Source organism: Amycolatopsis sp. WAC 04169, from assembly GCF_003947535.1.
In the GTDB taxonomy this organism is placed as follows: domain Bacteria; phylum Actinomycetota; class Actinomycetes; order Mycobacteriales; family Pseudonocardiaceae; genus Amycolatopsis; species Amycolatopsis keratiniphila.
On the sequence record NZ_QHJI01000001.1, the window covers coordinates 1 to 55,125 of the forward strand.

Here is a 55,125-nt window from a genome sequence, read left to right on the forward strand (position 1 = left end):
ACAACCACACGAGACTGCACTCCACCATCGGCCACAACACCCCAGCCGAAACCCGAACCAACCACTACCATCAGGCCTCTGCCGCCTGAAACCCCGTGTCCGCCTCACCGGGGCAACTCCACACGCGTGTCGTCCGTTCAAACACGCGAAACCCCAGCCTGACCTCACGACCCACTTGAGTCATGCGTCCCAAAATTCAGGACAACCGTCCCGAGATGCTAACCTGACGCCGTCACATCATATATCAGATCGGACATGCCAGTGACCGCTCCCCGGTTCGACGAGCGCAAACGGCGGCTGTCCGGGGTCGTGGCCATCCCGGTGACCCCGTTCGACGCCGACGGCGCCGTGGATTCCGAGACCTACGGGCACCTGGTCGACCGGGTAATCACCGCCGGCATAGACGTCGTGACGCCGAACGGGAACACCGGCGAGTTCTACGCGCTGGACGAGGCTGAGGCGCGGCACTGTCTCGAAGTGACGGTCAAGGCCGCGGCGGGGCGGGCGAGCGTGGTCGCCGGGGTCGGGCACGACGTCCGGACGGCGATCGGCGCGGCCCGGCACGCCCGGGACGCGGGCGCCGACCTGGTCATGATCCATCAGCCGGTGCATCCGTACGTCTCGGCTGAGGGCTGGATCGAGTACCACCGCGCCATCGCCGCGGCGGTCCCGGAGCTGGGTGTCGTGTTGTACGTACGCGACGCGCGCATCGAAGGCGAGCAGCTGGCCAGGCTCGCCGACGCCGCGGAGAACGTCATCGGCGTGAAGTACGCGGTGCCGGATCCGGTGCGTTTCGCCTCGGTGGCGCGGGACGCGGGGATCGATCGCTTCGCGTGGATCGCCGGGCTCGCGGAGCTGTCGGCGCCGGGCTACTTCGCCGTCGGCGCGACCGGGTTCACCTCCGGACTGGTGAACGTCGCGCCGTCGCTCTCGCTGGAGATGTTCCGGGCGCTGCGAGACGGCGACTTCGCCCGGGCGATGACCATCTGGGAGCGGATCCGGCCCTTCGAGGAGCTGCGAGCCGCGGACGGAAGCGCCCACAACGTGAGTGTGGTCAAGGAAGCGTTGGCACAGCTGGGTTTGTGCCGCGCCGGCGTCCGGCCGCCGAGCCGCCCGCTGACCGGCGCGGAACGCGAGCGGGTCACCGCCGCGGTGTGGCCGGGGTTACTCGCGCGTTAACAAGGCGTCAGCGAGACCGCGCGAAGCGTCAGGGAGACGTTGCCGCGACGGCCGGGCCGGGCCGATCGGAGTTGTGCTGAGGAGGCACTGACCGATCGACGCGGAGGTAACCGTGACGCTCAGCGAGCTCCTGCCCAGCCTCGGCTGCGAGGCCGCCGACCACCTCGAACCCGGGGTCTGGCCACGCAGCACCCGGCTCGGGCCGGGCGGGGAACTGCTGTTCGCGGGCGCACCGGTGTCCCACCTCGCCGCGAGGTTCGGCACACCGGCGTACCTGCTCGACGAGGACGAGGTCCGGCAGAACGCCCGCGCGTACCGGAAGGCGCTGCCCGACGCCGAGGTGGCGTACGCGAGCAAGGCCCTGTGCACCCGCGCGGTCCTGCGCTGGGTCGCCGAGGAGGGCCTTTCCCTCGACACCTGCTCGGCCGGCGAGATCGCGGTGGCGCGGTCGATCGGTTTCCCCGCCGAGCGGATCCTGTTGCACGGCAACGCGAAGACCCCCGAAGACCTCAAGGCCGCGTTGTCCTACGGCGTCCGCCGGATCGTGGTGGACTCGCTCGACGAGATCGAGCAGCTCGGCGCGCTGGCCACCGGCCCGCAGCAGGTGCTGATCCGCGTGACCCCCGACGTCGCGGCCGGCACGCACGCGGCGATCACCACCGGCACCGAAGGACAGAAGTTCGGCTTCTCGCTGCGCGAGGAGGTCCGCGACAACCTCGGGCGCGCCGTGTCCGCCGTGCTCGCGCAGCCCGGGCTCCGCCTGGCCGGGCTGCACTGTCACATCGGTTCGCAGGTGTCGCGGGTGGACTTCTACGAACTGGCCGCCCGCAAGATGATCGGGGTGCTCGTCGCACTCCGCGAGAGCCACGGCGTCACCCTGCGGGAACTGGATCTCGGCGGCGGCCACGCCGTGCGCTATCTGCCCGGCGACACGGGTTTCGACATCGACGGCTATGTGCGCCGTCTACGGGTCGCGCTCGCTTACGAATGCACTTCGCACGGCTTCCCGCTGCCGAAGCTGACGATCGAACCGGGCCGAGCGATCGTCGGCCCGGCGGGGATCACCGTGTACCGGGTCTGCGCGGTGAAACGCGGCTCGCGCACTTTCGTCGCCGTCGACGGCGGGATGAGCGACAACGCGCGGCCCGCGCTCTACGGGGCGGCGTACACCGCGCGGCTGATCGGCAGGCGCAGCCGCGCCGCCCGCCGTCCGATGACGGTGGTCGGACGGCACTGCGAATCGGGCGACGTCCTCGCCGACGGGCTCTCGCTCCCCGACGACGTCCACCCCGGCGATCTGCTCGCCGTCCCGTGCACCGGGGCATACCACCACTCGCTCGCGTCGAATTACAACCTCGTCGGCAGGCCGCCGGTGGTCGGCGTCTCCCGCGGCACCGCGACGCTGCTCGTCCGCCGCGAAACCGAGGAGGACCTGCTGAAACGCGACCTCGGCTGACGCGTCATCCGAAAACCTCGGCACTCGCCCTATCGAACGACAGAATCCTTCGCGCGAAGGCGCCGAGAAAGAGAATCACGACAAACAACTTAACGGCGGTAGCATTCTGGACACTTATCGATACGCTGCGCGACAAGAATCGCATGCCGAAACAAAGGGAGGGACGGCATGGGTGACGAACCACGCGCGCAGATGGAGCAGCGCACACCTAGAGGTTTGGACAATACCGATCGCACCCTGATCGCTCTACTGCAAGTCGACGGGCGGGCCTCGTTCACGGCACTGGCCAAGGCCGTCGGGTTGTCGGAGGGCGCCGTGCGGCAGCGCGTCCAGCGGCTGCTGCGGGACGAGACGATGCAGATCGTCGCGGTCACGGATCCGGCGAACGTCGGGCTCGGCCGTCAGGCGATGGTCGGGATCAAGGTGCAAGGCGATCCGCGGGCGGTCTCCGACCAGCTCTCCGGAATGCCGGACGTCCACTACGTCGTGCTGACCGCGGGAGGCTACGACCTGCTCGCCGAGGTCGCCTGCCGGGACGACGAACACCTCTTGAGTGTGCTGAACGACGACATCCGGCCCATCCCGGGTGTCGTCAGCACGGAGACCTTGGTCTACCTGAAGCTCGCAAAGCAGACATATGCCTGGGGCAACCTGACCCGATGACAGCACGTCCCGCGCAATGAACGGACCGTTCCTTGCGAAATTTGCAAGGAACGGCCCGTTCATGGCACTCGCGGGAGGGTCAGACGCAGTGCAGGTAAGCGTCGGGAGTCCGCCGCCCGGAATCAAGACCGCGGAGGACTTTCGGCAGCACCCCGCTGTACAGGACCCCCAGCCGCTGCGTCGCCCGCGTCAGCGCGACGTACAGTTCCACCTCACCGTTCGGGCCTTCCGCGAGGATCCGCGCCGGCTCGACCACCAGGACGGCGTCGTACTCCAGCCCCTTGGCCGCGGACGGCGCGATCGCGCCGGGCACTCCCGGCGGCCCGATGACGACCGACGTCCCCTCTCGCCCCGCCTCTTCGCGGACGAACTCGGCGACGGCGTCCTCCATGTCCACTTCGGACAGTCGGCGCGCCCACGGCCGGACCCCGCACGAGCGCACCGATTCCGGCGGCACCACATCCGGCGCGAAATTCGCCAGCACCGAGGCCGCCACCGCCATGATCTCCGACGGCGTCCGGTAGTTGACGGTCAGCTTCCGATACACCCACCGATCGGCGACGTACCGCGAGAGCATCTCGTCCCACGATCGCGCGCCGGACGGCGACCGGCGCTGCGCGAGATCCCCGACGACGGTGAACGACCGGCTGGGACAGCGCCGCATCAGCACCCGCCAGTCCATTTCGGACAGTTCCTGTGCCTCGTCGACGACCACGTGGCCATAGGTCCATTCCCGGTCGGCGGCGGCGCGTTCCGCGAGATCCCGCTCGTCGCGTTCGGCGAACCGGTCCGCCAGTTCCTCCGCCATCAGCACGTCCGTGGGCCGCAGCGCGAACTCGTAGTCGTCGTGATCGTCTTCGACCTCGACGATTTCCAGCACCCGCTCCGCGTATTCCTTGCGCGCCAGCCGCCGCCGTTCCTCCGCCCGGCGCTCGGCGGTGCGGTCCCGGCCGAGGAGTTCGACGGCTTCGTCCAGCAACGGCACGTCGGACACCGTCCACGCGTCCGCCTCCTCACGGAACAGCGCCGGATCGGCCCCGGCCGCCCGCAGCCGCTCCGGCGAGGCGTAGAGGTCGGCGAGCAGCCGCTGCGGCGTCAGCGACGGCCAGAGCCGATCGAGCACCGCGCCGAGCTCCTCGCTGGCTTCCAGGTCACAGCGGGCGTTCTCGAGCATCTCCGGGCGGGTGTGCCGATCGTCCTCCGGGAGCCAGCCCGCGCCGATCCGGTCGACCGCGCGGACGGCGAGCGCGGCGATCACCGTGCGTTCGAAGACCGCCTTGGCCTCGTTGTGCAGCAGGCCGCTCTCCCTGGCCACTTCGCGTGCGGCGGCCGCGAGCTCGGCGTCCAGCGGCACGGTGACGTCGTCGAGCTCGATCGGCTCCGGTTCGGCGGGCAGTTCCTGCCGGTCCGCCACGGCCGCCGCGAGGACGTCCAGGATCGCCAGCGAACCCTTGATCCGCTGGACCTGCGGCGGATCCTCGCGTTCGGCGCGCAGACCGGCGACGAGGTCGCCAGGTGTCGCGAAGACGGCGCTGGTCTCGCCGAGCGACGGCAGGACCCGGCCGATGTGGTCGAGGAAGCCGCTGCTGGGCCCGACCACGAGCACGCCGCGGCGCTCCATGCGCTCCCGTTTCGTGTACAGCAGGTACGCCACGCGATGCAGCGCCACCGCCGTCTTCCCGGTGCCGGGGCCGCCCTCCACCACGACGACACCCGGGTGGTCGAGCCGGATGATCTCGTCCTGCTCGGCCTGGATCGTCGCGACGATGTCCCGCATCCCCTCGCCGCGCGGCGCGTTGACCGCGGCCAGCAACGCGACATCACCCCGTTCCCCCTCCGATCCCGGACGGCCGAAGACCTCGTCGGTGAAGTCGAGCACCTCGCGCCCGAGGGTGCGGAATTGACGGCGCCTCGCCATTCCTTCCGGCGACGCGCCGGTCGCGCAGTAAAACGCGCGCGACGCGGGCGCACGCCAATCCAGCACCAAGGGTTCGTAGTCGTTCTCTTCGTCGAAAAGACCGATCCGGCCGACGTACGAACGTTCTCCCGAAAGGGCGTCCAAACGGCCGAAACAAAGGCCCTCGTCGGCGATCTTCAGCCTGGCCATCTCGCGCGCCTTCGCGCCGACGGACACCTCGCGGTCGGACAGCGCGAAGCCTTCTCCGCGCAGCGCACCTGCATACGCCTCGCCGACCCGCACGCGCTCGGTGTCCAGCCGCCCGTAGAGCGACGCCACGTACTGCCGCTCGGATCGCAATTCCTCGTCGTACCCCTGATTTGACAAGTTCCCCTCACAGCGGTTAGACTGACAACACATTCGGCGTACTGATCAGTTATTCTGATTCGGGCGCCGATTTTTTATTGTCCCCCGCTTGTCAAGAGGCCCCCCGCATTCCCCCGGAAACGATCGTGCGCGATAATGGGGACGGTCGTCCACCATTACCGCGCACGATCCGCGCGAAACTCAGCCGAGCATGAACTCGCGGGGGTCCAGCGCCCTGCCCACCACGCGGACGTCGCCGAGCCAGCCGTGGAACGCCTGCTCGACGATCGAGTCATAGGCGTAGGCGCCGATCAGCCACGAGCCGCCGGGGTTCGCGATCCCCGCCGCCGGCGTCTTCGGGTTCCGCAGCACCGGGCAGCCGTCGACGTAGAGCGTCGTCCGCCTGCCGTCGTTGACGGCCGCGACGTGGATCCATTCCCGCACCGCCAGTTCGTGCCCCCAGCAGGTGGAGATCCCGTTCTGGTTGACCGGGAACACCGCCCACTGGAACGCGGCACCGTCCGAAAGGGACAGTGTGGCCGAAGGCTCGCCGGGATCGTCGCCGGTCTTGCCCGCCTTGCCGCCCGAGCCCTGCCTGCCGAAGATCGCGGCCCAGGAATGCTTGCCGTCCTTGAAATCCTCGGGCAGTTTCACGAACGCCTCGATGGTGTAGCCGCGGGCGAACGTCTCCGCGTTCATCGGCGCGGAGTCCGCCGTGCGCAGGTACCCGCCGCGAGCCGGTTTCTTGCCGCCGTCGAACCGAAGGCTCGACCTCGACGGCTGCCGCGGGGAGAACTCGCCGGAGAACCGCAACGCCTCGGGCGCGCTACCGGGCAGGGTCACCCGGACCAGGTCGTTGCCCCGGCCCGAAAGGTCACGGACACCGTCCACGGGCGCGCCGTCACGGCCCTCGAACCGCCAGTACGCCACGGTCCCGCGGATCAGCTGGCGTTCGGCGGGCCGGGCGGGCGGCACCGGGACCGGCGCGAACCCCGCGAACCTCGACTCGAAGTCGATCTCCAGGCTGAAGTAGTCCGCCGGACCGGTGCGTTCGATCTCCTGCCGCTGCAGCTCGTTCAGCCGCGGCGCCTGGTCCGCGAGCCACGGCGAGACCGTGCGGACGTCGATCACGTTGCGGGCGAGGTCGAACCGGTAGAGCCGGATCATCGCGCTGCCGCCGTAGTAGCGGTCCTGGTAGTTCGTGATGTGCAGATGGACGTCGTGGCCCGCCTTGTTCTGCTTCACCATGCGTCCGGGCGGCCAGTAGTGCCCGTTGAGCGTCAGGAAGATCTGATCGTTGCCGTCGACCAGTTCGTCCCACACCTTCTGCCCGAACTCCGAGAACTGCGCCCGCCCGGCCTCGTCGGCCCATACCAATTCATGGATGGTCAGAATGGCCGGAAGCCGCGGATTCCGCGCCAGCACCGACCGCGCCCACTCCAGCCCGCCCGCCGACGGCCGCCAGTCGAGCGCGAGCAGCAGCCACTCACGTCCGCCCGCACGGAAGACGTGGTGGCTGTTGTAGCCGTCCGGGCTCGCACCGCGGAAGGTCCGCGAACCGCGCTGCCGCTGCGGCCCGAAGGCGTCGAGGTACGGCGTGCGGCCGCGCTGGTCGTCGGTCGAGGACTTGATGTCGTGGTTGCCCGCCAGCGTGCTGTACGGGAACCGCCGCCGGTCCAGGTGCTGGAAGGACCGGCTGATCTGGTCGAACTCGCCCGGCTGCCCGTTCTCGGTGAGATCGCCGAGATGCGCCAGGAAGACGATGTTCTCGTCGCCACCGGTGACGTACCGCAGCGTCGCGTCCAACGGCGCGGGGTCGCCGCGGTCGGCGTCGAAGAGGTACTGCGTGTCGGGCAGGACCGCGAGGGTGAAGCGGCCGTCTTCGGTGTCGGGGCCACGACCGAAGGCCGCCGAGGCGGCCGGGGCGCCGAGCGCAGGCAACGCGGAGACCGCCGCACCGGCGCCGAGCAGGCCCGCGCCGCGCAGGAAGGTCCGTCTGGATGAGTCGTTCACGGCCGCAACCTACGGTCGCGGAGGCAACGCGTCCCGAACCGCGGGTGAACACTTGCCCCGCTCGGTAGCTTCGTCCCATGGGGAACGTCAAACGCTGGCCCGTGCTCGCCGGGGTCGGTGTGGTGGTGGCCGCGGCAGGCTGGTGGATCGTGGACGAGATGCCGACGGTGGACGACGCCGTCGCCCGTGAGGCGCTGCCGCCGATCGACGAGAATCTGCGTGCGCTCGCCGGTTCCGGAGCGGCGGGAAGCCGCTGGGTGTGCACGCGGAAGGTGATCGAGACCCGGCCGGAGCGCGAACAGGTCAAGATCGGCCTGGTCGCGAGCTGCGACGAGGTGGAGCGGGACGGCGACGGCCTCGTCACGCGCGCCGGATTCCGCCGTCAGCCAATGGTGTACCGCGTCGAACGCGTTCCCGGCGGGTTCCGCGTGCTCGATCGGAAGTTCGCGGAGGACGGCGCCGGCTACTCACGTTCGGTCAAGGAGATGTTCTCCTGGGTCGGCGCACGCCGGGTCTTGGGCGGCGCGAGCCCGGACGATCCGAAGTCCGTGTCGGCCGCCGCTTTCGGCCTGCCCGAAAGCACCCCGGTGCGTACCGGGCGGTGATCAGTCGCCGTTGCGGTCGATCTTCTTCGGCACGACCAACCACATGACGACGAACAGCACCGCCGACACCACGCCGAAGATCGTCATCGCGATCGGGCCGTAGACGACCTTGGCGATGAGCGCGACGGTCGTGGTGATGGCGGCCGCCAGGCAGCCGAGGCCGACGAGGACCGAACGATTGCCGACGGTGAGGATCCGCTCACGGTTCCCCGTGCGGAACAACAGCCGATGCCACGCGGCCGGCGCCGTCAGCAACACGGTCGAGCAGACCGTGAGCAGGACGGCCGTCAGGTGGACGGCCTTCTCGAACCCGCTCGCCTCGTGGAACTCGTCGGTGAACACCACCGTGAGCAGGAAACCGAAGAGAATCTGGACGCCGGCCTGCGCGACCCGCAGCTCCTGCAAGAGCTCACTGACGTTGCGGGTCAGGCGCTCGTTCTTCGTCTCGCCGGTGTGCTCGACCATGCATTGGCTCCAAGACCATCGGTTGACGCCTGACCTTTTCGTGCCAGCCGAGCGACGTCACTGACACGACCACGACGGCAAGGCCCAGCCACTGAGTACCCGACAATTCGGCGTTCAAGCACAATACGCCGATCACGGCCGCGGTGACGGGGAACGCGAGCTCGGCCAGCGTCGCCCTGGCGGCGGGCGTCGACCGCAGGCCCAGGTAGTACAGGCTCAGCGCCAGCAGGCCGGGGACCAGGGCGAGCAGGCCGAGGCCGAGCGCGTTGTCCCAGCCGACCGCGAACTGGCCGCCCTGGTACGCCACGATGCCCGCCGCGACCGGGAGCCCGACGGTGAAGCGCAGCGTGGTGACCTCCTTCGGCGCCAGTTCGGTGGAGAGCAGCCGTCCGAGCACAGTGCCCGCCGCCCACAGCGCGGCCGCGCCGACCGCCAGCAGCGCCGCCTTCGCCGCGGCGAGCTGGATGTTCAGCGGATCCTTGAACGCCAGCAGCCAGGCGCCCAGCAGTGCCGGGATCGCGAAGAAGGCGTACCCGGGGCGGACCCGCTCACTGAGGACGAAGTACGCCGCCAGCACGGCGAACACCGGCTGGAGCTTCTGCAGCACCAGCGGCGTCACCGGGTCGCCCAGTTTGAAGGCCGCGGTGAACATCGCCGTCGCGAGCGCGGAGGATCCGCCGCCGATGGCGAGCACGGCCAGCCACTCCCGCGGGCCGGTCCGGCGCAGCGCGCGGAAGGCGCCGGGGATGAAGGGGCTCAGCACGAGCACCACCAGCAGGTGCTCCCAGAAGACGACCGTGGCCGCCGGGAGCGCCTCGGCCAGCGGAAGCCGCAGAAGCCCGTCTGTGCCCCAAAGAGCGGCGGCGACCGCGACCAGCCAGGTGCGATCCGGAGGATTGCTACTCACTTGTCCTGCCCATAGTTTGAGAATGATCGCCCGACGGAGTGACCGCTCTGGCGTGTCCGATTCGTGCGGACTAGGCAAGGGGCATGCGCCCCGTCCCCACACTCGCCCTCGTCCTGTCCGCGGCCGCTCTGGCCCTGACCGCCGGCGCCGGGCCGGCCACCGCCGTCCCCGGCTCCCGGGTCCACGTGATCACCGCCAAGAGCGGCTTGACCATCTACAAGCCCGACCTGGTGCCGCCCGGCGCCCGCGCGCACGTCTTCGGGTTGACCTCCAAGGCCTTCGGCACCTCGACCGCGATCCTCGTGACCGGCCTGCTGCCCAACCGCGAATACGGCGCCCACGCGCACACGAAGCCGTGCGGTGCCACCGGTGACCTCGCCGGCCCGCACTACCAGAACGTCGAAGACCCGGTGAAGCCGTCGGTGGACCCGGCCTATGCCAACCCCCGCAACGAGATCTGGCTCGACCTCACCTCCGACGCCACCGGCCGCGGCGCGGCCGTGTCCAAAGTGGACTGGACGTTCACCGACCGGCGCGCGAACTCGATCGTGATCCACGAAACGCATACGCACACCGACCCGGGCCACGCCGGGACCGCGGGGGCCCGGCTGGCCTGTGTGACGGTCGGTTTCTAGAAGCCCCAGGTGCGTTCGGGCCGGATCCTGATCCGGACGCTGTACTCGCGGTCGAACTTCGGGACGTCGTAGTCGATCGCCGGGTAGTGCTTCTCGTACTTGGCGAGGAAGCCCGGCTGTTCCGACGCGAGACCGTCCGGCAGGATCTCGGCCTTGCCGCCGATCACCAGGATCGAGCCCCCGTGCTCGTCGCTGTTGAAGTGGAGGCTGACCTCGGGGTTGGCTTCGATGTGGCGGGTCTTCGCCGTGTCCGGCTGACTGAAGACGATGAAATCCTCACCGTCGAGCACGAACCACACCGGGCGGGGCGAAGGGCGTCCCTTCGGGCTGATCGTGGTCAGCCAGGCGACGTTCTCCTTCGCCCGCTCGGCGAGCCGCGGATCGGGTTGGTAGGTCATGAACCGACCAACCACGACCCCGCGGCTTTTCTTCCGCGTCCGCTCAGCGAGACGCGACGAGTTTCGCGTACCGCGTCCCCGCGCCGAGCAGCACCAGGCCGGCGATGAGGAAGGCGGCGACCCTGGCCAGGCCGTCGAGCGCGGAGAGGTCGAACAGGACCAGCTTCAGCACCGCCGCGCCGACCAGCACGAACCCGATCACCCGCAGGTTGACCGCCGAGATGCCGCGGATGAGCAGCACCAGCGCGGCGACCGTCCACGACACCGTGATCACCACGTGGCCGAGCAGGAAACCCGACCGGCCGGGGACCACCAGCAGCGCGCCGCACAGCACCAGCGCGCCCGCGCCGTAGAGCCCGCAGATCCCGGCGAAGAGCCACGGCACCACGTTCTCGGCCGCGGCCTTGAACAGCCCCAGGCGGTGTGAGACCCACGGAAGCGTGATCGAGGCGGCCAAGATCGCCAGGGCCACCAGGAAGGCGGCGGCGAGGTCGGCGTCCGGCCGGTTGCGGACCAGGAAGAACAGCGTCGGCGGGACGTCGAGGACCAGCGCGATCATGCCGCCGATGACGGCGAACCCGAGGCCGCCGAAGAGCGCGACGTGCTTCTTCGTCCACAGCGCGACCAGGGCCAGTAGGACCGCTTCGCCGATGAGGATCCCCGAACGGGCACTGCCGTCGAACAGCGTCATCGTCGTCTGCAGGGCCGCCAGGAGCCCGGCGGCGCCCGCGAGCTCACCCGTCCAGCCGTCGAGCCACTGCCCGGCCGCCCACACCGCGAGCAGCACCAGCGCGACCGACGCGGTGACGAGCACGGCCGGGGTCTTCGGCAGGAGCAGTGCGGCGAGCAACGACGGCGCGGGCGCGAGGGCGAGCAGGGTCAGCGCGGCGGCGTCCCCGCTCCGCTTGGCGGTGACGATGAGGGCCAGCGAGAGTCCGACGCCGCTCACGGCCAGCGCGGCGGCGGTGTTGGCCGTGCTGCCGCCGGGGCCGGTGAACGCGGTGCTGAACACCGACGCGACCAGCGGCGGGATCCCGGAAGCGACCGCGACCGACGGCCACGACTGGCGCAACTGCACCGGCGTCGAAGCGACCTGGACCACGAGCAGGAACGCGACCAGCTGCGGGGTGAACCCCTGCGTGATGATGGGCGCGCAGATCACGCAGCCGAGTACGACGGCCGTCGCGAGCAGCGACGACTTCCACCGCACGGCCAGCAGCAACCCGCCGACCGCGATCAGGAGTCCGATCGCGAGACCCGCGTAGGCCGGGAGGTACTCGTACATCGTCGTCGCGGCGATCGCGTCGAGGTAGAGCGCGCCGATGCCGGTCGCGGCGAGCGCGAACGCCCCCGTGCGGCCCGCCGGCGTGCGGTGGAGCCTCAGGCCGATCCCGACCAGCGCCGCGCCGAGCACGGCACCGCCGATCACCCTCGGCAACGGGCCGAACCAGCCACGCTGGATCGCGAGCACGAGGAACAGCACGATGCCGAGCAACGTGACCGCGCCGCCGATCCAGGCCAGCAGCCTGCTGCCGGCGCCCTCCTTGCCCAGCTTCTCGGCGAGCGACACCTTCGGGGCGGGCTGGTACGGGCGGTAAGGCTGCTGCTGCTGTTGGTACTGCTGCCATTGCTGCTGCCACTGCGCGTACTGGGCCTGCTGATGGTGCTGGCCCTGGTAGTGGGGGTGCGGGTAGTGCTGGTACGGCTGCTGGGGCCTCTGGGGCTGCTGCGGCTGGGCCTGGTGCGGCACCTGGGGCTGCTGCGGTTGCTCGGCCTGCGGTGTCGCCGGCTGCTCGGTCTGCTCGGCCTGCGGTGCCGTGGCCTGCTGCTCTTCCTGCTGCTCGGCGGGCTTTTCCGCCTGCTCAGGCGCCTCTTCGTGCTTCGGCTCCGCCGCGGACTGGACGGTCCGCAGCTCCGTGCCGACCCGCGCGAGGCGGGCCCCAAGGTCGTCGATCTCCCCGGCGAGCCTGAGGAGCACATCCCCATCGGTGGTCATGGCGATCAGCATGCGGCCTGACGCCCGCCGAGGGATCCGTAGCACTACTCAATCGTGATGACGATGTGGTCGCGACCTGCAAGATCATCGCGACCGGGCCCACATCCGGAGCGCCCGTAAGAGGTCGATGTACCGGAAGCCCGGCCAGTTGACGTCGCAGAAGTACAGCCGGGAATCCTTGGCCTGCCAAAGCAGGAATCCGGACAGCCGGACCTCGCCGCTGGTCCGGATGATCAGGTCCGGATCGGGACTGCCGACCGTGTACAGATGCGCGGCAATCGCGTCCACGGAGACGGACTCCGCGATCTCCACCAGGGACTTGCCGTCCGCCGCCTCTTCGAGCACGAGATCGCGGACGGCGTCGACGATCTCCTCGCGGCTTCCGTACCCGATCGCGAGAGTCAGCTCGGGCCCTGTCGCACCGCGAGTGTCCTCTTCGGCCTGCTTCAGCACTTCGGCCGTGGACGACGGCAACATGTCGAGACGCCCCACAGGCGCGACGCGCCAGTTCGCTCCAGGCACCGTGAGCCGCTCGCGGACGACGTCCTCGATGACCTGCATCAAGAAGGCCATCTCGGGCGACGCGCGCTTCGTCAGGTTGTCGACCGACGCGAGGTACACCGTCACGTGCCCGATGCCGAGGCCTTCGCACCACGACATCAACCTGGCGATGTGCTGTGCCCCGTGACGATGCCCCTCGCGGACGTCCTCGAAGCCCATCGCGCGGGCCCAGCGGCGGTTGCCGTCGATGATCACGCCGATGTGGCGGGGCAGTGGGCCTCGCCGGAGGCGAGCGCGGAGCCGTCGCGCGTAGAGGTCGTCGAGTCTGGTCCGGACGCTCATGAAGGCGAAGCTACCGTTCTTCACCTGGCTGAGTGGTCCACAGCGCGCTGATCGGCAGGCACGCGAGGTTCTCCCCGAAGGGAAGCTGCTGGTCACCGCAGTAGAGGACAAAACCGGCACGAAAGCGGTCGCCCAGGCGTCGTTGAAGGACCCGGATCGAACGAAAATCATCGGTCCGGACTGTTTCAGCGGCCTTCACCTCGACGGCGACCACACGACCGGCATTGTCCTCCAGAACAGCGTCGACCTCGTAGCCGTCGCGGTCCCGATAGTGATGCAGACGGGGCATCGTCTGGCTCCACGTGATCTGGCGCGCGAGTTCGCCGATGACAAACGTTTCGACGAGTCCGCCTGTCGTGGCGTCGTTAGTGACGCCAGAGACCAAGTGCCCGGCGAGGCCGGCGTCGTTGAAGACCAGCTTCGGCGTGGCGACCGCCCGCGTCGTCGCGTTCGCCGACCATGCCGGAATCAATCGGATCAGGTAGATCAGTTCGAGGAGTCCGACGTAGTCGCGGACCGTCGACGCAGGGAGAGCGAGATCAGAGGAAAGCCGACTGTAGTTGAGCAACCCGCCGGACTGTGCCGCGAGCGTCCCGATAAGGCGCCGCATATCGGAGATGCGTTGGATGTCCGCCACCTGATGCACATCCCGGCTCATGATGTCGTCGAGGTAGGACCTAAAGAACTGAGCACGTCGCCGTGGAGTTTCGCGACGTACGGCTTCGGGATACCCACCGCGTGTGGCGAGAGCCAGGTAATCACGGCGACGCAATGTCGAAGCTGCCGCTCGCAATCGGCTCCCGTGTGCGAACACGGCGTCGACGAAACCGTCGGGACCACCGGTGATTTCCCCCTGCGACAAGGGGAACAGCTCGATAGTTTCCGATCGACCCGGCAGGGAATCCGGAAGCTGGCTCAATCCGAGAAGCCTGGCCGAGCCGGTCAACAGAAATCGCCCCGGACGGGGATCCCGGTCCACAATGTGCTTGATGGTCAGCCACAATTCCGGGACTCGCTGGACCTCATCGATGAGCATGGCCCCCGGCGCGTCCAGAAATGCCACTGGATCGGCGCCGGCCGAAGCCCTGGTCCGCGGATCGTCCAGATAGCGTCGCGCACCATCCGGCTGATGATCCCGCAAGCACAGCTCGGCAAGAGTGCTCTTGCCGGTCTGACGGGCTCCATTGAGGATGACGACACGCGTGTCGCCGAGAGCCTCCGCAACCATGTGAGCGGCTCTGCGCGGGAGGTAACCATCAGCTCTGTGCACAGCGCAACGGTACCAGTATCCGTGGATCTGCCGATTACCTCGTCGCTGATCTGCCGAAGACCCTGTCGCTGATCTGCCGATGGTTATACCGTGGATCTGCCGATATTGAGATCCAGCGCGTACCGACAGCAGCCCTGGCCGGACTCATCGGCCGTCCGAAACTGGAACTTGAGTCCCAAGTGGCCGAATTCCAACCAGGTAGCCCTCAGCGACCCGCCTCGCCGACGATGTCGAAGCTCCCGAAGTCCGGTGATGCGCAGCGGCAACGAGAGGACCCTGTTCCCCGCTCGGCGAGGAGATCGGCGGCCGAACCCGGCCCACCTGCGAGTGACAGACACCACAGGCGACAATGGAGGACGTGACCGCCACCCTGAGCAAGCCCAGCCTGAAGATCGGCCCCTACGAGGTCGATCCCCCGGTCGTGCTCGCTCCCATGGCGGGCATCACCAACGTCGCGTTCCGGCAGCTGTGCCAGGAGTACGGCGCCGGCATCTACGTCTGCGAGATGATCACCGCCCGCGCGGTGGTCGAACGCCACCCCGGCACCATGCACATGATGACCTTCGGCGAGAACGAAAAGCCCAGGTCGATGCAGCTTTACGGGGTCGACCCGAAGACCATGGCCGAGGCCGTCCGCATCATTACCGGCGAGGGGCTCGCCGACCACATCGACAGCAACTTCGGCTGCCCGGTGGCGAAGGTGACGCGCAAGGGCGGCGGCGCGGCGTTGCCGTTCAAGCGCAAGCTGTTCGCCGACATCGTGCGCGAGTCGGCGAAGGCGGCGGCCGAGGCGGGGGTGCCGTTCACGGTCAAGTTCCGGGTGGGCATCGACGACGACCACCTGACGTACCTCGACGCCGGGCGCATCGCCGAGGCCGAGGGCGCGGCGGCGGTCAGCCTGCACGCGCGCACCGCCGCGCAGCGCTACTCCGGCCAGGCCGACTGGACGAAGATCGCGGCGCTCAAGGAGGCCGTCACCGGTATCCCGGTGCTCGGCAACGGCGACATCTTCTCCGCCGAGGACGCGCTGCGCATGGTCGACGAGACCGGTTGCGACGGCGTGGTCGTCGGCCGCGGTTGCCTGGGCAGGCCGTGGCTGTTCGGCGAGCTGGAGGCCGCCTTCGCCGGTCGTCCGCAGCCGACGCCGCCGAATCTCGGCGAGGTCGCGAAGGTGCTGCGCCGCCACACGGAACTGCTCGTCGAGCACGACGGCCACGACAAGGCCATGCGCGACATCCGCAAGCACATGGCTTGGTACTTCATGGGTTTCCCGGTCGGTTCGGAGCTGCGACGCGGCTTCGCGATGCTGTCCAGCATGGACCAGCTCGACGACCTGATCGCCAAGCTCGACCACGACGCGCCGTTCCCCACCGCGGCCACCGGTCCGCGCGGGCGGCAGGGTTCGCCGGGCAAGGTCACGCTGCCGCACGGCTGGCTCGACGACCCGGACGACGACTGCGTCCCCGAAGCCGAGGACATGCACTCGGGCGGCTGAAACAAGAACGCTCCCGCCGGGCGGCGGGAGCGTTTCGTTCACGACTCAGGTTCCCCTGGTCTTGTAGGCGAACTTCCACTGGTCGCGATACGCCAGTTTCCCCAATGCGGCCGACGTCAATCCCTTGCCGCTTGCCGGAAACCCGGGACCCGTAAAGTCGGCGTCGTGATCGAGCAGCTGAGCATCCCCACCGCGGCCGGTTCCTTCGACGCCATCGCGGCGGGCCCCGAGGACGGCCGTCCCGTCCTGCTGCTGCACGGGTTTCCCGAGGCCGCGGTGGAATGGGAGCACCAGGTCGCGACGCTCGGCGTGCTCGGCTATCGCGCGGTCGCCCCGGATCAGCGCGGCTACTCCCCGGGCGTCCGGCCGGAACAGGCCTCCGAATACGGGATCGACGACCTCGTCGGTGACGTCATCGCGATCGCGGATCGCTTGGGGTGGAACGAATTCGATCTCGTCGGACACGACTGGGGCGGCGCCGTCGCGTGGTGGACGGCCGACGCGCATCCCGGCAGGCTCCGCAGTCTCGCCGTGATTTCGACGCCGCATCCGGCGGCGCTGGCGGAGGCCATGAAGACCGACGAGGACCAGCACCTCCGGTCGGCGTACATGACCGAATGGCGGCAGACCCGCGTCACCGAACGGCGGATGCTCGAGAACAACGCCGACGCGCTTCGCCGCATGTTCGACTGGAAAGTGCCGCCGAGCAAGATCGACGAGTACGTCCAGCGCCTGTCCGAGCCGGGCGCGCTGACCGCCGCGCTCAACTGGTACCGCGCCGGCCGTCCCGGCGGGAAGATCGGGCCGATCGAGGTCCCGACGCTCTACATCTGGAGCACCGAGGATGCCGCCTTCGGCTCGACGGCCGCGCTCGACACCGCGAACCGGGTCACCGGGCCGTACCGCTTCGAGATGATCGAGGACGTCTCTCACTGGGTCGTGGAGGAAGCTCCCGAAGCCGTCACATCTTTGCTCGTGGAGCACCTTTCATCCCACTAACAGGGGTAACTCTGGTCGCGGTACCGGTTACAGCGAGCCTGCTGGTTCAGTGGGGCCGATGAACAACATGACCGAAGTGGACACCGAACGCATCGTCTACGTCACCGAGGACGGCGAGCCGACCGGCGAAACCGCGCCCAAACTGGCCGCGCACCACGAGCACACCCGGCTGCACCTGGCGTTCTCCTGCTACCTGTTGCGCAGCAGCGACCAGGCCTTGCTGATCACCAGCCGCGCCGCCACCAAGAAGGTGTGGCCCCGCGTGTGGACCAACAGTGTCTGCGGGCACCCCGCACCGGGTGAACCGATCGAGGAGGCCGTCCGTCGCCGCGCCGCCTTCGAGCTCGGGCTGCCCCGGCTGAACGGCCTCAGGTGCGTCCTTCCCGCCTACCGTTACTCGACCCCGCCGTTCGAAGGCGTGGTCGAGAACGAGTTCTGCCCGGTCTTCGTCGCCTGGGTCGACGACGACCCGGAACCGCATCCCGACGAGGTCGGCGACTGGCGGTGGCTGAGCTGGAATGATTACGCACTGTTGCTGAATGACGATGTGACTGACGTGAGTTACTGGGCGAAGGATCAGTTTTCGCAGCTCAAGGACGCCGAGCCGTTTTCGTCCTTATGAAAGGACACTTCGGTGCGTGACAATGGCGCCGAACCGTCGTCCTCTTGAGGGATATTCACTTTGGCCCGTACTCATACCTCAAGAGATCCCTCCTATACGACGAAAACCAATTCGTGGCGGAGGTGAGCGTGGCAGCCGACGACGAGGCCGCGCTCCCACCGGGCGCGCCGACCACCGATCTGCTCAGTCTCCACGAGTCGATCGCCGGGGTTTTGGCCACACAGGGCGATTGGCGGCGCGCGTATCACCACCTCAAATCCGCCTTCGATCTCGCCAGGGCGGGCAACCTGCGGGACACGCTGACGTCCAGCTACAACCGCCGCTACCTCGACCAGTGGCTGCACGGCCCGGCCGTCGACCACCGCGGCCCGCCCGGCGTCGCGATCGCGCTGGTCGACCTCGACCTGTTCAAGGACGTCAACGACACTTTCGGGCATCTGGTGGGCGATCGGGTGCTCCGCGAGGTGGCCGACCTGCTGCAACAGGGACTTCCGCCGGAGGCGTTCTGCGCCCGCTACGGCGGTGAGGAGTTCGCGCTCGTCATCCCGGACGTCGACGCCGCCCGCGCCGTGCGCATCGCCGACACCGCCCGCATCCGGGTGGCCCGCCATCCGTGGCGCCGCATCCGCCCCGGCCTCTCGGTGACGATCAGCGTGGGGCTCGCACACGAAAGCCGCATGGAGCCGGATCTCGCGGCCGAACCGGAACGGCAGTTGCGCAGCGCCGACGCTTTGTTGTATATGGCGAAACGGGCAGGACGAAACAAAGTGGCGTATCGGGATAAGGAATCTTCACGCACGATTCCGCATCCGATGAACGCCGCGGAGTCCGCCGGCGCTTAGCCCGCCCGGCGGCCACTCACACAGTCACCGTTCGCACTCTGCGTAGTGGTTTCGAACCTTTTAACGCAGCTTTAACCACGACCGCTCACCCGATCGCATGGACCGTTCGGCGCTTCTCGGTACCTTGGGTGAAGAAAATTCCGGGATGGTTGTCGCCACGAACCAGAGGTGTCCGTACGATAACGAAAGAGCTTCGACGCCAGGCCTGAAAGGAGACCGAGTGCCCGACGAGCACCACACCCCGGGGACCGGTCGCCACAGCAACACCGACAGGAATGCCGGTGAGCGCGGCCGCCGGGCTCGACGCCGCTCGATGGACACCCACGGCGGGATCAGCGTTTCCGACGTCGTCGCACGTCATACCGGTGAGCGCCCGATCTTCGACCCGTCCGCCGAGCCGCCCGCGCCGCGACGGCTCCGGCAGAGCGAGCCCTCGCCGGAGCCTCCGAGACCCGGTGCGCGAGCCGCCCGGACGGAGCCTCCCGCGCCTCGACGTCCTCGGCCCGCCGCCCCCGCCGAGAGCCCGGCACCCGCGCCTCTCGCGGCCAAACCCGCCGCGCCGCGTGCCCCGATGCCGCCGCGTAGCCCGCAGCCCGACGAAGCTCCGCGCCCGCCTCGCGCGCGCCAGCCGCGCCGCACTCCGCAGGCCGCGCCCAGCCCCGAGGCGCCCACGCAGCGCCGTCCGCCGGTGGTGAACCCCGGCGCACAGCAGCAGCCCGCGGTACCGCCGCCCCCGCGTCGTCCCCGCCGTCCGGCGCAACGGCCGGTGCAGCAGGCGCCGGCCCCGCAGTCGCCGGGTGTGCCGCCTCGGTCCGAGATGGACCGGCTCACGATGACCGACGAGCTCGAGGCGATCGACGACGCGACGATCATCAAGCGCAAGATCGACCACACGCTCGCCCGGTTCTCCGCCGCGCACGACGAACTCGAGGCCGAAGAGGCCAAGAAGCGCGAGCGCCGCGAGCGGCTCGCCTTGCGTCCCGCCGCCCTGCTGGAGCAGACCCGTACGGCGCTGCAACGAGTGGTCACGACCACCGACGCCACACCTGCCGAGGCCGCCGAGGAACCCGCGCCGCAGACCCGGCTGCAGGAGAAGAAGGAACGCAAGACCAGGCAGACGGCCAAGGCGGGCCGGATCACCGCCGCCGTGGTCGCCGCGCTCGTGTTCCTCTCCATCGGTTCGGCGTGGGGCGCACAGACCTGGTTCGACGCGAAGTTCAACAACGTCGCTTCGCTCGACGAGGACTCGGCCGACATCCAGGACGCCGCGGGCCAGACCGGCGACGAGAACTTCCTGATGGTCGGCTCCGACACCCGTGACGGCGCGGCCGCCGAAGACGGCGTCGGCGACGCCGACGGCACCCCGGGCGCCCGCTCGGACACGGTCATGATCGCGCACGTCCCCGCCGACCGGCAGCGCGTCGTCATGGTGTCCTTCCCGCGCGACCTCGAGATCAGCCGCCCCGAATGCAAACGCTGGGACCCGGCGACGTCGTCGTATTCGGACGAGACCTCGCCGGCGCAGAAGATCGCGAAGCTGAACACCGCGTACGCGGTCGGCGGCCCGCAGTGCGTCACGAAGGTCATCCAGCAGATCACCGGCATGAAGATGAACCACTTCGTCGGGATCGACTTCAACGGCTTCAAATCCATGGTCGACGCCGTGCAGGGCGTCACCGTGTACAACGAGAAGCCGATCGACGACACCACGCTCGGCATGATCATCCCGCAGGCGGGCGAGGTGCGGATCTCCGGTGACCAGGCGCTGAACTACGTCCGTGCGCGGCACGTCAAGGGCGACCCGACGTCGGACTACGGCCGGATCAAACGGCAGCAGGCCTTCCTCGGCGCGCTGCTGAAGACGGTGATGTCGAAGGACGTCATCCTGGACACCGGCAAGCTCAGCGGCTTCATCGACGCGTTCGCCAAAGCCACCTTCGGCGAGAACCTCGGCATCAAGCAGATGATGACGCTGGCGAAGTCGATGCGCGGGATGGGCTCGGACAAGGTCAAGTTCCTCACCGTCCCCACCACCGAAGAGGCGAACAAACGCGGCAACGAGGTGCTGCTGCAGAGCAAGGCGAAGGCCGTCTTCGACGCGTTGATCAACAACACCCCGCTGGAAGAGAAGGCCCCGGCGCCTCCCGCGAGCGACACGGCGTCGCCCCCGACCAGCTCCGCCAAGCCGGGCGGCGCCAAGAAGAGCAGCAGCTCAGGCTGAGGATCATTCGTTAGTCCGGGTTCACGTCAGGTTCACTCTGGGATGCGGCTTTTGGCCCTTGTTCCCCGTAGGGTTGGGCCATGCGTGAGGCTTACCATGTCGAACTCGAACAGCTCGCCGAGAACCTAGCGAGCATGTCCCTCCAGGTCGCCGACGCGATGGAGCGGGCGACCCGGGCGTTGCTCGAGGTCGATCTCGGGCTCGCCGAGCAGGTCATCAGCGACGACGCGAAGGTCGACGACGCGCGCGCCGAATGCGAGGAGCAGGCGTACGCGCTGCTGGCCCTGCAGGCACCCGTCGCGACCGACCTCCGGACCGTGCTGGCCGCGATCCACGCGGCGGAAAGCCTGGAGCGGATGGGCGACCTGGCGCTGCACGTGGCCAAGGCCGCGCGCCGCCGTCACCCGGACCCCGTCCTGCCCGAAGAGGTGAAGGCGGACTTCGCCAAGATGGGCGAGGTCGGCGTCAGCCTGGCCCGGCAGGTCGAGCAGGTCATCAAGTCCAAGGACGTCGAGGCCGCCCGCACGATCGAGTCGGACGACGACGAGGTCGACGAGATCCACAAGCACCTGTTCACGGTCATCATGGACCGGAACTGGGAACACGGCGTCGCCGCGGCCGTGGACGTCACCCTGCTGGGCCGCTTCTACGAGCGCTTCGCCGACCACGCCGTCTCGGTCGCGCGCCGGATGATCTTCGTGGTGACCGGCAAGATGCCCGGTTACGGACCCGACGAGCTGTAAGGGGGACTTTCCCCGCATAGGACGTGACGAAGGGGCCCTTCACCGCATCAGACGCGGTGAAGGGCCCCTTCGTCATTGCCGACGCCGGACCGACATCGGTCATGTCGCGTGACGGAACGGACGACACGTGTGAGCCGATGGACGACACGCGTTATCCGGCGGACGACACGACTGCCGCCGAGTTACGCGGCGAGCCGTCCCTCTGGACACATGTGTCGTCCGCTCCGTCACGCGTGTCGTCCGTCCAGTCACGCGTGTCGTCCAGCCACCCGCCATCGCACCGCGGGGAAGCGTGTTGCGAAGGTGGCTTTCGCAACGTCCTCCCGGCCCCCCCAAACGCGTGGAGGCCCCCTTCCCGCGGCTCAGCCGAGGGAAGGGGGCCTTCACGCGCAATGAAAGATCAGCCGAAGCGGCCCGAGATGTAGTCCTCGGTCGCCTTCTCGTCCGGGTTCGAGAAGATCTTCTCCGTGTCGTTCAGCTCCACCAGGCGCCCCGGCTGGCCGACGCCAGCCAGGTTGAAGAACGCGGTCTGGTCCGAGACCCGCGCCGCCTGCTGCATGTTGTGCGTCACGATGACGATCGTGTACTCCTTCTTGAGCTCACCGATCAGGTCCTCGATGGCGAGCGTCGAGATCGGGTCGAGCGCGGAGCACGGCTCGTCCATCAGCAGCACGTCGGGCCGCACGGCGATCGCCCGCGCGATGCAGAGCCGCTGCTGCTGACCGCCGGAGAGGCCGCCGCCCGGCTTGTTCAGCCGGTCCTTGACCTCGTTCCACAGGTTCGCGCCGCGCAGGGCGCGCTCGGCGACGTCGTCGAGCTCCTTCTTGCCCTTGGTGCCGCCGAGACGCAGGCCCGCCACGACGTTGTCGCGGATGGACATCGTCGGGAACGGGTTGGGGCGCTGGAACACCATGCCGATCGTGCGGCGGACCTGCACCGGGTCGACCCCGGCGCCGTAGATGTCTTCACCGTCGAGCAGCACCTCGCCCTCGACGCGGGCGCCGGGGATGACCTCGTGCATCCGGTTCAGCGTGCGCAGCACCGTCGACTTGCCGCAGCCCGACGGGCCGATGAACGCGGTGACGTTCCGCGGCGGCACCGAGAGGGTGACGCCGTCCACGGCGTGGAATTTGCCGTAGTAGATGTCCACGTCTTTGACGTCGATTCGTTTGGCCATCTCAAACAGCTCACTTCTTCTTCGGGGCGACAAGACGGGCAAAGAGCATGGCGAGGAGGTTCACGATCGCGATGATCAGCACCAGGGTGAGCGCCGCTCCCCAGATCCTGTCGAACGCGACGGTACCTTCGTCGAACGGGTTGCTGACCCGTTCGTTGTTCATCAGAAGCGGCAGAGCGGCCTGCTCGCCACCGAAGATGTCCCAGTTCACGTAGGCGGAGTACCCCACGAGGACCAGCAGCGGCGCGGTCTCGCCCATGACGCGGGCGAGCGCCATCATGATGCCGCCGATGATGCCGGACAGCGCGGTCGGCAGGACGATCTTCATGATCGTCTTCCACTTCGGCACGCCCAGCGCGTACGAGGCTTCGCGCAGGTCGTCCGGGACGATCCGCAGCATCTCCTCCGAGGAGCGCACGACCACCGGGATCATCAGCAACACCAGGGCCAGCGACACGGCGAAACCGCTGCGCGGGAGGCCGAACGTGGTGATCCACAGTGCGTAGATGAACAGCGCCGCGACGATCGAGGGGACACCGGAGAGGATGTCCACCATGAAAGTGGTGATCTTCGCGAGTTTGCCGCGGCCGTATTCGACCAGGTAGATCGCGACCAGCATGCCGATCGGGACCGCGATGATCGCGCAGACCAGGCCCTGCAGCACCGAGCCGATCACGGCGTGGGCCACGCCGCCGCCGACCTCGTCCGACAGCACCGAGCCGAAGTCCTCGGTCCACCAGTTGCTGTACGGGATCCGCTTGACCCCGTTGATGATCACCGTGGCCAGCAGCCACACCAGCGGCACGACGGCGATCAGGAACGACAGCCAGATCAGTGCCGTGGCGAAACCGTTCTTGGCCTTCCGGGCCAAGCTGACCTGCTGGAAGGCGGGCGTGGTGGCGGGGGTCTTCTCGAGCGTGGTGGACATGCTCAGTCCCCCTTCTTGGCGATGACGGATCGCGCGATGAAGTTGACGACGAGCGTCAGCAGGAACAGCACGAGACCCGCCGCGATGTACGCGCCCGCCGAGATCTCGTTGTTGAGTTCCGCGTAGTCCGCCGCGATCTTCGAGGCGAACGTGGCGCCGCCGTCGAAGAGGCTCCAGGTGAACTCGCGGCCGACCGCGCCGGTCAGGATGATCGCGAGCGCGATCGTCTCGCCGAGCGCGCGGCCGAGGCCGAGCATCGAGGCGCCGATGTAGCCCGCCTTGCCGAACGGCAGCACCGTGGTGCGGATGACCTCCCAGCGGGTGGCGCCCAGCGCCAGCGCGCCTTCGATGTGCGGGGTCGGGGTCCGCTCGAAGATCTCGCGGGACAGCGAGGTGATGATCGGCAGGATCATCACGGCCAGCACGATGCCCGCGGTGAAGATGGTGCCCCGCAGGTCGGGCGAGACGTTGCCCGCCGCGAAGAGCGGGATCCACGAGAAGGTGTCGTTGACCCACTGCGAGAACGGCTCGATCGCCGGCGCGAAGACCATCAGGCCCCACAGGCCGTAGATGATCGAGGGGACCGCGGCGAGCAGGTCGATCACGTAGGCGAAGGGCCGCGCCAGCCGCTTCGGCGCGTACTGCGTGAGGAAGAGGGCGATCCCGAGCGAGATCGGCATCGCGATGATCAGCGCCAGCAGGGACGAGTACACCGTGACCAGCAGCAGGCCCATGATCCCGAAGCGCATGTCGTCCGGGGTGGTCTGCCAGACCTGGCTGGTCAGGAAGTTCACGTTGTCGGCCTGCAGCGCCGGAATGGCCTGCACCAGCAGGAACAACCCGATCAGGCCGATCAGCGAGACGACGAAGACGCCGGCTCCGGTGGTCAGGATCTGGAAGATGCGGTCACCGGGTCGCACCGTCCTGGAATTGGGGCTCGCGAGGCGCACCGAGGACTGCTCGGGCGGTGACGCGGCAGATTGCTCCGAAATCGGGTCCTCCGTGAAGGTCTCGCGGACGCCAGAACGCCCACCGGGGTCGCCGGTGGGCGTTCTGGGCGAAGACGAATCGCTCATCGACTACTTCTGTCCAGCCTGTTTACTGATCAACCTAGAGGTCGTCGACAGGTCAGGCGATGGCCTTGACGGCGGTCAGGACCTTGTCCTGCAGGCTCTGCGGGATCGGCACGTAGCCCTTCTCCGACAGCGGCTTCTGACCGTCGGTGGCGGCGACGTTCAGGAACGCCTTGACAGCCTTGCCGACCTCGGCGTCCGCGTACTTCGAGCAGACGATCTCGTAGGTGGCGAGGATGACCGGGTAGGCGCCGGGCACGTTGCTGGAGTAGATCGAGTCCAGGTCGAGGGCCAGGTCGTTCGTGCCCTCCTTCTTGAACTTCGCCGCGTCGAGGGACTTGGCGACGTTCGCCGCGTTGAGCTCGACACCGCCGGAGCCGCTGTCGATGAGGGCGGTGCTGATGCCGTCCTTGGCGAACGCGGACTCGACGTAGGTGATGGCGCCGTCGGCGGACTTCACGGCGTTGGCGACACCGTTGGACTTCTCCGCGCCGTTGCCGACACCGCCGTTGAACTTCTTGCCGTCACCCTGGGTCCAGGCGCCCTTGGACGCGACCTTCAGGTACTTCTGGAAGTTGTCGGTGGTGCCCGACTCGTCGGTGCGCGAGATGACCTGGATGGCCTTGTCCGGCAGGTTGAGGCTCTCGTTGCCCTTGACCGCCTTGATGGCCGGGTCGTTCCACTTGGTGATGCCACCGTTGAAGATCTTGGCGGTGACCTCGGGGGTCAGGGTCAGCTTGTCGACCCCGGCGAGCTTGTACGCGACGGCGACCGGGCCGACGACGAGCGGGAGGTTCCACGCGTCGGAGGCGCACCGGGCCTTGGCCTTCTCGGCCTCTTCGTCCTTGAGCGGCGAGTCCGAACCGGCGAAGTCGACCTGGTTCGCGTTGAACTGCTTGATGCCGGCGCCCGAACCGCTGGGGTTGTAGTTCACCTTCTGGCCGGAGCACTTGGCGGCGTAAGCCTGCACGAAGATGTCGATCGCGTTCTTCTGCGCGGACGAGCCCTCGGCCGAAAGCGGGCTCTTGCCGCCGCATTCGACGTTGGCCGCGCCACTCGGAGCGGCGGCGGCACCCGTGCTGCCGGGCTTGGTCGCCGCCGGGTCGGATCCACAGGCGCCGAGCACGAGGGCGGCGGTGGCCACGATGCCGATCGCGCCCGCGGGCCGCATGATCTTCACTGCATTTCCTCCACTGGGAGACTTTCGCCGGATCGGTGGAACGGGAGCGTTCCTTCCGGACCCGGACATTAAGCACCGACAGTGGACAGGCGGCCGTCTAAGGGTGAACGGCAAGTGAACAAGGCGGCCGATGTGAGCAGCGCGACTACTCCGAAAGGGACCCGTGTCCCGCCCGTGACCTGCGCGTCTGCTCTCCGTGACCGGTCAAGTGCCGCCCGTGTGAACGCGGTTACCGTGCGTATTGAACGTCTACCTCGTATCGGGTGAAGCCGAGCTTCGAATACACGGCGAGTGCGGGCGCGTTGTCACCTTCGACGTACAGGATCACTTGCCCCAGCCCGCGATCACGGAGATACCTCAGCCCGGCCAGTGTGAGGGCCTTGCCGAGGCCGCCGCCCTGCGCGTCCGGGTCGATGCCGACGACGTAGACCTCGCCGGCGGGCTCGCCGCCGAACCGGCCGGGGACCGCCTCGTGCACCTTCGTCCAGTGGAAGCCGATGACCTCGCCGTTCTCCTCCGCGAGGAAGAAGCCCTCGGGGTCGAACCAGGCGTCCTTCTCGGTCGACCGGACCTCGTCGGCGGTCAGCGCGCCCTGCTCGGGGTGCCAGTCGAAGGCGCGGGCGTTGATCCGCACCATCGCCTCCTCGTCCTGGCCGGGGACGAACGTGCGCAGCGTGACCCCTTCGCGCGTCACGGGTTCCGGCCAGTCCGCGGTTTCGACGTCGGCGTGGAGGATCAGCAGTTCGCGGGCGCGCTCGAACCCTTCGGTCCCGGCGAGGTGGACGGCGGCGGGGTGGTCGCCGTGCGCCCAGACACGCAGCGGCTTTCCCGCGGTCTCTTCGACGAGTGCCCTGGTGAGCGCCCTGCCGTGGCCGGAGCGGCGGTGCGCGGGATGGACGAACAGTTCGGCGACCTGGTTACCGTGCGAGTCGCCTTCGGTGTCCAGGTGCGCGTACGCGACCAGCACACCGTCGACGTGACCGAGGAGGTGCCGCCCACCGTCGAACCCGGAGTCCTCCGGACGGCCGTCCTCCTCGCGCACGGCGAGGAGGAAGTCGTGGATCTCTTCCGTGTCCGGTTCACCGGTCCAAGCCAGATCGAGCATGAAATCGACCCTACCCGGGAACCCGCTCTCCGCCTGGACGTCTTGTCAGACAGGAAGGGGACTCAGTGCGAAGAAAACTCGCTCGGCTCGTAGACGCTCGAGTCCGGGGCGACGGCCGGTTTGGCCGCGGCGGTGTTGGCGGTGTTTCCCTTGGAGGGCCGCTCGAACTTGTAGCCGACGTTGCGCACGGTCCCGATCATCTGCTCGTGCTCCGGCCCCAGCTTCGCGCGCAGGCGCCGGACGTGGACGTCGACCGTGCGCGTGCCGCCGAAGAAGTCGTAACCCCAGACCTCCTGCAGCAGCTGCGCGCGGGTGAAGACCCGGCCGGCGTGCTGCGCGAGGTACTTGAGGAGCTCGAACTCCTTGTAGGTGAGTTCGAGAGTGCGCTTGCGCAGCTTCGCGGTGTAGGTCGCTTCGTCGATGACGAGGTCGCCGACGCGGAGTTCGGCGTCGACCTGCGCGGCGCTGCCGTCGCGGGTGGTGACCAGCCGCAGCCGGGCGTCGACCTCGGCGGGACCGGCCGTCGGGAGGAGGATGTCGTCGGTGCGCCATTCCGCGCTGACCGCGACCAGCCCGCCTTCGCCGACGACGGCGATGACCGGCGTGGAGGTCTCGTCCTCACCCGCGCCCTTGAGCAGACGGCAGAGGCTCTTCGCGGAGGCGAGATCGGTGCGCGCGTCGAGGACGATGACGTCGCGGTGGCCGGCGTCGAGCAGCGCGGTCACTTCCGGAGCACGGACGCGTACGGTGTGGGGCAGCAGATCCAGGGCGGGCAACACCGTGGTGGCATCTGCTTCCGCGGTCAGTACCAGAAGGTCCAGGCTCATCGCCGCACCGCCTTCGGATCGTGGCCGCCTCGAACGTGGCGACCGCCGGTGCTTAGTGAGAATAGCGGGTGAACGGCCGGGGACCTACCCCGTGCTGGATCGATCACACCTGGCCAAAGAGGTTGACGAAGGAGATTCGACGCAATGGTGAGCAGGCCCGTGGCGCAGGACGACCGACCCTCTCCCGGGCGGTCCGCCAAGCGAGGAAAGCGCCGTGGCCGGGGCTGGCTCATCGCCCTCGCGGTACTGGTGGTGCTGCTGGTCGGCGCCGATTTCGGGGCCGCGGCGTACGCCGAGCACACGATCTCCCAGAAGGCCCGCGAGCAGCTGAGCCTGGCCAACGATCCGGCGGTCACGGTGCACGGTTTCCCGTTCCTGACCCAGGCCCTTTCCGGTGACTACAGTCACATCACCATCAACGCCCAGGGCGTGGCCGTTCCGCCGAAGCTGCGTGACGTGGACTTCAACGCCGACATGAGCGACGTCACGGCGCCGCTCTCGGACCTGACGTCCGGCAACACGAAGTCGATCGTCATCGGCACGCTCAAGGGCGAGGTGACGATCAAGGCCGCGGACATCGCGCGGCAGGCGCCGCTGGACAAGATCGAGAACCTCCGGATCGAACCGGTCACCGAGGACTACGTCCGCAACGGCGACAGCGGCCAGGGCGAGACGAAACCGACGGCGACCAACGAGAACGGCGAGCCGGTGGACACCGCCAGCGCCGGGATCCGGGTGTCGGGCAACGTCCAGATCGCCGGGCAGAAGGTGGAGATCTTCTGCTTCGCGATGATCGAACTCGACGGGCAGAAGATCCGGCTCGAGCCGAAGCGGCTGCAGTTCGGGAATGACAAGGAGACCACCGTCGTTCCCCAAGCCGTGCAGGACGCACTGCTGCCGAACTTCAACGCGACCATCGACACCGGCACGATGCCGTTCTCGGTGACGCCGACGTCGGTGCGCGTGAACAGCGGCTCGGTGACCATCAAGGGCGAAGGCAAGAACGTCGCCTTCAGCGGAGCGAAGCCTCAGGGGTGATTTGCGGATGACCGGGGTGTGGGTGCTGCTGGGCGTCTTGGTGCTCGGCGGGGTCGCGGGCGCGCTGCTGCGGGCGCGCAACGGCCGGATCCGCGCGGCCAAGCCCGGCGCGCCCACCCTGCCCGGTCGCGTCTCGGGTGCCCTCGCGCCCGAAGGCGTCACCCTGGTCCAGATCTCCACGACGTTCTGCGCGCCGTGCCGCCACACCCGCGCGATCCTCTCGGCGCTCGCGGACAAGACCGACGGCCTCACGCACGTCGATCTGGACGTCACCGAAACCCCCGAAGTCGCCCAGGCACTTTCGATATTGCGGACCCCGACGACGCTGGCCTTGACGCCGGACGGCCGGGAGGTCTTCCGCGTCGGCGGCGTTCCCCGAGGTCAGGAGCTTCTCGAAGCCCTGGAGCCCCATCTCGTCCCGGATTCCGGGAAGCGTCCCAAGGTGTGAACACGGTTCCCAACCTGAGGGAGCTCTGCGTACCCTCGTGCCCGTGAACAGGCTGCCCCGAACCTTGCTGACCCAGCGCCGCGCAGTGGATCTGTGCCGCGTTCGCAGCAGCCTGTGTCCCGGCGTTCGCTGAACCTCGCCTGCGCGTGCCCGTCCGGCACGCGGCTCCTTCCCTCTCGTTCGCAGGAGGAACCATGTCCGCAGGACCGGCCGTCGACCCCCGTGGTCCGCGTTTCGCCGCCATCCTGACGACGATCGTGCTCGCGGTCGTGCTCATCACCCAGTGGTGGCCACTGCTCGCGGCGCAGGCGGTGGTGTTCGCGATCGGTGCCTTCATCGGGCTGAAGCCGGCGCCGTACTCCCTGATCTATCGCTACCTCGTCGCGCCGCGGCTGGGCCCGGCGACCGAACGCGAAGACGCCGCCCCGCTGCGGTTCGCGCAGGCCGTCGGGTTCGTGTTCGCGGTCGTCGGCACCGTCGGTTTCGCCACCGGCCTGACCGCGCTCGGCTTCGTCGCCACGGCGTTCGCGCTGTTCGCGGCGTTCCTCAACGCGGCGTTCAACTTCTGTCTCGGTTGCGAGATGTACCTGCTCATCAAGCGTTTCAGCCCCAGCCCTCGCGCGTCCTAACCCAGAAAGAGAGTCAGCTCCATGAGCCGTGAAGACGTCCTGGTCACCACCCAGTGGGCCGAGGAGAACCTGGACACCCCGGGTGTCGTGTTCATCGAGGTCGACGAGGACACGACCGCGTACGACAACGGACACATCCGCGGGGCGGTGAAGTTCGACTGGCGCAAGGACCTGCAGGACGGGGTCCGTCGCGACTTCGTCGACAAGGAGGGCTTCGAGAAGCTGCTGTCCGAGAAGGGCATCTCGAACGACGACCGCGTGATCCTCTACGGCGGCAACAACAACTGGTTCGCCGCGTACGCGTACTGGTACTTCAAGCTCTACGGCCACGAGAAGGTGCAGCTGCTCGACGGCGGCCGCAAGAAGTGGGAGCTCGACGGCCGCGAGCTGAACGCGGACGAGGTCAAGCGTGAGGCCACCACGTACCAGGCCAAGGAGCAGGACCTGTCGATCCGCGCGTTCCGCGACGAGGTCGTCGCCGAGATCGGCAAGAGCAACTACGTCGACGTGCGCTCGCCCGACGAGTTCTCCGGCAAGCTGCTCGCCCCGGCGCACCTGCCGCAGGAGCAGTCGCAGGTCCCGGGTCACATCCCCGGCGCGCTGAACGTCCCGTGGGCGAAGGTCGCGAACGAGGACGGCACCTTCAAGACCGAGGAAGAGATCAAGGAGCTGTACTCCGACGAGGGCCTCGACGAGTCGAAGGCCACCATCGCGTACTGCCGGATCGGTGAGCGTTCGTCCATCGCGTGGTTCGCGCTGCACGAGCTCCTCGGCTACGACCAGGTGAAGAACTACGACGGTTCGTGGACGGAATACGGCTCGCTCGTCGGCGTGCCGGTCGAGTTGGGAGCTAAGTGATGGCAGACGACAGCTGCGGCGCCCCGGCCCAGGAGGCCACGCCCGCCGATTACGACACCCGCGGCCAGGTCGTGCTGGCCGGCAAGGTGACCGGCTCGGAGGGTCCCGTCGGCGGCGCCTTCGTGCGGTTGCTGGACGGCGGCGGCGACTTCACCGGCGAGGTGGTCTCGTCGGCCGACGGCGACTTCCGCTTCTACGCGGCCCCCGGTGACTGGACGGTGCGCGCGCTGCACCGCTCCGGCAACGGCGAAGCCTCCGTCACCGCGCAGGGACCCGGCGTGCACCAGCTCGCCATCTCCGTCGCCTGACGTTTTCGCGCGTGAAGGCCCCCTTTCCTCGTCCATCCATGCCCCCGCCACCGCCCTCAACGGACGCGCTGGCGCGCGGCAGGACTGGATCCAACCGAGGGAAGGGGGCCTTCACGCGCGTGTGGGCACTGCCACGCGACCTCGGCAGGCCTGTCCGGGCAGGTAGCGACTAAAGTGCGTGGCGTGGAGATCCTGTTTACGACCCTGCTGGTGCTCGCCGGCGTCGCGACCACCTGGTTCGCCGTGTACGTCGTCTACCGGCTTTACGCGGACCAGCGCTGACCGATGACGGCTAGTGGCGACGAGGCCATCCAGGCCGCGGAAAAGCGCGCGGAGACCACGCGCGACCGGAACCTGCCTCCGTACGGCACCTTCCCTGACATGCCCATCCCGGGCGACACGGCGAACCTGCGCGAGGGTCCGAACCTCAACGACGCCTGCCTGGCGCTGCTGCCGCTCGTCGGCGTGTGGCGCGGCGAGGGCGAGGTCGACTACCCGACCATCGAGGGCCCGTACCGGTTCGGCATGCAGCTGACCATCGCGCACGACGGCCGCCCGTTCCTCACCCACGAGGCGCGTGCCTGGCTGCTCGACGAGGACGGCAAGGTCATCCGCCCCGCCGCGCGCGAATCCGGGTTCTGGCGCCCGCAGGCCGACGACACGATCGAGCTGCTGCTGACGCACAACACCGGCATCGTGGAGCTCTTCTACGGCAAGCCGCGCGGCAAGGCCTCGGTCCCGGCCTGGGAGCTGGGCACCGACGCGGTCGTCCGCACTTCGACGGCCAAGGACGTCACGGCCTCGCAGCGGCTGTACGGCATCGTCAACGGCGAACTCGGCTACGTCGAGGAGCGCGCCATGATGGGCCAGGAACTGCAGCCGCACACGTCGGCGCTGCTGCGTCGCGTGGTGGGCTGACGTTCTTCCGATGCGGTGGCGTGCCTACGGCGAGCACGCCGCCCTGCTCGACTGCGCTTCCCTGGCCGAGTCGATGGCGGCGCACGCGGCGGTCTCGGCCGCGCGCCCGGACGGCATCACCGAACTCGTTCCCGGCGCCCGCAGCCTGCTCGTGGTGGAAACCCCCGGCTCCGGCGCGCTCGCGGCCGTCCGTGAGCTGCTGGCGGACGCCGACCTCGACCATCCCCCGGAAGGCGAATCCCGCGAGATCACCCTCGACGTGACCTACGACGGCGAGGATCTCGAACTCGTCGCGCAGGACGCCGGAGTGTCCACAGAGGACGTCGTCCGGCTGCACACCGGCGCCGTCTACACCGTGGCCTTCACCGGGTTCGCGCCCGGATTCGGTTACCTGACCGGGCTTCCCGAGCCGCTCCGGCAACCGCGGCTGTCCGCTCCGCGTACTCGCGTGCCGGCGGGTTCGGTCGGTATCGCGGGCGAGTTCACCGGCGTGTACCCGCGCGTCTCGCCCGGCGGCTGGCGGCTGATCGGCCACACCCGGACCGTCCTGTTCGATCCCCGCGCCGACCGGCCGGCGTTGCTGTCGCCCGGCGACCGCGTGCGCTTCCGGAGTGCCGGATGAGGGCCCTCGAAGTGGTCGAGACCGGCCCGCTCGCGCTGATCCAAGACCTCGGCAGGCCCGGCTACGCGCATCTCGGCGTGCCTCCGTCGGGCGCGCTCGACGTCCCGGCGCTGAAACTGGCCAACCGGCTCGTCGGCAACGCCGAGGACGCGGCCGGCGTGGAGTGCCTGTTCGGCGGGCTGCGGCTGCGCGCGACGACGTCCTGCACGGTCGCGGTGACCGGCCCTTCCGTCGCCGTCGAGGTGGACGGGCGTCCCGTCGGCTCGCACGCTCCGGTGTGGCTGGCGGCGGGGCAGGTGGTGGCGATCGGTGCGCCCGCCACCGGGTTACGGTGCTATCTGGCGGTTTCCGGTGGCATCACGGTCGACGCGGAACTCGGCAGCCGGTCGCGGGACGTCCTTTCGGAAATCGGCTCCGCGCCGCTGGAGAAGGGCGACGTCCTGCCGCTCGGCACACCGCGCGTATCCGGCGGTGCCGACGTCGTGCTGCCCACGACGGCACCCGCGGAACTGATCGTGCGCGTGGACCCGGGCCCGCGGGCGCACTGGTTCGAGGATCTGGCGGCGGGGCTCGCGAAGACCTGGACGGTGACGGCGGAATCGAACCGCGTCGGGCTCCGGCTCGACGGACCCGCGTTGACTCGCGGCGACGAATACGCGGAGCGGGAGTTGCCGAGCGAAGGCCTGTTGACCGGCTCCGTGCAGGTTCCGCCGAACGGGTTGCCGGTGGTGTTCTTGGCGGATCATCCGACTACCGGTGGTTATCCGGTGGCGGCCGTGGTGAGACAGGCGTCACTCCCGGCCCTCGCGCAGGCCAGACCCGGAACCCTTCTCCGCTTTCACTCGTCCACGAGGGTGTGGAACAGGTAAAGGTCGACGGTGGCACGGGTGTCATCGACACGAACAGCGCAAACTGGTTCTCAGCGGGAAAGAGTGCTTCGAACCGGGTCCCAACCCAACCGGAACTCCCGCAGTCGCTGCGGATCGCCCTGGCCACCGGCCAGATACGGCGCCCGCTCGGCGACACGCTCCGCCCGCTTCTCGAACTCTTCGCCGACGGCGAATACCAGGTCACCGGACCCGAACGGCTGGCCGAGGACCGCTACCTGACCCCGAGCGCCGACTGGCCGCCCGCCGACGTGTCCCGGGTCGGCTACTACCGGACCGCGATCAAGAGCGGGCACCGGCCGGTCGCGGTCGTGCTCGAGACCGCCGACGCGGCGGTGATCCTCGACGGGCACCACAAGATCGCGGCTTACCGTGAGGAAGAGATCCTTCCGCACCTGCTGATCATCAGCCCGCTCGCCTGATGGACGGCCCGCGGTTCCGTGATCCCCAGACCCGGATCGGCAATCTGGCGGACGAGCCGATCCTCGTCGTCTGCCCGCGCTGCTCGCGTCGTGCCACGGTCACCCCCGAACGACTGACCTGCACCGGCTGCGCCCTGGTGCGCGTTCGTTCCGCCCCCAACTACAGCGTGTGGAACGGTCCGGTCGACCCGTTCTTCCGCGAACCTCTGTGGCTGCGCGCCGACTGCTGCGGCGGGCACACCCTGTGGGCGTTCCACGAACGTCACCTCGACCTGCTCGAACGGTTCATCGCGGCGAAGCTGCGGGAACGGGGGCTCGGGGACGATCCCGGCCTGACCTTGGTCGCGCGGCTGCCCGCGTGGATTACCGCGGCGAAGCACCGGGACGAGGTCCTCCGGACCATCGCCAAGCTGCGCGCGACGCTCAGCTGATCGCGTACTCGCTCTCGTACGCGGCAGCCAGCTCGGCGTGGATCGCGCTGGAGTCGGTGAGCGCGACGCCGTCGAGCGTGTGCACCCGGGTCAGCTTGCGGACCGACGAGGCGAGGAACAGCCCTTCGCCCTCGGTGAGGTCCGAGACGTTGAGCGGTTCGACCTTGACCGACCAGCCCGCGCGCTCGGCGCCGCGGAACAGCGCCGCCTGCGTCGTCCCCGGCAGGATGCCGATGATCGCCGGCGGCGTGTAAAGCGTCTTCTCCTTCGCGAGGACGACCGTCGAAGTCGGCCCTTCGAAGACCGTGCCGTCGGCGGCGGTGAAAATCACATCGCTCGCGCCGCGGCGGCCCGCCTCCCGCAACGCCGCCATGTTGACGCCGTACGAAATCGACTTCGCGCCCAGCAGCAGCCACGGCGCGCGCTCGGCGAGGTCGGGCTCGATACCGCGCTCGAGGGTGATCGCCGCGACGCCTTCGACGCGGGCCCGCTGGACCTTCTCGTCGATCTCCACGCCGAGCGCGAACCCGAACGGCTTCGCCTCCGGATCGCCGTCGATTCCCCTGGTGTACACCAGTTTCAGCGCGATCTCGGCCGGGCCGGACCAGTTGTCGATGACGACCTGCGCGGCGCGCTCCCAGGCGGCGAGGTCCGGCTCCGGCAGGTCGAGCATGGCCGCGGAACGGGCCAGCCGCTCGAGGTGCGGGCGCAGCTCGCGGGGCCGTCCGTCGACGACGAGGATCGTCTCGAACACGCCGTCGCCGCGAAGCAGTCCCAGATCGTCCACCCGCAGGTGGGCGGCTTCGGGGTCGGCCAGGGTCCCGTCGAGGAAGGCAAGCACGCGCATGGGGACACGGTACTCACTAGCATGGGTTTCATGCCCTACCGCTCCCCCTTGCTCGACCTTCCCGGACCGATCGCGGCACCCGACGGGCATCCGGAGGAAGGTGTCCCGTGGCACTGGGGTGACCCCTTCGCCGAGCAACGGACGGCGGCGCGCGGCGCGGTCGTGATCGACCGGTCGCACCGCGAGATCCTGGCCGTGACCGGGGAAGAACGGTTGTCCTGGTTGCATTTGGTGATCTCGCAGCACGTCACCGGGCTCGCCGAGGGCACCGGCACCGAGGCGCTCGTGCTGGACAGCCAAGGCCGCGTCGACACGCACATGGTCGTCGCGCACGCGGACGGCACGGTGTGGCTGGACAGCGACCGGGGCGCGGTCGCCACCAGCGCGTTGCCGTCCGGCGGCAAGCAGACACTGCGCGACTACCTCGAAGCGATGAAGTTCTGGTCCAAAGTGGACATCCGCGATGTGTCGGACGAGCTGGCGCTGCTGACCGTCCTCGGCCCGGACGCGGACCGCGTTCTGGACTCAGTGGGCGTCTCCGTGGGCTCGGACCCGTACTCGGTCGTGGCGATCCCCGGCGGTTTCGCGCGGCGGATGCCGTGGCCGGGGCGGCACAGCGTCGACCTCGCCGTGCCCCGCGCCGAACTGGCCGACTGGTGGCGGCGCCTGACCGACGCGGGCGCGCGACCGGCGGGCAGCTGGACCTTCGACGCGCTGCGGGTCGAATCGCTGCGGCCGCGGCTGGGCGTCGACACCGACGAACGCACGATCCCGCACGAGGTGAACTGGGTCGACTCCGCCGCGCACGTGGCGAAGGGCTGCTATCGCGGGCAGGAGACCGTCGCGAAGGTCCACAACGTCGGGCGGCCGCCGCGGTACATGGCGCTGCTGCACCTGGACGGTTCGCCGGAGATCACGCCGGAGACCGGCGATCCGGTGGTGCTGGGCGAGCGGACGGTGGGGCGCGTCGGCAGCGTGGTGCAGCACCACGAACTGGGCCCGATCGCGCTGGCGCTGGTCAAACGCTCGACTCAGCCGGGCGCGGAGCTGCTGGTGGGCGCCGAGGACCGCGTCGTGCAGGCGACCATTGACCCGGACTCGGTTCCGGGTGAGGCTCCGGCCCCCGGACGGGAAGCGGCTCAGCGACTGCGGGGCTGAACGGGTTTTCTGGCTGTCCGTGAAGGCCCCCTTGAGGGACCCTGGGTCCCTCAAGGAGGCCTTCACTGCCTGCGGCCGCGCCCCTTTCGCCTCACTATTCCCAGCGGCCGCGCGTAAAGGTCCCCTTCGCTCAAGACCAAGTACATGAAGGCCCCCTTCCTTGCGCTAGACGCAAGGAAGGGGGCCTTCATGTACTTCCACCTCGCCCCGCGGCCATCCACAAGTTGTCCACAACTCTGCCCACCTGTGGACAACTCCGCCGACCAGCACTTTTCCCCGGCCACCCCCGGTAGACTGGACCAGGGGCCGCCCCCGGGACGGGTGGGGGGCGGGCTCTGGAAGGGACCGAAAGAGCAGCCGCCCGGCGGAGGGGCTCGGGAGAGGCGGAGATCCTTGTGGTATCGCTCCCTGCGGAACATTTCCGCTGGAGCGCGATAAGCTACGCGCGTGATCGAAGTCCGGCCCGGTGGTCGCCGTCGTATCGACCGCGTGCTCGGCCCTGGGTATCTCAGCGACCTCGGCGAGCTGACCCTCTCCGTGCTGCGCGAGCGCCGTGACGAGGCCGCGCAGGAGGAGACCGACCTGTCGTACCTGCGGCGCCTGCTCCACGCGCGCATCGACATCGTGCGGGCCGAGCAGGAGCGCCGGAGTTCCGGCGGCGAGAGCAGCGTCGTCGAGCGCCTGGCCGCGATCCTGGCGGACAACGCCATCGGCCCGGCCACGGGTTCGGGCAGGCATCAGCGGCTGGAGCCGTCTCGCGCGGGCGAGCACCGGCGGTTCGCCGAGGCCCTCATCGGCGACACGGACCTTTCCGACGTCAGCACGCTCTCGGACGAGAAGCTGGTCAACGCCCTCAACCGGTACGCCGACGAAGAGGTCTCCGTCTCTTCGTACCGCCGCGAGGTGCAGGGCGTGATGGACACGATCAACGCCGAGATCGCGACCCGCTACCGCCAGGGCACGGCGTCGGTCGACGACCTGCTCGACACCGAACGCGGCGGGTCCGAGTGACGAATCCGGTCCTGGTCGAGGTCGTCCGATCCGGTTTCGTGGAGAGCGTGCACCGCGGCGCCCTCGTGATCACCGCCCCGGACGGCTCGGTGCGCTTCTCCGCGGGCGACATCGAGCGGCCGGTGTACCCGCGCTCGTCCAACAAACCCCTGCAGGCCGTCGGGATGCTCCGCGCCGGCCTCACGATCGGCGACGAGGAACTCGCGCTGGGTTGCGGCTCGCACAACGGCGAACCCGGCCACGTCGAAGGCGCCCTGGCGATGCTTTCCCGCGCCGGGCTCACCGAGGACGCGCTGGCCTGCCCGCCCGCCTTCCCACTGCACGAGCCGAGCATGCTCGCCGTCGCGTCGACGGGGAAACGCCGGGCCGCGATGAACTGCTCCGGCAAGCACGCCGCGATGCTCACGACCTGCGCCCAGCTCGGCTGGCCGACCGGCGACTACACGGCAGAGATCCACCCGCTGCAGAAGATCGTCCAAGCCACCGTCGCCGATCTCACCAGCGAGACGATCGAGACGGTCGGCGTCGACGGCTGCGGCGCCCCGCTGTTCGCGTTCTCCCTCACCGGCCTCGCCCGCTCCTTCGGCAGGCTGGTCACCGCCATGGGCGGACCGGAACGCCGGGTCGCGGACGCCGTCCGCGCGCATCCGTGGCAGGTCGCGGGCACCGGCCGCGAGGACACCGTGCTGATGCGGACCATCGACGGTCTGCTCTCGAAGGGCGGAGCCGAGGGAGTGCACGCGTTCGCGCTCCCCGACGGCACGGCGCTGGCTCTGAAGATCGACGACGGCGCGGCCCGTGCCCGGCTCCCGCTGCTGCTCGCGACCCTGCGCCACCTCGGCATCGACCCGGGCGACGAAGCAGTGGACCTCGCGCGTAACGCGGTGCTCGGCGGCGGGAAACCGGTCGGCGAACTGAAGGTCACCGCCGGCCTCTTCGGCTAGTTCGCGCGTTCCCGCGCGGCGAGGTCGCCCCAGAAGTCCCGCAGGTCGGCGAACAGTTCCGCCAGCTCGTCGACGTTGCCGGTGCGGAGCGCGTCGAGGATGTCGTGCACCTCTTCGGCGGTCGTGTCGGACTGCAGGATCGAGTCGGCGAAGAGCTGCACGAGACCGCCGTAGTCGAGTTCGACCGCGGATCCGGGGTGGAAGCTGTCGAGCCAGCGTCGCGTCTCGAGCAGCACCCGGCCGGGCCCCGAGTCGCCGAAGGTCGCTTCGAGCAGGTCCCCGACCTCGCGGGCGCGATGCCGCGCGTCGGCGATGGAGACCCGCCACGACACCTCGCGCTCCGGGTCGTCGCGTCCCTTGCCTAGTTTGACCCGGCGCATCCCGGGGTCGAACAGGACGAACCACGGAAGCGGAACGGTCCACGTCGTCGAGAGCGTGTGCGAGGCCGAGGCGGACAAGTCGCCGATCGCGGACTTCGCCCGCGAGCGGATCATGTCCAGCGACGCGCCGCCCGCGTCGAGCACCGCGTTCTTCAGCGCCGGATGCGCGTCGCCGAGGAAGGTCACCAACGCCGCGGCCGAGCGGGCGCGGATCTCCATCGGGCAGATCAGCGGCCCCGGACCGGCGTCGCCGTGCTCACCCTCCGGCACGTCTTCGGGGTCGAGGACGAGAACGTCGGTGACGAGACTGGGGGCGGCCCTGCCGTCCGCGAGTTCGGCGGGCAGCAACCGGCCGACATGCTGTGACTTGAGCCACAATGCCTGCTCGCGCTCGCCCGCGGCCGAACGATCGAGCCGGGCCGCTTCGACGGCCTCGAGCAGGCGTTCGTCCGGAGGATCCCCCAGCGCGAGCAGGGGCTCATAGACGCGGAGATAAGCCGCGAACGGACGGGGCACACGAGCATCGTGGCACGCCGACCTGCGACTATCGCCACCGACCGGCCGGTAACCGGCGTTCGGGGAACACTGTCGCCACCGGCACACCGTGCCACGTCGCATCCAACCCCCCGGACACGGTACGGTGTCAGCAGGAAAGAATTGTCGAGACGATGCGGGGCCGCCGATTCCCCCGGCCGCCCCGCCCCTGTGCGAGGGGGTCGAGCCATGGGGCGCGGCCGGGCTAAGGCCAAGCAGACGAAGGTGGCGCGCGAGCTCAAGTACAGCTCGCACGAAACCGACTTCGATGCTTTGCAGCGCGAGCTGTCCAGTAGTTCCTCGGAAGACAGGCACGAGGACGACAAGCGGTACGACGAAGACCCGTACGACGGGTACGACGAATACCGCCGCTGAGCAACGCGTGACACGCGAGGGTGGATCCGGGCTTGCCCCGGTGATCACCCTCGCGTGTCGCGTGCTGCCCAAAATATGAGGAGGTGCCATGTCTGACGTAGCGCGAGTAGGTGTCGTCGGGGCCGGGCTCATGGGCTCGGGCATCGCCGAGGTGCACGCACGGGCCGGGCTGGACGTGATCGTCACCGAGGTGAACCAGCCGGCGCTGGACTCCGGGCGGGCGCGGATCGAGAAGTCGCTGCAACGCGGCGTCAAGAACGGGAAGCTCTCGCAGGAAGACGCCGACGCCGCGCTCGGACGACTCCGCTTCACCACCGAGATCGGCGAATTCGCCGATCGCGACCTCGTCATCGAGGCCATCCTGGAGCAGGAGCAGGCCAAGGTCGAGGTGTTCCGGTCGCTGGACAAGATCGTCGAGCGCGAGGACGCCGTGTTCGCGTCCAACACCTCCTCGATCCCGATCATGAAGCTCGGCATGGCCACCGGCCGCCCGCAGCAGGTGATCGGCATCCACTTCTTCAACCCGGTCCCGGTGCTGCCGCTCGTCGAGCTGGTGCCCTCGCTGCTGACCAGCGACGACACCGCCCGCCGTGCCGAGGAGCACGCGACGACGGCGTTGAGCAAGACCGTGATCCGGTCGCAGGACCGCGCCGGGTTCATCGTGAACTCGCTGCTCGTGCCGTACCTGCTTTCCGCGATCCGGATGATCGAGTCGGGCTTCGCGTCCGCGGAGGACATCGACCGCGGCATGGAGCTCGGCACCGCGCACCCGATGGGCCCGCTGCGGCTGTCGGACCTGATCGGCCTGGACACCATCAAGGCGATCGCGGACTCGATGTACGCCGAGTTCAAGGAGCCGCTGTACTCCTCGCCGCCGCTGCTGCTGCGCATGGTCGACGCCGGCCTGCTCGGCAAGAAGACCGGCCGCGGCTTCTACAGCTACTCCTGACCCGAGCTTTTCCTCCGCGTTTAGTCCTCTGAATGCGGTTCACCGCATTCAGAGGACTAAACGCGGGGCCCTAGACTCGGGGGCGTGGGACAGGGACAGCTGCGCGCGGGTCTGGTCGGTGCCGGTCCGTGGGCGAAGACGGTGCACGCACCAGGTCTCGCCGATCACCCCGGGATGACGTTGCGCGCGGTCTGGGCCAGGCGTCCCGAAGCCGCGAAGGAGCTGGCCGAGGCGCATGGCGCCCAGGCCGTCGACAGCTTCGACGAGCTGCTCGACCAGGTGGACGCGGTCGCGTTCGCCGTGCCGCCCGCCGTTCAGGCGGAGCTGGCGGTCCGGGCGGCGGAAGCGGGCAAGCATCTGATCCTGGAGAAGCCGATCGCCGCGGATCTCGACGGCGCGCGGCGGCTCGCGGACGCGGTCGAGGCCGCGGGCGTCGCGGCTCTCGTGGTCCTGATCTTGCGTTTCTCGCCGATGACCCGCGAGTGGCTCGACGGCATCAAGGAAGCGGGCGGCTGGCGGGGTGGCGGGGCCCGATGGCTTTCGGGCGCGTTGCTCGGCGGCCAGTACCAGTCCTCGGCGTGGCGGCACGACTCCGGCGCGCTCGCCGACATCGGCCCGCACGCCCTCGATCTGCTGGACGCCGCGCTCGGCGAGATCACCGAAGTGCTCGCGGCGAACCGGACCGATGACGATCTGTGGCAATTGCTGTTAGCCCACGAGGGTGGCGCGACCAGTACGGCGACCCTGTCGCTGCGGCTGCCGATCCAGCCGACGGTCGTCGAGGTCGCCGTCTACGGCGAGCACGGGTACCGCACGCTCGGCCGGAAGCCGGGCTCGGCGGGCGAGTCGTACACCGCGCTCCTGGACGATTTCGCCGCGATGGCCGCGAGCGGGACGACCTCGCACCCGTGTGACGTGCGTCGCGGCCTGCACCTCCAAAAGCTGCTCGAACACGCGCGGGAGCTCGCCGGACACGGCAAGTAGTACACAGGTCACCCACAAGGCTTTTCCTTACGGGATAAGGCCTTCTTCCGGTTGGTTCGCGGCCGTCCACAGGTTTGTCCACAGGTTCCTTTGTGGACGGTGCCGAGCATGGGAAAACCTTTTCCGCCACCGGAAAAGATCACCTCTTAGTGCGGCCACTCCGCCATGCCGAGTCGATCTTGTGATGCGAAGGTGATCTTGGGCGCTCCGGAAAGGAAGGCCATGGGTGAGCTGCTCCGCGCTTTCGGTGTGATGATCCCGTTGACGATCACCGCGGTTCCGTACGCACTGCTCGGGTGGCCGTTGCTCGCGGCGCATCGACGCCGGCGAAGACAGGCCGACCTCTTCTCCGCGTCGGCGACGGCCGCCGTCGACATGACGCTCGTACTGACCTGCTTCCTGGTGTTGTGCCTGGTCACGATGCCGGTGGCCGGCGTGCAGGGCGGCAGGCTGAACCTCGAACCCGGCACCGACCTGCGCCTCGCCCTGAACGACAGCGCCAATCTCTGGCAGGCGCTGGGCAACGTCCTCATGCTGAGCCCGCTCGGCGCCCTGCTCCCGATGCGGTTCCGCCGCCTGCGCTCCCTCGGCCGGATCGCGCTGGGCGCGCTGGCCGTCTCGGTGCTGGTGGAGGGAACGCAGTATCTGATCCAGGCAGGCCGGGTGACCTCGGCGGACGACATCCTGCTGAACACCCTGGGCGCCGTGGCGGGCGCCGCGATGAGCAAACGGCTGTGGCACCGCCTGGACGTCCGGCCGCCGGTGGCGATCCCGGCGCAGGTCCGGAGGGTGTGCGAAGCCCCGGTCCGGCTCCGGGTCCCGAGGTCGGTCTGGGACGAGCGGTACTCGGGCATCGCGCATCCGCAGCGGAGGTAAATCGGTTGACCGTCGTGCGAAAGTGATCGCGAAAGCCCTACGCACCAAGAAAGAGGGATGCCTCATGCCTGACGCCTTCGGTGGCGTCGGCACGAGCTAGCCGGCGCACTCGCCAGCCCACCACGCACGCGGTTCCTCCCGTGCGTCTCTTTCTTCTGCCCGAAAGGCTTTCCACCAGTGCTTTCCGAGACGATCCGTGCTCTGCAGTCCTACATCCGCCTCACCGCGGCGAAATTCCGCGAAACCGAGCGGATCGGGCCGTTCCTGGCCACGTACTACCCCGAATCCAGCAGCCCCTTCCTCAACTACGCGATCCCCGACGACGGCGCCGTCCCCACCGAGGACGACGTCGCCGCGCTCACCGGGGCGTTTCGCAAGCGCGGCCTCGCGCCGCGTCTGGAGTTCCTCACCGAAGCCGTCCCGGAGGCCGAAGCCGTGCTCGTCCGGTGCGGCTACACGCTGGAGCGGCGGGTTCCGCTGATGATCTGCGTTCCCGGGCAGGTCGTCGAACAGCCGAAACCGGCCGGGATCAGCCTGGTCACCCCGAAGACCGAGGGCGAACTCCGGCGGATGATCCGGGCGCAGAACCTGGCGTTCGGGGAGATCGATCCCGATGAACACCTCGACCCGTCGCCGGATCAGCTGAGCGGCGAGACCATCTCGGTGATGGCGGTCGGCGAGAACGGCGAGGCCGTCGGCGGCGGGGTCGCGACCGCGATCCTCGACGGCGCGACGGAGATCGCCGGGATCGGGGTGCTCGAGGAGTACCGGAGCCGCGGGATCGCCGCGGCGATGACGGAGTACCTGACGCGCGAGGCACACGCGCGCGGCGGCCGGTCGGTGTTCCTGACGCCGGGCGCCGGGCAGGCGGAACGCGTCTACGGCCGGGTCGGGTTCGAGACCGCTGCCGAGTGCGTGCACCTGTCAGTCGTCTGAGTAGCCGCCTCGGCGTGACTTCTTGACCTCGCCGCGGCGCTTCTTCGACGCCAGGCGGCGTTCCTTCGAACCCCGTGAGGGTTTGGTGGGACGCCGCTTGGCAGCCGGGGGCGCCGAAGCGTCCGTCAGGAGCATCACCAGCCGAGCCCGCGCGGCTTCCCGGTTCATCAGCTGGGAGCGATGCTCGGACGCGGCGATCGTGACGACGCCGTCGACCAGGCGCGACGAAAGCCGGTCCAGCATCCGGGCCCGGAGATGCTCCGGGACGGACGCCGAACCGGCCACGTCGAAGGACAGTTCGACCCGCGAGTCCGTGGTGTTCACGCCCTGCCCACCCGGGCCCGAGGACCGGGAGAACCGTTCGCTCAATTCGGCACCCGGGATCACGAACCGGGTACCGATCACCACGTCATCAGCCACGGACCCAGTGTGTCACCCGGGCCCAAGCCGTTAAATCAGAAGCGAGGGTGGTCACCTGAGAGCACGGCGCGCGGACCGTCCGGGTCTTCCGCGGGCTGCACGTCGCCGAGGATCCAGGCCGGCACGTGCCGCGCGGTCAGCATCGCGAGCGCGCGGTCGACGTCGTCGGCGCCGACGATCGCGACCATGCCGACGCCCATGTTGAACGTCTTCTCCAGTTCGGCGCGCTCGACCTTGCCGCGGTGGCCGATCAGCGCGAACACCGGCGCCGGGGTCCAGGTGCCGCGTTCGAGCCGCGCGACCAGGCCGCGCGGCATGACGCGGGCGAGGTTCTGCTCCAGACCGCCGCCGGTGACGTGCGCGAACGTGCGGACGTCGGCCTCGGCCGCCAGCGCGAGGCAATCCTTCGCGTAGATCCTGGTCGGCTCCAGCATCTCCTCGCCCAGCGAGCGGCCGAACTCCTCGACGTGCCCGTCGAGCGGCATCCGCGCGATGTCCAGCAGCACGTGCCGGGCCAGCGAGTAGCCGTTGGAGTGCAGGCCGGACGAGCCGAGCGCGAGGACGACGTCGCCGGGGCGGACCCGCTCCGGGCCGAGCACGTTCGACGCCTCGACGACACCGATGCCGGTGCCCGAGAGGTCGTAGTCGTGCTCGCCCATCAGGCCGGGGTGCTCCGCGGTCTCGCCGCCGAGCAGTGCGCAACCCGCCTGGACACAGCCCTCGGCGATCCCGCCGACCAGCGCCGCGATCTTCTCCGGCACGACCTTGCCGACGGCGATGTAGTCCTGCATGAACAGTGGCTCGGCGCCGGTGACGACCAGGTCGTCGACGACCATCGCGACCAGGTCGATGCCGACCGTGTCGTGCTTGTCGAGTGCCTGCGCGACGGCGATCTTGGTGCCGACCCCGTCGGTCGACGAGGCCAGCACCGGCTCTTTCCACTTGTCCAGCTTCAGGGAGAACAGCCCGGCGAAACCGCCGACGCCGCCCATCACCTCGGGCCTCGTGGCCCTCTCGGCGTGCGGTTTGAGCAGCTCGACGGCTTTGTCACCGGCGTCGATGCTGACGCCGGCGGCGGCGTACGTGGCGCTCGTGGACTCGCTCACGGAAGCGGACTCCAACTCTGGAAGAGAGGTCTAGGGACGCCGGATGGCGTCCTCAGCACCGTACCCGGCAGGGCTGACGGGCTTCGCCGCGCCATTCACCGAGTCCAGGCTCTCCAGCAGGTGCTTCCCGATCAGCGCGTCTTCGGGCAGCGCGATCGGGTACTCGCCGGAGAAGCACGCGGTGCACAACCGCGACTTCGGCTGCTCCGACGCCGCGACCAGCCCGTCCAGGGAGATGTAGCCCAGGGTGTCGGCGCCGATGGAGCGGCGGATGCCGTCGAGGTCGACGCCGTTGGCCACCAGCTCGGCCCGCGACGCGAAGTCGATGCCGTAGAAACACGGCCAGCGCACGGGCGGCGAGGCGATCCGGACGTGCACCTCGAGCGCGCCGGCCTCCCGCAGCATGCGGACCAGGGCGCGCTGGGTGTTGCCCCGGACGATGGAGTCGTCGACCACCACGAGCCGTTTGCCGCGGATGACGTCGCGCAGCGGGTTCAGCTTCAGCCGGATGCCCAGCTGGCGGATGGTCTGCGACGGCTGGATGAAGGTGCGGCCGACGTAGGCGTTCTTCACCAGGCCGGTGCCGTAGGGGATGCCGGAGCCCTGCGCGTAGCCGATGGCGGCCGGGGTGCCGGATTCGGGCACGGGCATGACCAGGTCGGCGTCGGCCGGGTGCTCGGCGGCGAGTTTGCGGCCGATCTCGACGCGGGTGGCGTGCACGCTGCGGCCGGCGATCGAGGTGTCGGGGCGCGCGAGGTACACGTACTCGAAGACACAGCCCTTGGGCTCGGGGTTCGCGAACCGCGAGGAGCGCAGGCCCTCGGCGTCGATCGCGATGAGCTCGCCGGGCTCGACCTCGCGGACGAACGACGCGCCGCAGATGTCCAGCGCGGCCGTCTCGCTGGCGACGACCCAGCCGCGTTCGAGCCTGCCGAGCACCAGCGGGTGCACGCCGTGCGGGTCGCGCGCGGCGTACAGGGTGGACTCGTCGGCGAAGACCAGGCAGAACGCGCCCTTGAGGGTGGGCAGCAGTTCCAGCGCGGCGGCTTCGATGCCCTTGTCGGCGGCGTTGGCCGCGAGCAGCCCGCACACCAGGTCCGAGTCGCTGGACGAACCGGTCAGCCCCGCGTGCGGCTTGAGCCCGGCCTCGACCGTGCGATCCCGCAGTTCCGCGGTGTTGACGAGGTTTCCGTTGTGCGCGAAGGACAATCCGCTGCCGGTCGCGGTGGTGCGGAAGATCGGCTGCGCGTTCTCCCAGATGGTCGCGCCGGTGGTCGAGTAGCGGCAGTGCCCGACGGCGATATGTCCCTGCAGCGACTGCAGGACCTGCTCGTCGAACACCTGGCTGACCAGGCCGAGATCCTTGAAGACGACGATCTGCGAACCGTCGGAGACCGAGATGCCGGCCGCTTCCTGGCCGCGGTGCTGAAGTGCGTAGAGCCCGTAGTAGGTCAGCTTCGCGACCTCTTCTCCGGGCGCCCAGACACCGAAGACACCGCATTCCTCGCGGGGTTCCGGATCGGGCTGGTCGGTCACGGGCTGTCCGGCGAGGGACGGGTCGGAAACCACCGAGGTGCTCCCAGGGAGAAAGAGGGCAGGCCGCCACCAGTGTAAACGGTGAGCAGGAGATCAACGCGCCGCACGAGGTGGCGCTGGACACGCTTCGACTGATGACCGTGAGTGACGAGCGGGTGTCAAGACCCGTCACTCACGACCCCCGACCAGCCGACCGCTCCCCCTCGACAGAGGCGGTCGACTGTGCTTAGGAGCTGACTAACCCGCGGCGAGCCATTTGGACGTGCCGCCGCGGCCGGGGACCCAGCAGCCCTTGGCCGCGGTCTCCGGAACGTAGAGCGAGCCGGGTGTGCGCTCGTCCGGGAGCGCGAGCAGTGCCGTCAGCACCGTCGCCGCGTCGCCGGTGTACCGCCACAACCAGACCTCGGGCTCGAGGATGTCCTCCTCGGTGCCGGGCATGCGGGTCGCGACGACGTCGTCCTCGGCGTTGAGCCGGACCACGTCGACCACGTTGTCGTGGACTCGCACGCCGACCACGGCCATGACCTCGCCGTTCGCGTCGCACGGGTGCACGAACTGGTACCCGCGGTGGATCAGTTCCTGCAGGCCGCTTTCGATGTCGGTGATTTCCGCGGTGATGGTGTCACCCGAGAACGTCATCGAATTCGCCGTCCTTGGCACCCGCGAGGAATGCGGCCATCTCGGCCTGGGTGTAGATCAGGGCCGGACCGGTCGGGAAGCGCGAGTTGCGCATCGCGATCTCTCCGGAAGCGAGCGGCGCCACCTCGACGCAGTTGCCGATCGCGTTGCTGTAGCTGGCTTTGCGCCACTGGGCGCCGGTAAGACGATCGGCCGGGATGCCGTTGTCGAACTGTTCAGCCATGGTCCCCACCTTCCCCGACAGAAGACTTCGGGCGATGCATCTGCATGTGCATTTGCCTGTGATCCCAAAGTTAGCACGTGTGACTGCAGCGGTAAATGCACGTGCAGAAGTTTTTGCAGAATTCGCGTGCAGTGATGACTTGGGCCCTCAGCCGTCCCACTAAAGGGTGACGCGCACCGTCTCCAACGGGTGAACAACTACGACTTGTCGTCGGAATTTCGGGTGCAGGCAAGAAAATCCCGGCCGGCCCCGGAACGGCGGCCAGCCCCACAACGGTGATCGGCTCAGATTTCGGCGCGGCGCTTCAACAGCATCTGGCGGCTGCGGTCCGGCGTCTCCGCGTCGACCGCGAGCATGTCCAGCGCCCGGCTGTACCGCTCGATCTCGTCGCGCTTGTCGATGTAGTGCGCGCCGGTCAGGTACTCGGTGTAGGCGATGTTCGGCAATTCCTCTTCCGCGAACCTGAGCAGCGAGAACGCGCTGTCCGCGGAGTAGCCGCTCCGGTCGAACGGGAGGACCTGCACCGAGATGTTCGGCTGCTGGATCATCTCCAGCAGGTGGTCGATCTGCGCCTTCAGCACCTCGCGGTCGCCGATCGGCCGGTGGAGCACCGACTCGTCGAGCACCAGCCACAACCGCGGCGCGTCCGGCCGCGACAGCATCTTCTGGCGCCGCATCCGCAGCGCGACCCGGCGGTCGATCTGCTCGTTGACCATGTCCTTGCGGCCGTGGCTCATGATCGCCCGCGCGTAGTCCTCGGTCTGCAGCAGACCCGTGACGTACAGCGGCTCCCACACCTGGATGCGGGCCGCGGCCTCTTCGAGCCCGACGAGGTCGTTGAACCAGCTCGGCATCAGGTCGCCGTAGCGGCGCCACCAGCCCGGCTCGTTCGACTCCTTGACCATGTCGAGGAACTGCTGCCGCTCGCCGGGATCGGTCATCCCGTACATGGTCAGCAGGTCGGCGACGTCGCGTTCCTTGAAGCCGACGCGGCCGAGCTCGAGACGGCTGATCTTCGACTCCGAGCCGCGGATGCTGTAGCCGGCCTCCTGGCGCGTGATGCCCGCGTCCTCACGCATCCGGCGGAGCTGAGAGCCGAGGATCATCCGGCGCGCGGTGGGACCCAGGGACTGCTCACCGCCAGGCGGGGTGACCGCGTTCATCGACCGGGGACCTTTCGCACGACGACACTCACAGGAGAACAAGCCGATTACTGAAAGTACACGTTTGGGCCTCGACACGACAGGGATGGCTCGGTTTACCGGTCGCGTACGTGGTTCTACTCTACGTAGAGCCCGAGACTTCCGACACAGTTTTGTGAGGTTCAAGATGCCCGACGCCCCGCCCCGGACGGAACGAGTGCCTGTGGGTGTCGACCCGACCCGGGCCAGCATCGCCCGGGTGTACGACGCCTTCCTGCTCGGCAAGGACAACTACGAGATCGACCGGGAGGTGCTGCGCAAGGTCCAGCAGGCCGCCCCCGAGGCGCAGGACCTGGCGACCGAGAACCGCGGCTTCCTGATCCGGGCCTGCCGGTTCCTCGCCAGCCAGACGGGCATCACGCAGTTCCTGGACCTCGGATCCGGCCTGCCGACCGCCGAGAACACGCACCAGGTCGTGCAGCGGATCAACCCGGAGATCAAGGTCGTCTACGTCGACAACGACCCGGTCGTGCTCGCGCACGGGCGCGCGCTGCTCGAGGAGAACGAGAACACGCACTTCGTCTCGGACGACATCTTCGAGCCGGAGCGGATCCTGCAGAACCCGGACATCCTCCGGCACCTCGACTTCACGCGGCCGATCGCGTTGCTGCAGCTCGGGACGCTGCACCACTACAACGGGCCCGCCGACCAGCCCGCCAAGATCATGAAGAAGTACATCGACGCGCTGCCGTCGGGCTCCTACGTGGCGATTTCGCACTTCTCCGACCCGGAGGACGAGCTGTCCGAGACCGCCCGCAAGATGGAGGACTTCTTCATCCACAGCCCGATGGGCTCGGGCACCTTCCGCACGAAAGCCCAGATCGAGGAGCTGTTCCACGACCTCGAGATGGTCGAGCCCGGCGTCAAGCTGTGCGTCGACTGGTGGCCGGACGGCCCGCGGATCAAGGAGCTGAACGCGGCTCAGCGGACGATCTCGGGCGGCATCGGCCGTAAGGCTTAAGACCGCCTTCCGGCTGCAATGAAAGGTCCTTTCCTTGCAAATTTTGCAAGGAAAGGACCTTTCATTGCACGCCAGGGCGGGGTCTAGAGGCGGACCAAGGGCAGCCAGCGGGCCAGATCGGCCCTGCTCCCGGAGGCGGTGACCCGTCCCGATTCGACGGCTTCGGCCCACCCGAGCAGCCCGGTCGCCAGTTCCAGCCAGGTACGCGGATCCGTTTCGACGACGTTCGGCGGAGTCCCGCGGGTATGGCTCAATCCTTCGACACACTGCACAGCCGCGAACGGCGGCACCCGCACTTCGACACTCTTCCCCGGGGCGTCCCCGGCCAGCGTCCGCAGGCTCAGCCGCACCGCCGCGGCCAGCTCGGGACGGGCCGGATCCGGACCGGATCCGCTCAACCAGGGGGAAATCGCCGCGATCGCGGCTCGTAACTCAGCGGGGTCGACCGTACGCGAAGAGGCCATGGGAGAACAGTAGAGTGAGCGCGAACAAACCTTCAGGCACCCGGAACGTGGGGATGGCGATGGCGCAGCGGGACGAGGCGGATCGGTTGGCGTCGAGCCCGGCGGCCAAGAAGAAACCGAAGATCACCGAAGAGATGCGCGCCAACGCCAAGGCCAACCCGAACAGCTGGCTGTACGTCATCGACGAAGCCTTCGATCCCGATGGCCCGGTGCCGTCCTGGGCGGTCGTCGGCGCGTACCCGGTGAACGGCGGCGGCGAGATCGTCGAGGACTTCCACCCCAACGACCGCTACCGTCCCTCGCCCAAGGCGCTCGGCTTCCCGGAGCCGCGCAACGAGCTCGAACAGCTCCTCCAGCTGGTGCGCACGAACCACCGCCCGGCCGCCGACCTGCCGCGCGTCATCCTCGACTCGACGCTGTTCGTCTACGCCCTTTCCCCGGTGCAGCGGACGGTGATCGGCTTCCACAACACCGACGGCAAGGTGCTCGTGCCCGCGTACACGGCCAAATCGCTGGTCCCGCGCGAATGGCCGCACGCCCGCGCGGTGCTGGGCCGGGACATGGTCCCGCTGCTCGCCGGGCACCCCGTGACGATCAACCCGCACGACCGGCTCACCGCGATCGTCCCCTCGGAGCACCTCGACAAAGCCCTTTCAGACGAGCGCCGTTAGGGCCCGATTAACCCACTCGGCCCAATTTTTTCGGCCCGAAAGCAACTCTTTCGGGTGATGTTCGAGTCGCTGATTCCCTTTGTCCGGGGGATCGTGGCGACGTGATGAGTCGCAGAGTGTGTTCGAAAGGCTGGGGGGCCGTCCTCGCGGCGGGGGTTTTGCTGCTCGCGCAGACCCCCGCCGTCGCACGGGAAAGCGGGCCCAGGTACGACGGGGCCGAGGAGCACTACGCCGGTTCCCAGATCGCGCTGCACGAAGGCGTCAACGTGTCGGTGGGGCCGCTGTACGGCGGCGAAGCGCAGACGCTCGGCCACGACGTCAGCGGTCATCAGGGCGACGTCGACTGGCCCGGCGCCGCCAGGACCGGCGCGAAGTTCGTCTACGTGAAGGCGACCGAGGGCACCGGCTTCGTCAATCCCCGGTTTCCCCAGCAGTACAACGGTTCCTACGGCGTCGGCCTGATCCGCGGCGCCTACCATTTCGCGCGCCCCGACATCTCGGACGGCGCGGCGCAGGCGCACTACTTCGTCGACCACGGCGGCGGCTGGTCCGGCGACGGCAAGACGCTGCCGGGCGCGCTCGACGTCGAGTACAACCCGTACGGCGAAACCTGTTACGGCAAGACGCCGGCGCAGATGGTCGCGTGGATGGCGTCGTTCGCCGAGACGTATCTGTGGCGGACCGGGCGGCATCCGGCGATCTACACGTCGACGAGCTGGTGGAAGCGCTGCACCGGCAACAGCAACGTGTTCTGGCAGAACCCGCTGTGGATCGCGCGGTACAACACGGAGATCGGCGAGCTGCCCGCGAGCTGGAAGACCCACACAATCTGGCAGTTCTCGAACAAGGGCAGTCTCCCCGGCGACCAGAACTGGTTCAACGGCACGATCGATCGCGTGCGTGCGCTGTCGCTCGGCTGAACACCCACCCGAGTGGGCGTTACAAGATCACATAACTTGCCCTACTTGGAAATGAAAATCACCCACGCGTAGTACCAATTTCACGGAAGTTAGTGACAAACCCGGCACCCGTCGTCAACAATCGTGCCCGGACGGCTACCACCTGCAAGGTCGCCGTCCTCAGCGAGGGTTATCCGTGAAGGGATTGTCGTAATGCGCACTTCCCGAAGAATCGCCATCGCCGTCGGCTCCGCGCTGCTCCTGCTCGGCAGCACGGTCCAGGCGTCGGCCGCCCCGTCCCCCGAGATCATGTCGATCGAACAGGATCTCCAGCGGAACGACCACACGATCGGATCGCAGATCCGGCGCGTGGAAGGCGACAACTCCACCCCCGACTCCAAGGCCAAGGCCGCCCAGCCGCAGCCCGAGGTCGGCGTGCTCGCGACGGTCGCGGGGATGGACGTGGCCAGCTACCAGGGCAACGTCGACTGGAACTACTGGTGGAACCAGGGCAAGCGCTTCGTGTGGACCAAAGCCACCGAAGGCACCAGCTACAAAAACCCGTACTTCGCCCAGCAGTACAACGGTTCCTACAACAAGGGCTTCATCCGCGGCGCGTACCACTTCGCCCTGCCGAACGTCTCGAGCGGCGCGGCGCAGGCCGACTTCTTCGTCAACAACGGCGGCGGGTGGTCCGGTGACGGCAAGACGCTGCCGGGCGCGCTGGACATGGAGTACAACCCGTACGGCGCGACCTGCTACGGCCTGAGCCAGTCCGCCATGGGGTCGTGGATCCGGGCGTTCCACGACCGGTACAAGGCGCGCACCGGCCGCTGGCCCGTCATCTACACCTCGACGAGCTGGTGGAGCACCTGCGTCGGCTCGACGCAGAACTTCGGTGGCACGGTCCCGCTGTGGATCGCGCGATACGCCTCCACCGTCGGCGCGCTGCCCTACGGCTGGGGCTACTACACCGTGTGGCAGTACACCTCCAGCCCGCTCGACCAGAACACCTTCAACGGCGCTTACGACCGCTTGCAGGCACTGGCCAACGGCTGAGCTGCGCATTCCGTGAAGAAACGGCTCCCGGCCTCGGCCGGGAGCCGTTTTGGCACGCGGGGTACCTTCCCCTTGAAAATCCCTGGCACGGGCGGATCCGGAACCAGCGCTGACCGCCGGTCGTCTGATCTCAGCCTCAAGCCCCAGCACGGAAGGCGAGTCCGATGACCTACCCACCCCAGCCAGGCCAGCCCTATGGCCAGGACCCCCAGGGACAGCAGCCGCAGCAGGGTGGCTGGGACCCGAACCAGCAGTACGGTCAGCCGCAGCAGTACGGCCAGCAGCAGGGCTGGGACCAGACGCAGCAGTACCAGCAGGGCTGGGATCAGACCCAGCAGTACCAGCAGCCGCAGCAGGGCTGGGACCCGAATCAGCAGGGTTACCAGCAGGGCTTCGGTGGCCCGCCCGCGCCGCCGCCGAAGAGCAAGACCGGACTGATCATCGGGATCGTGATCGGCGTGGTCGTGCTGGTGGCGTTCGGTGTCACCGGGTTCGTCGCGCCGGGCTTCCTGCTGAGCAAGGACGAGCCCGCGGCCGCGCCGCCCCCGTCGTCCGAGCCCGCGCCGACCTCCGCGCCGCAGAGCAGCAGCCCGAAGTCGAGCACGACCAGGACGCCGCGGAGCACCGAAAGCGGTGGCAGCAGCTCCGGCGACCCTCAGGGCGTCAAGGTCATCCAGGACTTCCTCGCCAAGATCTCGTCGGGCGACCGGCAAGGGGCGATCGCCCTGGCCTGTGAAAACCGGCGGTCGAGCATGGGCTCCGTGCTCGACGTCTTCCTTCCGCCGGGCTCCACGGCGGAGGTCAAGCGGACGCAGGGAACCACCAACCTCGTCATGGCCGAGATCACCGGCACGGTCGAAGGCGAGGACGCCAAGGGCACGATGTTCGCGCAGAGCCAGTCCGGCGCCTGGTGCGTCTCCTCGCTTCTGGTCTCCAAGGCCCGATGAGGCGGTTCCTCCGCTCCCCGTTGCTGTGGACGTTCGTCCTCTCGTTCGTCCTGTTGCTCGCGGTCGGCGGCTGGTTGCTGACGGATCCGGCGACCAGCCGCAGTGAGGCGCTGAAGACCGGCGGTGTCGCCGGCGCCGCCATCGTCGCGCTGTACGCGTTGTGGCTCAACGACAGGCGGCGCCGGGTGGAGGAACGGCGGCAGGAGGTCGAGCGGCAACGGCAGGAGCTGGAGCTGCGGCGGGCCGACCAGGACCGGGACCGGATCTCGGACGAACGGTTCGCGAAGGCCGTCGAGCTCCTCGGGCACGACGCCGACCAGGTGCGGGTGGGGGCCCTGCACGCGCTGGCGGGGCTGGCCCGGGGTCGCGAGCTCTACCGGCAGACCGTGCTGGACATCCTGTGCTCGTACCTGCGGCGGCCGTGCGACCACCCGCGTTATGAAGGTGAGGCGAAACGCCCGGGGAACAAGCTTCCCGAACGCGGCAAACCTGAGCAGGAGCAGGAACTCCAGGTGCGGCAGACCGCCCAGCGCCTCATCGGGGAACTGCTGCCGGCCGCGGATGACGCGGACGCGCCCGGTTACGACCTCGACCTGACCGGCGCGGTCCTGGAGTACTTCGACTTGTCCGAGCGGAAGGTCGGCAAGCTGCTGCTCCGCTATGCCGGCCTGTACAGCAGCACCAACCTGTCCGGCTGCGTGTTCCTCGGGCCGGTCTACCTGACCGGCGCCGGGACGGAGGCGGGCAAGCGGATCGGCTACTTCCGGTGCAACGAAGCCAAGTTCGAGCAGCGGGCCTGGTTCAGCGGGGTGCAGTTCAGCGAGGACGCCGAGTTCTCCTACACGGTTTTCGCGGGCGAAACGTCCTTTAAGGACAGTGTCTTCATGAAGAACGCCGTCTTCGCCGACGCCGAATTCGAGGGGGCACTGGATCTGCGCCGTGCGCGGTTCGAAGGGTTCGGGGACCTGAAGTTCCGCAAGGCACCGGGTTCCGTGTCGCTGTACAACACGTCGGTGGACCCGGCGAGGGATCACGAACTCCCGGCGGACTGGTCCGTCGAAACCCTTCCGGACGGCCGCGCCCGGCTCACGATGAAGGACTCATGAGACGCCTGCTCAAGTCCCCGTTGTTGTGGACGTTGCTGTCCTCGGTCGTGGTGCTCGTCGGAGTCACCGCCTGGCTGCTCACGGATCGCGCGACGAGCCGCGGCGACGCGCTCAAGACCGGCGCGCTGGCGGGCGGGGCGATCGCCGCGCTCTATGGCCTGTGGCTCAACGATCGGCGACGGCGGACCGAAGAGGACCGGCACGAGATCGAGCGCAGCCGGATCTCCGACGAGCGGTTCGCCAAATCGATCGAACTGCTGGGCAACGAGGCCGATCAGGTCCGGGTCGGCGCGATGCATTCGCTCGCGGGGCTGGCCAGGACCCGGCCGGAGTACCGGCAGACGGTGCTCGACGTGTTGTGCGCCTACCTGCGGCGGCCGTTCGACCATCCGAAGTTCCCGAGCAAGACGAGGTGGAACAAGGAAACCGAGG

59 protein-coding genes (1 of these 59 only partly in view) are annotated in these 55,125 nt (G+C 68.8%); 36 read left to right on the forward strand and 23 right to left on the reverse strand.

The features are described from left to right. Positions 1–255: 255 nt before the first annotated feature. The 3 genes from DMC61_RS00005 to DMC61_RS00015 all read left to right on the forward strand — a co-directional run bounded on the left by DMC61_RS00005 (position 256) and on the right by DMC61_RS00015 (position 3,298). On the forward strand, positions 256–1,179 hold the full coding sequence (locus DMC61_RS00005; protein WP_125685831.1) for a dihydrodipicolinate synthase family protein: 924 nt from the start codon (positions 256–258) through the stop codon (positions 1,177–1,179). Between the two features lie 112 nt (positions 1,180–1,291). After that, positions 1,292–2,635, forward strand: coding sequence for a diaminopimelate decarboxylase (gene lysA / locus DMC61_RS00010; RefSeq protein WP_125685833.1), 1,344 nt, complete (start codon positions 1,292–1,294; stop codon positions 2,633–2,635). 168 nt (positions 2,636–2,803) lie between these two features. Then, the gene (locus tag DMC61_RS00015; RefSeq protein ID WP_037334827.1) at positions 2,804–3,298 is read left to right on the forward strand and encodes an Lrp/AsnC family transcriptional regulator; all 495 of its coding nucleotides are present in this window, start codon (positions 2,804–2,806) and stop codon (positions 3,296–3,298) included. Positions 3,299–3,377: 79 nt separating this feature from the next. On the opposite strand, the gene helR is transcribed toward DMC61_RS00015, so the two are convergent. After that, positions 3,378–5,582, reverse strand: a complete 2,205-nt coding sequence (gene helR, locus DMC61_RS00020) for an RNA polymerase recycling motor ATPase HelR (RefSeq protein WP_305021899.1) — start codon at positions 5,580–5,582, stop codon at positions 3,378–3,380. Positions 5,583–5,762: 180 nt separating this feature from the next. Next, a complete protein-coding gene (locus tag DMC61_RS00025) occupies positions 5,763–7,574 on the reverse strand; it encodes a LamG-like jellyroll fold domain-containing protein (protein ID WP_125685835.1) in 1,812 nt (603 codons plus the stop codon). Positions 7,575–7,651: 77 nt separating this feature from the next. On the opposite strand from DMC61_RS00025, the gene DMC61_RS00030 reads away from it, so the two are divergent. Then, positions 7,652–8,179, forward strand: a complete 528-nt coding sequence (locus tag DMC61_RS00030; RefSeq protein WP_125685837.1) for a hypothetical protein — start codon at positions 7,652–7,654, stop codon at positions 8,177–8,179. On the opposite strand, the gene DMC61_RS00035 is transcribed toward DMC61_RS00030, so the two are convergent. Continuing rightward, entirely contained in the window at positions 8,180–8,644 is a 465-nt protein-coding gene (locus tag DMC61_RS00035; RefSeq protein WP_125685839.1) for a DUF6328 family protein, read from the reverse strand. Further along, on the reverse strand, positions 8,589–9,551 hold the full coding sequence (locus DMC61_RS00040; RefSeq protein WP_125685841.1) for a DMT family transporter: 963 nt from the start codon (positions 9,549–9,551) through the stop codon (positions 8,589–8,591). Before DMC61_RS00040 ends, DMC61_RS00035 begins: the two co-directional genes overlap by 56 nt. Before the next feature lie 83 nt (positions 9,552–9,634). Here DMC61_RS00040 and DMC61_RS00045 point away from each other — a divergent pair, with 83 nt between their 5' ends. Further along, complete coding sequence (locus tag DMC61_RS00045) at positions 9,635–10,186, forward strand: superoxide dismutase family protein (RefSeq protein ID WP_125685843.1); 552 nt, start codon at positions 9,635–9,637, stop codon at positions 10,184–10,186. Here the strand turns inward: DMC61_RS00045 and DMC61_RS00050 are convergent. From DMC61_RS00050 to DMC61_RS00065, 4 genes are all read right to left on the reverse strand, one after another. After that, complete coding sequence (locus DMC61_RS00050; protein ID WP_016337988.1) at positions 10,183–10,584, reverse strand: TIGR03667 family PPOX class F420-dependent oxidoreductase; 402 nt, start codon at positions 10,582–10,584, stop codon at positions 10,183–10,185. The two genes, DMC61_RS00045 and DMC61_RS00050, sit on opposite strands and share 4 nt — an antisense overlap. Positions 10,585–10,627: 43 nt before the next feature. Then, positions 10,628–12,592 carry a DUF2339 domain-containing protein gene (locus DMC61_RS00055; RefSeq protein ID WP_125687038.1) on the reverse strand — a complete coding sequence of 655 codons (1,965 nt, stop codon included), beginning with the start codon at positions 12,590–12,592 and terminating at the stop codon, positions 10,628–10,630. 72 nt (positions 12,593–12,664) lie between these two features. Further along, positions 12,665–13,423 carry a polyprenyl diphosphate synthase gene (uppS, locus tag DMC61_RS00060; RefSeq protein ID WP_125685845.1) on the reverse strand — a complete coding sequence of 253 codons (759 nt, stop codon included), beginning with the start codon at positions 13,421–13,423 and terminating at the stop codon, positions 12,665–12,667. 10 nt (positions 13,424–13,433) lie between these two features. Beyond that, the gene (locus DMC61_RS00065) at positions 13,434–14,651 is read right to left on the reverse strand and encodes an ATP-binding protein (protein ID WP_125685847.1); all 1,218 of its coding nucleotides are present in this window, start codon (positions 14,649–14,651) and stop codon (positions 13,434–13,436) included. A gap of 391 nt (positions 14,652–15,042) precedes the next feature. Between DMC61_RS00065 and dusB the strand changes: the two genes are divergently transcribed. The 6 genes from dusB to phoU all read left to right on the forward strand — a co-directional run bounded on the left by dusB (position 15,043) and on the right by phoU (position 21,615). Continuing rightward, positions 15,043–16,188, forward strand: coding sequence for a tRNA dihydrouridine synthase DusB (gene dusB / locus DMC61_RS00070; RefSeq protein ID WP_125685849.1), 1,146 nt, complete (start codon positions 15,043–15,045; stop codon positions 16,186–16,188). Positions 16,189–16,353: 165 nt separating this feature from the next. After that, on the forward strand, positions 16,354–17,187 hold the full coding sequence (locus DMC61_RS00075; RefSeq protein ID WP_016337994.1) for an alpha/beta fold hydrolase: 834 nt from the start codon (positions 16,354–16,356) through the stop codon (positions 17,185–17,187). Between the two features lie 58 nt (positions 17,188–17,245). After that, the gene (idi, locus tag DMC61_RS00080) at positions 17,246–17,809 is read left to right on the forward strand and encodes an isopentenyl-diphosphate Delta-isomerase (protein WP_043848452.1); all 564 of its coding nucleotides are present in this window, start codon (positions 17,246–17,248) and stop codon (positions 17,807–17,809) included. Positions 17,810–17,922: 113 nt separating this feature from the next. Beyond that, positions 17,923–18,651 carry a GGDEF domain-containing protein gene (locus tag DMC61_RS00085; protein ID WP_125685851.1) on the forward strand — a complete coding sequence of 243 codons (729 nt, stop codon included), beginning with the start codon at positions 17,923–17,925 and terminating at the stop codon, positions 18,649–18,651. An 817-nt stretch (positions 18,652–19,468) separates the two neighbouring features. Continuing rightward, positions 19,469–20,872 carry an LCP family protein gene (locus tag DMC61_RS00090; RefSeq protein WP_125687040.1) on the forward strand — a complete coding sequence of 468 codons (1,404 nt, stop codon included), beginning with the start codon at positions 19,469–19,471 and terminating at the stop codon, positions 20,870–20,872. 80 nt (positions 20,873–20,952) lie between these two features. After that, positions 20,953–21,615, forward strand: a complete 663-nt coding sequence (phoU, locus tag DMC61_RS00095) for a phosphate signaling complex protein PhoU (protein WP_125685853.1) — start codon at positions 20,953–20,955, stop codon at positions 21,613–21,615. A 400-nt stretch (positions 21,616–22,015) separates the two neighbouring features. On the opposite strand, the gene pstB is transcribed toward phoU, so the two are convergent. The 6 genes from pstB to DMC61_RS00125 all read right to left on the reverse strand — a co-directional run bounded on the left by pstB (position 22,016) and on the right by DMC61_RS00125 (position 27,905). Further along, complete coding sequence (gene pstB, locus DMC61_RS00100; RefSeq protein ID WP_016338000.1) at positions 22,016–22,792, reverse strand: phosphate ABC transporter ATP-binding protein PstB; 777 nt, start codon at positions 22,790–22,792, stop codon at positions 22,016–22,018. Between the two features lie 10 nt (positions 22,793–22,802). After that, positions 22,803–23,720, reverse strand: coding sequence for a phosphate ABC transporter permease PstA (pstA, locus tag DMC61_RS00105; protein WP_125685855.1), 918 nt, complete (start codon positions 23,718–23,720; stop codon positions 22,803–22,805). A gap of 2 nt (positions 23,721–23,722) precedes the next feature. Beyond that, entirely contained in the window at positions 23,723–24,640 is a 918-nt protein-coding gene (gene pstC / locus DMC61_RS00110; protein ID WP_063272599.1) for a phosphate ABC transporter permease subunit PstC, read from the reverse strand. Positions 24,641–24,848: 208 nt separating this feature from the next. Beyond that, positions 24,849–25,973 (reverse strand): phosphate ABC transporter substrate-binding protein PstS, encoded by a 1,125-nt coding sequence (gene pstS / locus DMC61_RS00115; RefSeq protein ID WP_125685857.1) that lies wholly within the window; start codon positions 25,971–25,973, stop codon positions 24,849–24,851. 229 nt (positions 25,974–26,202) lie between these two features. After that, positions 26,203–27,078: a mycothiol synthase gene (gene mshD, locus DMC61_RS00120; RefSeq protein WP_125685859.1), complete on the reverse strand. Its 876-nt coding sequence runs from the start codon at positions 27,076–27,078 to the stop codon at positions 26,203–26,205. A 62-nt stretch (positions 27,079–27,140) separates the two neighbouring features. Next, on the reverse strand, positions 27,141–27,905 hold the full coding sequence (locus DMC61_RS00125) for a response regulator transcription factor (RefSeq protein ID WP_016338005.1): 765 nt from the start codon (positions 27,903–27,905) through the stop codon (positions 27,141–27,143). 144 nt (positions 27,906–28,049) lie between these two features. Between DMC61_RS00125 and DMC61_RS00130 the strand changes: the two genes are divergently transcribed. From DMC61_RS00130 to DMC61_RS00175, 10 genes are all read left to right on the forward strand, one after another. After that, the gene (locus DMC61_RS00130) at positions 28,050–28,943 is read left to right on the forward strand and encodes a DUF2993 domain-containing protein (protein ID WP_125685861.1); all 894 of its coding nucleotides are present in this window, start codon (positions 28,050–28,052) and stop codon (positions 28,941–28,943) included. A 7-nt stretch (positions 28,944–28,950) separates the two neighbouring features. Beyond that, entirely contained in the window at positions 28,951–29,391 is a 441-nt protein-coding gene (locus DMC61_RS00135) for a thioredoxin family protein (RefSeq protein ID WP_125685863.1), read from the forward strand. A gap of 194 nt (positions 29,392–29,585) precedes the next feature. Then, positions 29,586–30,020 carry a DUF4395 domain-containing protein gene (locus tag DMC61_RS00140; RefSeq protein ID WP_063272594.1) on the forward strand — a complete coding sequence of 145 codons (435 nt, stop codon included), beginning with the start codon at positions 29,586–29,588 and terminating at the stop codon, positions 30,018–30,020. A 21-nt stretch (positions 30,021–30,041) separates the two neighbouring features. Further along, positions 30,042–30,878: a sulfurtransferase gene (locus DMC61_RS00145; protein WP_125685865.1), complete on the forward strand. Its 837-nt coding sequence runs from the start codon at positions 30,042–30,044 to the stop codon at positions 30,876–30,878. Next, complete coding sequence (locus DMC61_RS00150) at positions 30,878–31,186, forward strand: DUF1416 domain-containing protein (RefSeq protein ID WP_034312617.1); 309 nt, start codon at positions 30,878–30,880, stop codon at positions 31,184–31,186. The genes DMC61_RS00145 and DMC61_RS00150 overlap by 1 nt, the downstream gene beginning before the upstream one ends. 285 nt (positions 31,187–31,471) lie before the next feature. Beyond that, positions 31,472–32,104, forward strand: coding sequence for an FABP family protein (locus DMC61_RS00155; protein ID WP_016338012.1), 633 nt, complete (start codon positions 31,472–31,474; stop codon positions 32,102–32,104). Positions 32,105–32,114: 10 nt separating this feature from the next. Then, on the forward strand, positions 32,115–32,726 hold the full coding sequence (gene pxpB, locus DMC61_RS00160; RefSeq protein ID WP_125685867.1) for a 5-oxoprolinase subunit PxpB: 612 nt from the start codon (positions 32,115–32,117) through the stop codon (positions 32,724–32,726). After that, on the forward strand, positions 32,723–33,595 hold the full coding sequence (locus tag DMC61_RS00165) for a biotin-dependent carboxyltransferase family protein (protein ID WP_125685869.1): 873 nt from the start codon (positions 32,723–32,725) through the stop codon (positions 33,593–33,595). The genes pxpB and DMC61_RS00165 overlap by 4 nt, the downstream gene beginning before the upstream one ends. Beyond that, positions 33,583–34,035: a hypothetical protein gene (locus DMC61_RS00170; protein WP_125685871.1), complete on the forward strand. Its 453-nt coding sequence runs from the start codon at positions 33,583–33,585 to the stop codon at positions 34,033–34,035. The genes DMC61_RS00165 and DMC61_RS00170 overlap by 13 nt, the downstream gene beginning before the upstream one ends. After that, positions 34,035–34,466, forward strand: coding sequence for a TFIIB-type zinc ribbon-containing protein (locus DMC61_RS00175; protein WP_125685873.1), 432 nt, complete (start codon positions 34,035–34,037; stop codon positions 34,464–34,466). Before DMC61_RS00170 ends, DMC61_RS00175 begins: the two co-directional genes overlap by 1 nt. Here the strand turns inward: DMC61_RS00175 and DMC61_RS00180 are convergent. Then, entirely contained in the window at positions 34,459–35,313 is an 855-nt protein-coding gene (locus DMC61_RS00180; protein WP_125685875.1) for an aminodeoxychorismate lyase, read from the reverse strand. The genes DMC61_RS00175 and DMC61_RS00180 overlap by 8 nt on opposite strands. 30 nt (positions 35,314–35,343) lie before the next feature. On the opposite strand from DMC61_RS00180, the gene DMC61_RS00185 reads away from it, so the two are divergent. The 3 genes from DMC61_RS00185 (at position 35,344) to DMC61_RS00195 (ending at position 38,426) form a co-directional block, all read left to right on the forward strand. Continuing rightward, the gene (locus tag DMC61_RS00185; RefSeq protein WP_125685877.1) at positions 35,344–36,471 is read left to right on the forward strand and encodes a folate-binding protein YgfZ; all 1,128 of its coding nucleotides are present in this window, start codon (positions 35,344–35,346) and stop codon (positions 36,469–36,471) included. Between the two features lie 447 nt (positions 36,472–36,918). Then, positions 36,919–37,482: a hypothetical protein gene (locus tag DMC61_RS00190; protein ID WP_016338019.1), complete on the forward strand. Its 564-nt coding sequence runs from the start codon at positions 36,919–36,921 to the stop codon at positions 37,480–37,482. Beyond that, positions 37,479–38,426, forward strand: coding sequence for an asparaginase (locus tag DMC61_RS00195; RefSeq protein WP_125685879.1), 948 nt, complete (start codon positions 37,479–37,481; stop codon positions 38,424–38,426). Before DMC61_RS00190 ends, DMC61_RS00195 begins: the two co-directional genes overlap by 4 nt. Here DMC61_RS00195 and DMC61_RS00200 read toward each other — a convergent pair. After that, positions 38,423–39,322: a hypothetical protein gene (locus tag DMC61_RS00200; protein ID WP_125685881.1), complete on the reverse strand. Its 900-nt coding sequence runs from the start codon at positions 39,320–39,322 to the stop codon at positions 38,423–38,425. The genes DMC61_RS00195 and DMC61_RS00200 overlap by 4 nt on opposite strands. A gap of 207 nt (positions 39,323–39,529) precedes the next feature. Between DMC61_RS00200 and DMC61_RS00205 the strand changes: the two genes are divergently transcribed. The 5 genes from DMC61_RS00205 to DMC61_RS00225 all read left to right on the forward strand — a co-directional run bounded on the left by DMC61_RS00205 (position 39,530) and on the right by DMC61_RS00225 (position 43,460). Then, positions 39,530–39,715: a DUF3073 domain-containing protein gene (locus DMC61_RS00205; RefSeq protein ID WP_016338022.1), complete on the forward strand. Its 186-nt coding sequence runs from the start codon at positions 39,530–39,532 to the stop codon at positions 39,713–39,715. 88 nt (positions 39,716–39,803) lie between these two features. Continuing rightward, positions 39,804–40,664, forward strand: a complete 861-nt coding sequence (locus tag DMC61_RS00210) for a 3-hydroxybutyryl-CoA dehydrogenase (protein ID WP_016338023.1) — start codon at positions 39,804–39,806, stop codon at positions 40,662–40,664. 84 nt (positions 40,665–40,748) lie between these two features. After that, complete coding sequence (locus DMC61_RS00215; RefSeq protein WP_125685883.1) at positions 40,749–41,648, forward strand: Gfo/Idh/MocA family protein; 900 nt, start codon at positions 40,749–40,751, stop codon at positions 41,646–41,648. Positions 41,649–41,870: 222 nt separating this feature from the next. Beyond that, complete coding sequence (locus DMC61_RS00220) at positions 41,871–42,524, forward strand: VanZ family protein (RefSeq protein ID WP_125685885.1); 654 nt, start codon at positions 41,871–41,873, stop codon at positions 42,522–42,524. Positions 42,525–42,701: 177 nt separating this feature from the next. Then, on the forward strand, positions 42,702–43,460 hold the full coding sequence (locus DMC61_RS00225) for a GNAT family N-acetyltransferase (protein WP_125685887.1): 759 nt from the start codon (positions 42,702–42,704) through the stop codon (positions 43,458–43,460). Here the strand turns inward: DMC61_RS00225 and arfB are convergent. The 6 genes from arfB to DMC61_RS00255 form a co-directional block, all read right to left on the reverse strand. Then, positions 43,449–43,880 carry an alternative ribosome rescue aminoacyl-tRNA hydrolase ArfB gene (gene arfB / locus DMC61_RS00230; protein ID WP_016338029.1) on the reverse strand — a complete coding sequence of 144 codons (432 nt, stop codon included), beginning with the start codon at positions 43,878–43,880 and terminating at the stop codon, positions 43,449–43,451. The genes DMC61_RS00225 and arfB overlap by 12 nt on opposite strands. 35 nt (positions 43,881–43,915) lie before the next feature. After that, complete coding sequence (gene purM, locus DMC61_RS00235) at positions 43,916–44,986, reverse strand: phosphoribosylformylglycinamidine cyclo-ligase (protein WP_038524798.1); 1,071 nt, start codon at positions 44,984–44,986, stop codon at positions 43,916–43,918. 30 nt (positions 44,987–45,016) lie between these two features. After that, positions 45,017–46,555, reverse strand: coding sequence for an amidophosphoribosyltransferase (gene purF, locus DMC61_RS00240; RefSeq protein ID WP_007032554.1), 1,539 nt, complete (start codon positions 46,553–46,555; stop codon positions 45,017–45,019). A 204-nt stretch (positions 46,556–46,759) separates the two neighbouring features. After that, on the reverse strand, positions 46,760–47,161 hold the full coding sequence (locus tag DMC61_RS00245) for a hypothetical protein (RefSeq protein ID WP_016338030.1): 402 nt from the start codon (positions 47,159–47,161) through the stop codon (positions 46,760–46,762). After that, the gene (locus tag DMC61_RS00250; protein WP_005152616.1) at positions 47,145–47,384 is read right to left on the reverse strand and encodes a DUF397 domain-containing protein; all 240 of its coding nucleotides are present in this window, start codon (positions 47,382–47,384) and stop codon (positions 47,145–47,147) included. The genes DMC61_RS00245 and DMC61_RS00250 overlap by 17 nt, the downstream gene beginning before the upstream one ends. 284 nt (positions 47,385–47,668) lie before the next feature. Beyond that, positions 47,669–48,547 carry a helix-turn-helix transcriptional regulator gene (locus DMC61_RS00255; protein ID WP_125685889.1) on the reverse strand — a complete coding sequence of 293 codons (879 nt, stop codon included), beginning with the start codon at positions 48,545–48,547 and terminating at the stop codon, positions 47,669–47,671. A gap of 202 nt (positions 48,548–48,749) precedes the next feature. Here DMC61_RS00255 and DMC61_RS00260 point away from each other — a divergent pair, with 202 nt between their 5' ends. Next, a complete protein-coding gene (locus DMC61_RS00260) occupies positions 48,750–49,547 on the forward strand; it encodes an SAM-dependent methyltransferase (protein WP_199749861.1) in 798 nt (265 codons plus the stop codon). Between the two features lie 83 nt (positions 49,548–49,630). Here DMC61_RS00260 and DMC61_RS00265 read toward each other — a convergent pair whose 3' ends face one another. Further along, positions 49,631–50,011: a sterol carrier family protein gene (locus DMC61_RS00265; RefSeq protein WP_043848455.1), complete on the reverse strand. Its 381-nt coding sequence runs from the start codon at positions 50,009–50,011 to the stop codon at positions 49,631–49,633. A gap of 53 nt (positions 50,012–50,064) precedes the next feature. On the opposite strand from DMC61_RS00265, the gene DMC61_RS00270 reads away from it, so the two are divergent. The 6 genes from DMC61_RS00270 to DMC61_RS00295 all read left to right on the forward strand — a co-directional run. Further along, a complete protein-coding gene (locus DMC61_RS00270; RefSeq protein ID WP_125687042.1) occupies positions 50,065–50,682 on the forward strand; it encodes a type VII secretion system-associated protein in 618 nt (205 codons plus the stop codon). 104 nt (positions 50,683–50,786) lie between these two features. After that, the gene (locus DMC61_RS00275; RefSeq protein WP_043848456.1) at positions 50,787–51,602 is read left to right on the forward strand and encodes a lysozyme; all 816 of its coding nucleotides are present in this window, start codon (positions 50,787–50,789) and stop codon (positions 51,600–51,602) included. 192 nt (positions 51,603–51,794) lie between these two features. After that, positions 51,795–52,640: a lysozyme gene (locus DMC61_RS00280; RefSeq protein ID WP_125685893.1), complete on the forward strand. Its 846-nt coding sequence runs from the start codon at positions 51,795–51,797 to the stop codon at positions 52,638–52,640. A 164-nt stretch (positions 52,641–52,804) separates the two neighbouring features. Then, the gene (locus tag DMC61_RS00285) at positions 52,805–53,587 is read left to right on the forward strand and encodes a Twin-arginine translocation protein TatA (RefSeq protein WP_125685896.1); all 783 of its coding nucleotides are present in this window, start codon (positions 52,805–52,807) and stop codon (positions 53,585–53,587) included. Continuing rightward, positions 53,584–54,693 (forward strand): pentapeptide repeat-containing protein, encoded by a 1,110-nt coding sequence (locus tag DMC61_RS00290; RefSeq protein ID WP_125685898.1) that lies wholly within the window; start codon positions 53,584–53,586, stop codon positions 54,691–54,693. The genes DMC61_RS00285 and DMC61_RS00290 overlap by 4 nt, the downstream gene beginning before the upstream one ends. Beyond that, positions 54,690–55,125 carry the 5' portion of a hypothetical protein gene (locus DMC61_RS00295; protein ID WP_125685900.1) on the forward strand. 407 nt of this gene lie beyond the right edge of the window, so 436 of the gene's 843 nt are visible here — the first part of the coding sequence; it begins with the start codon at positions 54,690–54,692; the stop codon falls past the right edge of the window. The genes DMC61_RS00290 and DMC61_RS00295 overlap by 4 nt, the downstream gene beginning before the upstream one ends.

What these genes read in the sequence shown, in the direction of transcription:
- DMC61_RS00275 (WP_043848456.1), top strand. Translation starts at nt 50,787, where the DNA reads ATGAGTCGCAGAGTGTGTTCGAAAGGCTGGGGGGCCGTCCTCGCGGCG.
- DMC61_RS00205 (WP_016338022.1), top strand. Translation starts at nt 39,530, where the DNA reads ATGGGGCGCGGCCGGGCTAAGGCCAAGCAGACGAAGGTGGCGCGCGAG.
- DMC61_RS00210 (WP_016338023.1), top strand. Translation starts at nt 39,804, where the DNA reads ATGTCTGACGTAGCGCGAGTAGGTGTCGTCGGGGCCGGGCTCATGGGC.
- DMC61_RS00065 (WP_125685847.1), bottom strand. Translation starts at nt 14,651, where the DNA reads ATGGTTGCGGAGGCTCTCGGCGACACGCGTGTCGTCATCCTCAATGGA.
- idi (WP_043848452.1), top strand. Translation starts at nt 17,246, where the DNA reads ATGAACAACATGACCGAAGTGGACACCGAACGCATCGTCTACGTCACC.
- DMC61_RS00145 (WP_125685865.1), top strand. Translation starts at nt 30,042, where the DNA reads ATGAGCCGTGAAGACGTCCTGGTCACCACCCAGTGGGCCGAGGAGAAC.
- pxpB (WP_125685867.1), top strand. Translation starts at nt 32,115, where the DNA reads ATGCGGTGGCGTGCCTACGGCGAGCACGCCGCCCTGCTCGACTGCGCT.
- DMC61_RS00175 (WP_125685873.1), top strand. Translation starts at nt 34,035, where the DNA reads ATGGACGGCCCGCGGTTCCGTGATCCCCAGACCCGGATCGGCAATCTG.
- DMC61_RS00165 (WP_125685869.1), top strand. Translation starts at nt 32,723, where the DNA reads ATGAGGGCCCTCGAAGTGGTCGAGACCGGCCCGCTCGCGCTGATCCAA.
- DMC61_RS00140 (WP_063272594.1), top strand. Translation starts at nt 29,586, where the DNA reads ATGTCCGCAGGACCGGCCGTCGACCCCCGTGGTCCGCGTTTCGCCGCC.
- DMC61_RS00255 (WP_125685889.1), bottom strand. Translation starts at nt 48,547, where the DNA reads ATGAACGCGGTCACCCCGCCTGGCGGTGAGCAGTCCCTGGGTCCCACC.
- DMC61_RS00015 (WP_037334827.1), top strand. Translation starts at nt 2,804, where the DNA reads ATGGGTGACGAACCACGCGCGCAGATGGAGCAGCGCACACCTAGAGGT.
- DMC61_RS00150 (WP_034312617.1), top strand. Translation starts at nt 30,878, where the DNA reads ATGGCAGACGACAGCTGCGGCGCCCCGGCCCAGGAGGCCACGCCCGCC.
- DMC61_RS00245 (WP_016338030.1), bottom strand. Translation starts at nt 47,161, where the DNA reads ATGACGTTCTCGGGTGACACCATCACCGCGGAAATCACCGACATCGAA.
- dusB (WP_125685849.1), top strand. Translation starts at nt 15,043, where the DNA reads ATGGAGGACGTGACCGCCACCCTGAGCAAGCCCAGCCTGAAGATCGGC.
- DMC61_RS00220 (WP_125685885.1), top strand. Translation starts at nt 41,871, where the DNA reads ATGGGTGAGCTGCTCCGCGCTTTCGGTGTGATGATCCCGTTGACGATC.
- DMC61_RS00285 (WP_125685896.1), top strand. Translation starts at nt 52,805, where the DNA reads ATGACCTACCCACCCCAGCCAGGCCAGCCCTATGGCCAGGACCCCCAG.
- DMC61_RS00050 (WP_016337988.1), bottom strand. Translation starts at nt 10,584, where the DNA reads ATGACCTACCAACCCGATCCGCGGCTCGCCGAGCGGGCGAAGGAGAAC.
- DMC61_RS00130 (WP_125685861.1), top strand. Translation starts at nt 28,050, where the DNA reads ATGGTGAGCAGGCCCGTGGCGCAGGACGACCGACCCTCTCCCGGGCGG.
- phoU (WP_125685853.1), top strand. Translation starts at nt 20,953, where the DNA reads ATGCGTGAGGCTTACCATGTCGAACTCGAACAGCTCGCCGAGAACCTA.
- DMC61_RS00030 (WP_125685837.1), top strand. Translation starts at nt 7,652, where the DNA reads ATGGGGAACGTCAAACGCTGGCCCGTGCTCGCCGGGGTCGGTGTGGTG.
- DMC61_RS00055 (WP_125687038.1), bottom strand. Translation starts at nt 12,592, where the DNA reads ATGCTGATCGCCATGACCACCGATGGGGATGTGCTCCTCAGGCTCGCC.
- pstA (WP_125685855.1), bottom strand. Translation starts at nt 23,720, where the DNA reads ATGTCCACCACGCTCGAGAAGACCCCCGCCACCACGCCCGCCTTCCAG.
- DMC61_RS00090 (WP_125687040.1), top strand. Translation starts at nt 19,469, where the DNA reads ATGGACCGGCTCACGATGACCGACGAGCTCGAGGCGATCGACGACGCG.
- DMC61_RS00045 (WP_125685843.1), top strand. Translation starts at nt 9,635, where the DNA reads ATGCGCCCCGTCCCCACACTCGCCCTCGTCCTGTCCGCGGCCGCTCTG.
- uppS (WP_125685845.1), bottom strand. Translation starts at nt 13,423, where the DNA reads ATGAGCGTCCGGACCAGACTCGACGACCTCTACGCGCGACGGCTCCGC.
- DMC61_RS00005 (WP_125685831.1), top strand. Translation starts at nt 256, where the DNA reads ATGCCAGTGACCGCTCCCCGGTTCGACGAGCGCAAACGGCGGCTGTCC.
- DMC61_RS00270 (WP_125687042.1), top strand. Translation starts at nt 50,065, where the DNA reads ATGGCGATGGCGCAGCGGGACGAGGCGGATCGGTTGGCGTCGAGCCCG.
- DMC61_RS00125 (WP_016338005.1), bottom strand. Translation starts at nt 27,905, where the DNA reads ATGAGCCTGGACCTTCTGGTACTGACCGCGGAAGCAGATGCCACCACG.
- DMC61_RS00265 (WP_043848455.1), bottom strand. Translation starts at nt 50,011, where the DNA reads ATGGCCTCTTCGCGTACGGTCGACCCCGCTGAGTTACGAGCCGCGATC.
- pstB (WP_016338000.1), bottom strand. Translation starts at nt 22,792, where the DNA reads ATGGCCAAACGAATCGACGTCAAAGACGTGGACATCTACTACGGCAAA.
- DMC61_RS00155 (WP_016338012.1), top strand. Translation starts at nt 31,472, where the DNA reads ATGACGGCTAGTGGCGACGAGGCCATCCAGGCCGCGGAAAAGCGCGCG.
- DMC61_RS00035 (WP_125685839.1), bottom strand. Translation starts at nt 8,644, where the DNA reads ATGGTCGAGCACACCGGCGAGACGAAGAACGAGCGCCTGACCCGCAAC.
- DMC61_RS00180 (WP_125685875.1), bottom strand. Translation starts at nt 35,313, where the DNA reads ATGCGCGTGCTTGCCTTCCTCGACGGGACCCTGGCCGACCCCGAAGCC.
- DMC61_RS00250 (WP_005152616.1), bottom strand. Translation starts at nt 47,384, where the DNA reads ATGGCTGAACAGTTCGACAACGGCATCCCGGCCGATCGTCTTACCGGC.
- mshD (WP_125685859.1), bottom strand. Translation starts at nt 27,078, where the DNA reads ATGCTCGATCTGGCTTGGACCGGTGAACCGGACACGGAAGAGATCCAC.
- DMC61_RS00290 (WP_125685898.1), top strand. Translation starts at nt 53,584, where the DNA reads ATGAGGCGGTTCCTCCGCTCCCCGTTGCTGTGGACGTTCGTCCTCTCG.
- DMC61_RS00185 (WP_125685877.1), top strand. Translation starts at nt 35,344, where the DNA reads ATGCCCTACCGCTCCCCCTTGCTCGACCTTCCCGGACCGATCGCGGCA.
- DMC61_RS00280 (WP_125685893.1), top strand. Translation starts at nt 51,795, where the DNA reads ATGCGCACTTCCCGAAGAATCGCCATCGCCGTCGGCTCCGCGCTGCTC.
- DMC61_RS00135 (WP_125685863.1), top strand. Translation starts at nt 28,951, where the DNA reads ATGACCGGGGTGTGGGTGCTGCTGGGCGTCTTGGTGCTCGGCGGGGTC.